The organism is Micromonospora sp. CP22 (genome assembly GCF_009712475.1).
GTDB lineage: Bacteria > Actinomycetota > Actinomycetes > Mycobacteriales > Micromonosporaceae > Micromonospora.
The window spans coordinates 171089-228271 of sequence record NZ_VCJO01000003.1 but is presented as its reverse complement, the minus strand read 5'-3'; the positions used below and the strand labels follow the sequence as shown (position 1 = coordinate 228271).

At 71.4% G+C, this 57183-nt stretch carries 53 protein-coding genes and 3 pseudogenes (1 of these 56 running past the window's edge); 31 read left to right on the top strand and 25 right to left on the bottom strand.

Annotation, left to right across the window (positions count from 1 at the left end; all coding sequences use genetic code 11):
* Positions 1-393, bottom strand: partial view of an NAD-dependent malic enzyme gene (locus FF096_RS06975; RefSeq protein ID WP_309222824.1) — the beginning only. The gene continues 1080 nt to the left of window position 1, outside the view; only the first 393 of its 1473 coding nucleotides appear in the window; it begins with the start codon at positions 391-393; its stop codon lies off the left edge, out of view.
* Between the two features lie 174 nt (positions 394-567).
* On the opposite strand from FF096_RS06975, the gene hflX reads away from it, so the two are divergent.
* Positions 568-2016, top strand: coding sequence for a GTPase HflX (hflX, locus tag FF096_RS06970; RefSeq protein WP_155215570.1), 1449 nt, complete (start codon positions 568-570; stop codon positions 2014-2016).
* A gap of 64 nt (positions 2017-2080) precedes the next feature.
* Positions 2081-3748 (top strand): hypothetical protein, encoded by a 1668-nt coding sequence (locus tag FF096_RS06965; protein WP_155215569.1) that lies wholly within the window; start codon positions 2081-2083, stop codon positions 3746-3748.
* A gap of 49 nt (positions 3749-3797) precedes the next feature.
* On the opposite strand, the gene lexA is transcribed toward FF096_RS06965, so the two are convergent.
* Positions 3798-4580, bottom strand: a complete 783-nt coding sequence (lexA, locus tag FF096_RS06960) for a transcriptional repressor LexA (RefSeq protein ID WP_309222823.1) — start codon at positions 4578-4580, stop codon at positions 3798-3800.
* Positions 4581-5121: 541 nt separating this feature from the next.
* On the opposite strand from lexA, the gene nrdR reads away from it, so the two are divergent.
* From nrdR to FF096_RS27240, 4 genes and pseudogenes are all read left to right on the top strand, one after another.
* Entirely contained in the window at positions 5122-5622 is a 501-nt protein-coding gene (nrdR, locus tag FF096_RS06955) for a transcriptional regulator NrdR (RefSeq protein WP_155215568.1), read from the top strand.
* A gap of 68 nt (positions 5623-5690) precedes the next feature.
* Positions 5691-6158: pseudogene (locus FF096_RS27250) on the top strand (vitamin B12-dependent ribonucleotide reductase); the annotation flags it as partial.
* Positions 6159-7040 (top strand): annotated as a pseudogene (locus FF096_RS27245) (LAGLIDADG family homing endonuclease); the annotation flags it as partial.
* 177 nt (positions 7041-7217) lie between these two features.
* A pseudogene (locus FF096_RS27240) lies at positions 7218-9641 on the top strand (vitamin B12-dependent ribonucleotide reductase); the annotation flags it as partial.
* A gap of 58 nt (positions 9642-9699) precedes the next feature.
* Here the strand turns inward: FF096_RS27240 and FF096_RS06945 are convergent.
* Together FF096_RS06945 and FF096_RS06940 are read right to left on the bottom strand one after the other, a co-directional pair.
* Entirely contained in the window at positions 9700-10914 is a 1215-nt protein-coding gene (locus tag FF096_RS06945; protein WP_309222919.1) for an RNA polymerase sigma factor, read from the bottom strand.
* A gap of 86 nt (positions 10915-11000) precedes the next feature.
* On the bottom strand, positions 11001-11342 hold the full coding sequence (locus tag FF096_RS06940; protein ID WP_155215566.1) for a YciI family protein: 342 nt from the start codon (positions 11340-11342) through the stop codon (positions 11001-11003).
* Between the two features lie 91 nt (positions 11343-11433).
* Between FF096_RS06940 and FF096_RS06935 the strand changes: the two genes are divergently transcribed.
* Positions 11434-11673 (top strand): DUF5522 domain-containing protein, encoded by a 240-nt coding sequence (locus tag FF096_RS06935; protein ID WP_155215565.1) that lies wholly within the window; start codon positions 11434-11436, stop codon positions 11671-11673.
* 30 nt (positions 11674-11703) lie between these two features.
* Here the strand turns inward: FF096_RS06935 and FF096_RS06930 are convergent, their stop codons facing one another.
* On the bottom strand, positions 11704-12393 hold the full coding sequence (locus FF096_RS06930; RefSeq protein WP_155215564.1) for a metal-dependent transcriptional regulator: 690 nt from the start codon (positions 12391-12393) through the stop codon (positions 11704-11706).
* 99 nt (positions 12394-12492) lie between these two features.
* On the opposite strand from FF096_RS06930, the gene FF096_RS06925 reads away from it, so the two are divergent.
* The 3 genes from FF096_RS06925 (at position 12493) to FF096_RS06915 (ending at position 17183) form a co-directional block, all read left to right on the top strand.
* Positions 12493-13356: a sulfurtransferase gene (locus FF096_RS06925; protein WP_155215563.1), complete on the top strand. Its 864-nt coding sequence runs from the start codon at positions 12493-12495 to the stop codon at positions 13354-13356.
* A 72-nt stretch (positions 13357-13428) separates the two neighbouring features.
* On the top strand, positions 13429-14610 hold the full coding sequence (locus FF096_RS06920) for an acetoin utilization protein AcuC (protein WP_155215562.1): 1182 nt from the start codon (positions 13429-13431) through the stop codon (positions 14608-14610).
* A 14-nt stretch (positions 14611-14624) separates the two neighbouring features.
* Positions 14625-17183 carry a GNAT family N-acetyltransferase gene (locus tag FF096_RS06915; protein WP_309222822.1) on the top strand — a complete coding sequence of 853 codons (2559 nt, stop codon included), beginning with the start codon at positions 14625-14627 and terminating at the stop codon, positions 17181-17183.
* A gap of 57 nt (positions 17184-17240) precedes the next feature.
* Here FF096_RS06915 and FF096_RS06910 read toward each other — a convergent pair whose 3' ends face one another.
* The 4 genes from FF096_RS06910 to sigB all read right to left on the bottom strand — a co-directional run bounded on the left by FF096_RS06910 (position 17241) and on the right by sigB (position 19636).
* Positions 17241-17648 (bottom strand): VOC family protein, encoded by a 408-nt coding sequence (locus FF096_RS06910; RefSeq protein ID WP_155215561.1) that lies wholly within the window; start codon positions 17646-17648, stop codon positions 17241-17243.
* Positions 17645-18136: an SRPBCC family protein gene (locus FF096_RS06905; protein WP_309222821.1), complete on the bottom strand. Its 492-nt coding sequence runs from the start codon at positions 18134-18136 to the stop codon at positions 17645-17647. The genes FF096_RS06910 and FF096_RS06905 overlap by 4 nt, the downstream gene beginning before the upstream one ends.
* Positions 18133-18504 (bottom strand): metalloregulator ArsR/SmtB family transcription factor, encoded by a 372-nt coding sequence (locus FF096_RS06900; protein WP_309222820.1) that lies wholly within the window; start codon positions 18502-18504, stop codon positions 18133-18135. The genes FF096_RS06905 and FF096_RS06900 overlap by 4 nt, the downstream gene beginning before the upstream one ends.
* Before the next feature lie 121 nt (positions 18505-18625).
* Entirely contained in the window at positions 18626-19636 is a 1011-nt protein-coding gene (gene sigB, locus FF096_RS06895; protein ID WP_305070127.1) for an RNA polymerase sigma factor SigB, read from the bottom strand.
* A gap of 285 nt (positions 19637-19921) precedes the next feature.
* Here sigB and FF096_RS06890 point away from each other — a divergent pair, with 285 nt between their 5' ends.
* A complete protein-coding gene (locus FF096_RS06890; protein ID WP_309222819.1) occupies positions 19922-20710 on the top strand; it encodes a sporulation protein in 789 nt (262 codons plus the stop codon).
* A gap of 56 nt (positions 20711-20766) precedes the next feature.
* On the opposite strand, the gene dtd is transcribed toward FF096_RS06890, so the two are convergent.
* Both dtd and FF096_RS06880 read right to left on the bottom strand, forming a co-directional pair.
* Positions 20767-21189, bottom strand: a complete 423-nt coding sequence (gene dtd, locus FF096_RS06885) for a D-aminoacyl-tRNA deacylase (RefSeq protein ID WP_155215560.1) — start codon at positions 21187-21189, stop codon at positions 20767-20769.
* A complete protein-coding gene (locus FF096_RS06880; RefSeq protein ID WP_309222818.1) occupies positions 21189-22673 on the bottom strand; it encodes a methyltransferase in 1485 nt (494 codons plus the stop codon). The genes dtd and FF096_RS06880 overlap by 1 nt, the downstream gene beginning before the upstream one ends.
* A 175-nt stretch (positions 22674-22848) precedes the next feature.
* Here FF096_RS06880 and FF096_RS06875 point away from each other — a divergent pair, with 175 nt between their 5' ends.
* Positions 22849-24069, top strand: a complete 1221-nt coding sequence (locus FF096_RS06875; protein WP_155215559.1) for a S8 family peptidase — start codon at positions 22849-22851, stop codon at positions 24067-24069.
* Positions 24070-24191: 122 nt separating this feature from the next.
* Here FF096_RS06875 and FF096_RS06870 read toward each other — a convergent pair whose 3' ends face one another.
* The 3 genes from FF096_RS06870 to FF096_RS06860 all read right to left on the bottom strand — a co-directional run bounded on the left by FF096_RS06870 (position 24192) and on the right by FF096_RS06860 (position 27997).
* Positions 24192-25265, bottom strand: coding sequence for an ABC transporter ATP-binding protein (locus tag FF096_RS06870; protein ID WP_155215558.1), 1074 nt, complete (start codon positions 25263-25265; stop codon positions 24192-24194).
* Positions 25266-25340: 75 nt separating this feature from the next.
* Positions 25341-26849, bottom strand: a complete 1509-nt coding sequence (locus tag FF096_RS06865; protein WP_375335311.1) for an ABC transporter permease — start codon at positions 26847-26849, stop codon at positions 25341-25343.
* Between the two features lie 92 nt (positions 26850-26941).
* Positions 26942-27997: an iron ABC transporter substrate-binding protein gene (locus FF096_RS06860; protein ID WP_309222817.1), complete on the bottom strand. Its 1056-nt coding sequence runs from the start codon at positions 27995-27997 to the stop codon at positions 26942-26944.
* 117 nt (positions 27998-28114) lie between these two features.
* On the opposite strand from FF096_RS06860, the gene FF096_RS06855 reads away from it, so the two are divergent.
* Entirely contained in the window at positions 28115-28687 is a 573-nt protein-coding gene (locus FF096_RS06855) for an HhH-GPD-type base excision DNA repair protein (RefSeq protein ID WP_155215556.1), read from the top strand.
* Positions 28688-28759: 72 nt separating this feature from the next.
* Here the strand turns inward: FF096_RS06855 and FF096_RS06850 are convergent, their stop codons facing one another.
* Together FF096_RS06850 and FF096_RS06845 are read right to left on the bottom strand one after the other, a co-directional pair.
* Positions 28760-29071, bottom strand: coding sequence for a hypothetical protein (locus tag FF096_RS06850; RefSeq protein WP_155215555.1), 312 nt, complete (start codon positions 29069-29071; stop codon positions 28760-28762).
* A 2-nt stretch (positions 29072-29073) separates the two neighbouring features.
* Positions 29074-29373: a hypothetical protein gene (locus FF096_RS06845; protein WP_309222816.1), complete on the bottom strand. Its 300-nt coding sequence runs from the start codon at positions 29371-29373 to the stop codon at positions 29074-29076.
* 107 nt (positions 29374-29480) lie between these two features.
* Between FF096_RS06845 and FF096_RS06840 the strand changes: the two genes are divergently transcribed.
* Complete coding sequence (locus tag FF096_RS06840; RefSeq protein WP_309222815.1) at positions 29481-29843, top strand: DUF3099 domain-containing protein; 363 nt, start codon at positions 29481-29483, stop codon at positions 29841-29843.
* A gap of 11 nt (positions 29844-29854) precedes the next feature.
* Here FF096_RS06840 and FF096_RS06835 read toward each other — a convergent pair whose 3' ends face one another.
* A complete protein-coding gene (locus FF096_RS06835) occupies positions 29855-30766 on the bottom strand; it encodes a PfkB family carbohydrate kinase (RefSeq protein WP_309222814.1) in 912 nt (303 codons plus the stop codon).
* Positions 30763-31698, bottom strand: a complete 936-nt coding sequence (locus FF096_RS06830; protein ID WP_309222813.1) for a pseudouridine-5'-phosphate glycosidase — start codon at positions 31696-31698, stop codon at positions 30763-30765. Before FF096_RS06830 ends, FF096_RS06835 begins: the two co-directional genes overlap by 4 nt.
* Positions 31699-31786: 88 nt before the next feature.
* Between FF096_RS06830 and FF096_RS06825 the strand changes: the two genes are divergently transcribed.
* The 3 genes from FF096_RS06825 (at position 31787) to FF096_RS06815 (ending at position 34620) form a co-directional block, all read left to right on the top strand.
* Complete coding sequence (locus FF096_RS06825) at positions 31787-32005, top strand: DUF3039 domain-containing protein (protein WP_169598685.1); 219 nt, start codon at positions 31787-31789, stop codon at positions 32003-32005.
* Between the two features lie 39 nt (positions 32006-32044).
* Positions 32045-32698, top strand: a complete 654-nt coding sequence (locus FF096_RS06820; RefSeq protein WP_309222812.1) for a trimeric intracellular cation channel family protein — start codon at positions 32045-32047, stop codon at positions 32696-32698.
* 191 nt (positions 32699-32889) lie between these two features.
* Positions 32890-34620, top strand: coding sequence for a DEAD/DEAH box helicase (locus FF096_RS06815; RefSeq protein ID WP_309222811.1), 1731 nt, complete (start codon positions 32890-32892; stop codon positions 34618-34620).
* 160 nt (positions 34621-34780) lie between these two features.
* Here the strand turns inward: FF096_RS06815 and FF096_RS06810 are convergent, their stop codons facing one another.
* Together FF096_RS06810 and FF096_RS06805 are read right to left on the bottom strand one after the other, a co-directional pair.
* On the bottom strand, positions 34781-35014 hold the full coding sequence (locus FF096_RS06810) for a hypothetical protein (RefSeq protein WP_155215552.1): 234 nt from the start codon (positions 35012-35014) through the stop codon (positions 34781-34783).
* A gap of 244 nt (positions 35015-35258) precedes the next feature.
* Positions 35259-36881: an RNA polymerase sigma factor gene (locus FF096_RS06805; protein ID WP_309222810.1), complete on the bottom strand. Its 1623-nt coding sequence runs from the start codon at positions 36879-36881 to the stop codon at positions 35259-35261.
* 285 nt (positions 36882-37166) lie between these two features.
* On the opposite strand from FF096_RS06805, the gene FF096_RS06800 reads away from it, so the two are divergent.
* Positions 37167-37988: an inositol monophosphatase family protein gene (locus FF096_RS06800; RefSeq protein ID WP_155215551.1), complete on the top strand. Its 822-nt coding sequence runs from the start codon at positions 37167-37169 to the stop codon at positions 37986-37988.
* A 101-nt stretch (positions 37989-38089) separates the two neighbouring features.
* On the opposite strand, the gene FF096_RS06795 is transcribed toward FF096_RS06800, so the two are convergent.
* On the bottom strand, positions 38090-38605 hold the full coding sequence (locus FF096_RS06795) for a LytR C-terminal domain-containing protein (protein WP_309222809.1): 516 nt from the start codon (positions 38603-38605) through the stop codon (positions 38090-38092).
* Positions 38606-39032: 427 nt separating this feature from the next.
* On the opposite strand from FF096_RS06795, the gene FF096_RS06790 reads away from it, so the two are divergent.
* Together FF096_RS06790 and FF096_RS06785 are read left to right on the top strand one after the other, a co-directional pair.
* Entirely contained in the window at positions 39033-39329 is a 297-nt protein-coding gene (locus FF096_RS06790; protein WP_007075406.1) for a DUF4193 domain-containing protein, read from the top strand.
* A 144-nt stretch (positions 39330-39473) separates the two neighbouring features.
* A complete protein-coding gene (locus FF096_RS06785; protein ID WP_155215549.1) occupies positions 39474-40268 on the top strand; it encodes a hypothetical protein in 795 nt (264 codons plus the stop codon).
* A gap of 44 nt (positions 40269-40312) precedes the next feature.
* Here the strand turns inward: FF096_RS06785 and FF096_RS06780 are convergent, their stop codons facing one another.
* Positions 40313-40747: a DUF3093 domain-containing protein gene (locus tag FF096_RS06780; protein WP_155216031.1), complete on the bottom strand. Its 435-nt coding sequence runs from the start codon at positions 40745-40747 to the stop codon at positions 40313-40315.
* 143 nt (positions 40748-40890) lie between these two features.
* Between FF096_RS06780 and dut the strand changes: the two genes are divergently transcribed.
* The 4 genes from dut (at position 40891) to FF096_RS06760 (ending at position 43369) form a co-directional block, all read left to right on the top strand.
* The gene (gene dut / locus FF096_RS06775) at positions 40891-41421 is read left to right on the top strand and encodes a dUTP diphosphatase (protein WP_309222808.1); all 531 of its coding nucleotides are present in this window, start codon (positions 40891-40893) and stop codon (positions 41419-41421) included.
* On the top strand, positions 41418-42080 hold the full coding sequence (locus FF096_RS06770; protein ID WP_309222807.1) for a DUF3710 domain-containing protein: 663 nt from the start codon (positions 41418-41420) through the stop codon (positions 42078-42080). Before dut ends, FF096_RS06770 begins: the two co-directional genes overlap by 4 nt.
* A 160-nt stretch (positions 42081-42240) precedes the next feature.
* The gene (locus tag FF096_RS06765) at positions 42241-42621 is read left to right on the top strand and encodes an OB-fold nucleic acid binding domain-containing protein (protein WP_155215547.1); all 381 of its coding nucleotides are present in this window, start codon (positions 42241-42243) and stop codon (positions 42619-42621) included.
* Between the two features lie 31 nt (positions 42622-42652).
* Positions 42653-43369, top strand: a complete 717-nt coding sequence (locus FF096_RS06760; protein WP_155215546.1) for a DUF3159 domain-containing protein — start codon at positions 42653-42655, stop codon at positions 43367-43369.
* A 35-nt stretch (positions 43370-43404) separates the two neighbouring features.
* On the opposite strand, the gene FF096_RS06755 is transcribed toward FF096_RS06760, so the two are convergent.
* Positions 43405-44094 carry a TrkA family potassium uptake protein gene (locus tag FF096_RS06755; protein WP_155216027.1) on the bottom strand — a complete coding sequence of 230 codons (690 nt, stop codon included), beginning with the start codon at positions 44092-44094 and terminating at the stop codon, positions 43405-43407.
* Positions 44095-44096: 2 nt separating this feature from the next.
* A complete protein-coding gene (locus tag FF096_RS06750) occupies positions 44097-44759 on the bottom strand; it encodes a TrkA family potassium uptake protein (protein WP_309222806.1) in 663 nt (220 codons plus the stop codon).
* Between the two features lie 151 nt (positions 44760-44910).
* Between FF096_RS06750 and FF096_RS06745 the strand changes: the two genes are divergently transcribed.
* The 3 genes from FF096_RS06745 (at position 44911) to dxs (ending at position 50310) form a co-directional block, all read left to right on the top strand.
* Positions 44911-46974: an APC family permease gene (locus FF096_RS06745; RefSeq protein ID WP_309222805.1), complete on the top strand. Its 2064-nt coding sequence runs from the start codon at positions 44911-44913 to the stop codon at positions 46972-46974.
* Positions 46971-48239 carry a class I SAM-dependent RNA methyltransferase gene (locus tag FF096_RS06740; RefSeq protein ID WP_155215545.1) on the top strand — a complete coding sequence of 423 codons (1269 nt, stop codon included), beginning with the start codon at positions 46971-46973 and terminating at the stop codon, positions 48237-48239. Before FF096_RS06745 ends, FF096_RS06740 begins: the two co-directional genes overlap by 4 nt.
* 124 nt (positions 48240-48363) lie before the next feature.
* The gene (dxs, locus tag FF096_RS06735; protein ID WP_155215544.1) at positions 48364-50310 is read left to right on the top strand and encodes a 1-deoxy-D-xylulose-5-phosphate synthase; all 1947 of its coding nucleotides are present in this window, start codon (positions 48364-48366) and stop codon (positions 50308-50310) included.
* 49 nt (positions 50311-50359) lie between these two features.
* Here dxs and FF096_RS06730 read toward each other — a convergent pair whose 3' ends face one another.
* Positions 50360-51559, bottom strand: a complete 1200-nt coding sequence (locus FF096_RS06730) for a hypothetical protein (protein ID WP_375335303.1) — start codon at positions 51557-51559, stop codon at positions 50360-50362.
* 295 nt (positions 51560-51854) lie between these two features.
* On the opposite strand from FF096_RS06730, the gene FF096_RS06725 reads away from it, so the two are divergent.
* The 4 genes from FF096_RS06725 to FF096_RS06710 all read left to right on the top strand — a co-directional run bounded on the left by FF096_RS06725 (position 51855) and on the right by FF096_RS06710 (position 57179).
* A complete protein-coding gene (locus tag FF096_RS06725) occupies positions 51855-53666 on the top strand; it encodes a hypothetical protein (protein ID WP_375335310.1) in 1812 nt (603 codons plus the stop codon).
* Positions 53667-53785: 119 nt separating this feature from the next.
* Entirely contained in the window at positions 53786-54451 is a 666-nt protein-coding gene (locus FF096_RS06720) for a GntR family transcriptional regulator (protein ID WP_155215543.1), read from the top strand.
* Positions 54452-54526: 75 nt separating this feature from the next.
* The gene (gene atzF, locus FF096_RS06715; protein WP_155215542.1) at positions 54527-56470 is read left to right on the top strand and encodes an allophanate hydrolase; all 1944 of its coding nucleotides are present in this window, start codon (positions 54527-54529) and stop codon (positions 56468-56470) included.
* A gap of 19 nt (positions 56471-56489) precedes the next feature.
* Positions 56490-57179: a cysteine hydrolase family protein gene (locus FF096_RS06710; protein WP_155215541.1), complete on the top strand. Its 690-nt coding sequence runs from the start codon at positions 56490-56492 to the stop codon at positions 57177-57179.
* The last annotated feature ends 4 nt before the right edge of the window (positions 57180-57183 follow it).

The following is a 57183-nucleotide window of genomic DNA, read 5'->3' as shown; positions in this document are numbered from 1 at the left end:
GGGGTTCTCGGCGATCGCCTGGCAGACCCGGGCCACCCCCGGGGTGTACGCGCGGGACAGCTCGTCCCGGTTCCGCAGGGCGACCTTCGGACTCACCTCGATCTTGCCGCCGAGGTGTAGCAGGAACGTCCGGTCGGACACCTTGCGCACGTCGACGCCGTCGAGCGTACGGAGCGCGGCGACCACCTGGTCGGCGTGACCGGCATCGGCCGTGTCGCAGGTCAGGTCGACGATCACGTTCGTCGGATCGGAGTCGACCACGTCCAGCGCGGTGACGATCGCCCCGGACTCGCCCACCGAGGTGGTGAGTCGCCCGATCGAGGAGGCATCGGCGGGCACGGCGATGCGGATCGTGATCGAGAATCCGGCACTGGGTAGTCGGGTCGTGGCCACGCAGGTCCCTCCGTCGGCGCTGAACGGCTCGTCCGCATTTCTACTCGCCCGACCTGGGCAGCCGGTAGCCGCCCCCGCTTCCACCGCCATCAGGCGGGCATATACCAGGTGCGTCGGGCGTTGACACATGTCAGGATTGCTCGGTACCTGCACAGAACGGACAGGAGAGATCGCTTGCGAGACCAGGAGACCTACGTTCACATCTCCGACGACGAGCTCGACACCACCACCGGCGAGTACGAGCTCTCCGAGCGGCAGGCGCTGCGAAGGGTCCCTGGCCTCTCCACCGAGCTGACCGACGTCACCGAGGTCGAATACCGGCAGCTCCGACTGGAGCGGGTGGTCCTCGTCGGCGTCTGGACCGAGGGCACTCAGGCCGACGCGGAGAACTCCCTCACCGAGCTGGCCGCGCTGGCGGAGACCGCCGGTTCGCAGGTGCTCGAAGGGCTCATCCAACGGCGCAACCGTCCCGACCCGGCGACCTACATCGGTCGCGGCAAGGTCGACGACCTCGGCTCGGTGGTGCTCTCCTCCGGTGCCGACACGGTGATCTGCGACGGTGAGTTGTCCCCGTCCCAGCTGCGCAACCTGGAACAGCGCACCAAGGTCAAGGTGGTTGACCGCACCGCGCTGATCCTCGACATCTTCGCCCAGCACGCCAAGAGCAAGGAGGGTCGGGCGCAGGTCGAGTTGGCCCAGCTGGAATACCTCCTCCCTCGGCTGCGCGGCTGGGGTGAGACGTTGTCCCGGCAGACCGGTGGGTCCGGCCGGGGCGGTGGTGCCGGTGGTGGCGTCGGTGTCCGTGGTCCCGGTGAGACCAAGCTGGAAACCGACAGGCGGCGCATCCGGCACCGCATCGCGCGGCTCCGCCGCGAGATCAAGGCCATGCGGACGGTACGCGAGACCAAGCGCGCCCGCCGTACCCGTAACGCGGTGCCCGCGGTGGCGATCGCCGGTTACACCAACGCCGGAAAGTCCAGCCTGCTGAACCGCCTGACCGGGGCCGGCGTGCTGGTGGAGGACGCGCTGTTCGCCACGCTCGATCCGACCACCCGCCGCGCCACCACCTCCGACGGGCGGGTCTACACCCTCAGCGACACGGTGGGCTTCGTCCGGCACCTGCCGCACCAGATCGTCGAGGCGTTCCGCTCGACGCTGGAGGAGGTCGCCGAGGCGGACCTGGTCGTGCACGTCGTCGACGGTGCCCACCCCGATCCGGAGGAGCAGGTCCGGGCCGTCCGGGAGGTGCTGGGCGAGGTCGGTGCCGACCGGCTGCCGGAGCTGCTGGTGGTCAACAAGGTCGACGCGGCCGACGAGGAGACGCTGCTGCGGCTCAAGCGGCTCTGGCCGGAGGCGGTCTTCGTCTCCGCGCACAGCGGCCTGGGCATCGACGACCTGCGCGAGACGATCGAGCGGCGGTTGCCCCGCCCGGCCGTCGAGGTACGCGTGGTGCTGCCGTACGACCGGGGTGACCTGGTGGCCCGGCTGCACCGGCAGGGCGAGGTGCTCAGCACCGCCCACCTGGCGGAAGGGACGATGGTGCACGTACGGGTCAACGAGGCACTCGCGGCCGAACTGCTCCCGTATCACGACGCAACGCAGGTGGTCGGTAGCGCGCGGTGATTGTCGGCGGCGGTGGGGCCGCCGCGTCACCCAGCGGAAACCTGCGGCATGCGACACTTCTTTCATGCTCCGCACTGTCTCCTCCGTCACGGCTGCCCTCGGCCTGGTCGGGGCCACCGTGGCGGTCGCCGGTGCCGCGCTGGTAGCGCCCGGCTCACCCGCCAAGGCAGCGTCTTCCGTGGTGGCGGCGCCACCGCACGCCGTGGTGGGGCCGCCGATCACGGCGGCGGGAAAGAAGCAGTGCTCGATCACCGACCCGCGGTTGCGTGAGCTGTCCGGCCTGGTGGTGACCAAGAACGGCTACATCGTCGTCAACGACAGCAGCGAGCAGGAGAACCGCAAGCGGGTCTTCTACCTCAACAAGGACTGCGACGTCGTCCGCGAGGTCCCCTACTCGGGTGGTGGGCCGTACGACACCGAGGACCTCGCCGTCTCGCCGGACGGCAAGACCTTGTGGATCGCCGACACCGGCGACAACGTGACCAGCCGTGAGCGTCGCAAGCAGGTGGCGGTCTGGAGTATGCCGATCAGCGGTCGCAGCCAACCCAAGCTGCACCGGCTGTCCTACCCGGACAACAAGCCGCGCGACGCCGAGGCGCTGCTGATCGGCGCCGACAAGATGCCGCTGATCATCACGAAGGTCACCGCCGGCAAGGCCGAGATCTTCACCCCGGACGGGCCGTTGAAGACCGGCGACACCGAGCCGGTGCCGATGAAGAAGGTCGGCGACGTCGAGTTGCCGAGGACGGACACCGAGAACCCGCTGAGCACCTTCGGTCGAGTCGCGATCACCGGCGCGGCACGGTCTCCGGACGGCTCGCGGGTGGTTTTGCGTACCTATGCCGACGCCTTCGAGTACGACGTCGAGAACGGCGACATCGTCGCCGCCATCACCACCGGCACGCCCCGGGTCACCGCCCTGGCCGACCCGTTCGGCGAGGCGATCGCCTACTCGACCGACGGCAAGACGTTCCTGACCGTCTCCGACGCCGGGCACCTGGAGGATGACGACCCGGTCAACATCCTCAGCTACACCCCCTCCACGGAGGGCCCGAAGAACCTGGCCAGTGATCCCGGCGAGGGGAAGGCCGGGCAGTCGTTCCTCGACGATCTGAACCCGACCGACATCATGTACCTGATCGCCGGGGTCGGCGTGATCGGTGCCCTGCTCGTCGGCGCGGGCATCTTCGGCATCCTGCGGGCCCGTAAGCGCCCGGTGCCCACCGCCCGCAAGCGCGACGGCGACGATGTCGCCGACGCCCCGGGCCGCCGGGACGACGGATTCGGCCCGGCGCGGGACCAGAGCCGGGGTGGGGTCTACGGCGGGGCTCCGGCCGGGGGCGGTGTCTACGGTGGCTCGCCGGCCGGCGGGCGGCCCAGCGGTGGGGCACGCTCCGGCGGTGTCTACGGCGGCGGTGGCCGACCGGCCGCCGGCCCGGGTCAGGGCGGCGGTGGCGTGTACGGCGGTGGTGGCCGACCGGGCGAGAGCGCCCCCGTCTACGGGCGGCCCGGCGGCGGGCGACCTGCCGGTGGCGGTGGACGCCCCGGTGGCGGTGTCTACGGCGGTGGCGGACAGCCCGGCGGAAGCGGGCGTGCTGAGCCGCCTCGACGGGGCGGCCCGACCGAGCCCGAGTACCGGGGGCGACGTTCCGCCCGCTACCGCGAGGACGACGGCGGGTCGTACGGCCAGGTGCGTGGCGGCAACTACGGCTACCGGGGCGACCGGTACTGACCCCTGGTGACGGTGCTGACCTCGGGCCAGCACCGTCGTCTGCCGCAGGTCAGATGCGGCGCAGCACCGCCACCACCCGGCCCATGATGGTGGCGTCGTCACCAGGGATCGGGTCGAAGGCCGGATTCTGCGGCATCAGCCAGACGTGACCGTCACGTAGCCGGTAGGTCTTCACGGTCGCCTCGCCGTCGAGCATGGCGGCGACGATCTCACCTGAGTCCGCGGTCGGCTGCTGCCGGACGACCACCCAGTCGCCGTCGCAGATCGCCGCGTCGAGCATCGAGTCACCCTTGACCTGGAGCATGAAGACCTCGCCCTCGCCGACCAGCTCGCGGGGGAGGGGGAAGACGTCTTCCATCGACTGCTCGGCGAGGATCGGCCCACCGGCGGCGATCCGGCCGAGCATCGGCACGTAGGCCGGGGTGGGCCGCTGGGAGCGGCTCAGCTCGTCGTCGACATCGCTCGGGGAGCGCACGTCGACCGCCCGGGGCCGGTTCGGGTCGCGCCGCAGGAAGCCCTTCTTCTCCAGCTCCTTCAGCTGGTAGGCGACGCTGGACGGGGAGACCAGCCCGACCGCCTCACCGATCTCCCGCACGCTCGGCGGGTAACCGTGGCGCTCCACCCAGGTGCGGATGAACTCCAGGATGCGTCGCTGTCGGGCGGTCAGATCCACCGTGGCCGGGTCGGGGAAGCCGCTGACCACCGGGGCCACCGGGCGCACGGCCGGCTGGCCGGAACGGGCGCGGGTGACGGTGCGGCGTCGGGCGGCCTGGGTGCCCGCCGGGATGCTCTGTTGCGGGCTCTGGGGCCGGTTGGCCCGGTCCTCGGTCACGTCCGTCCTCCCTGGTCGGCGCTGAAGTGCCTCGGCGGCTCGTGGTGCGCGCGGTGATCTGTCGGCCGGTGGGTCGACCATGGTCGCCTCCGGTTGTTCATGACCGTATAGGTGAGATCGGTCTTTTTCAAACATCTGTACGACCTGCCGCGGCGTGTTGACGTGGAAATCCATCACGACCGCCGTAATAGTACGTCTGTTCGAGGTGAAGGAATTGTCGGCGCGTTGGCCGGAGGGTGGTAACCCGCGTCGCCGGATCGCGTTGGGCTCTCCGGTTGCGGGTGACGGGTGGTGCTGTTGGGGTTTGTCGGTGACGCGCCGAACACGCCGGCCAACTTGACCCCGGATCGTCGGCGGCATACGGTCAACCCCTAGATGTAGTAGTCACATGGGCGTAAGTTGCCTACAGGTTGGGTTCGACTACCGACCGCACTCCCCGCACCGCCAAGCCGGGCCAATCCTGCGGAGATGGCTCCGGCTCACTGAGGCGTGCCCGGAGCGCGGGCGGGCGGACCTGTGGTCGATCAAAGGAGGTCGGGCGATGCGGTGTCCGTACTGCCGGCACGCCGACTCCCGCGTGGTCGACTCGCGAGAGGCCGACGACGGTCAACTGATCCGGCGGCGGCGGGCCTGCCCCGAGTGCGGCAAGCGGTTCACCACCGTCGAGGAGGCGGTGCTCGCCGTGGTCAAGCGCAGCGGTGTCACCGAGCCGTTCAGCCGGACGAAGATCATCGGTGGGGTGCGCAAGGCGTGCCAGGGCCGGCCCGTCGACGAGGACTCGATCGCGCTGCTGGCGCAGCGGGTCGAAGAGACCGTCCGGGCCAAGGGAGCGGCCGAGATTCCCAGCCACGAGGTGGGGCTGGCCATCCTGGGCCCGCTGCGGGACCTGGACGAGGTCGCCTACCTGCGCTTCGCCAGCGTCTACCGGTCGTTCGACTCGCTCGCCGACTTCGAGCGGGAGATCGAGACGCTACGGGCAGCGGCACGCGCCCGGGAGGAAGACGGTGCCGAGGCGGCCAGCGCCGCCGGTCACGCGCAGTAGTTCTTTTCAGCAGTACCAGTGACAGTCGGATCGCGCGGCGGGCCCGCGCGGACGAGGGGGCGGATGAGATGCCGGGGGACGGTGTGACGACAAGCAGGTCACGAAGCAAGGCGGGCGCGGGGCTCAAGGTCGAGCGGGTCTGGACGACCGAGGGCGTGCACCCGTACGACGAGGTCACCTGGGAACGCCGTGACGTCGTGATGACCAACTGGCGGGACGGCTCGATCAACTTCGAGCAGCGGGGCGTGGAGTTCCCGGAGGGTTGGAGCGTCAACGCGGCCAACATCGTGACCACCAAGTACTTCCGGGGCGCGGTGGGGACCCCGGAACGGGAGTGGTCGCTCAAGCAGTTGATCGACCGGGTGGTCACCACCTACCGCACCGCCGGTGAGGAGTACGGCTACTTCGCCTCCCCGGCCGACGCCGAGGTCTTCGCGCACGAGCTGACCTGGATGCTGCTGAACCAGGTGTTCAGCTTCAACTCCCCGGTCTGGTTCAACGTCGGCACCCCGTCGCCCCAGCAGGTCAGCGCGTGCCTGCCGTACGACTCCCTGGTCAGCACCCCCGGCGGTCTGGTGCCGATCGGCAAGCTTGTCGAAGACGGCGCCGTCGGTGCCAAGGTCTACGACGGCACCGGCCTCACCAGCATTGTCGCCGTCAAGGCCAACGGGGTGCGCGAAGTCCTCCGACTGCACACCAAGGCGGGCTATACGCTCGATGTCACCCCGGATCACGTGGTCTGGAAGAGCACGGGCAGCGGCACCGGTGAGTGGGTCGAGGCCGGCACCCTGAACCCGGGCGACAAGCTCGAATGGCACCGCACCTACGCCTACGGCGAGAGCGAACTGGACCTGCGGGAGATCCGCGAGGCCGCGTTGGCTGGCTGGTTGCAGTCGGACGGCTTCGTCGGCCAGTACGCCGAGGGCACGAACCGGTCGTTGACGATCGAGGCGATGACCGTCGACGACGATGAACTGGACTGGGTCACCACCGCCCTCGACGAGGTGTTCCCGGACGCGCACCGCAAGGAGCGCCCGGTGACCACTCAGGATCAGAACCTCGACGTCCGGCATACCTGCCTCTACGGCGAGCACCTTCGCCCGTTTGTGGAGAAGTGGGACCTGCTGCCCCGGGGTACCGAAATGCGGGTGCCGCAGCGGCTGTTCACGGCACCGCTGCCGGTCGTCGCCGCGTATCTGCGCAGCATCTTCCAAGCCGAGGGTTACGTCTCGGCGCGCGAGCGGTCCACGCTCGTCGCGGTGGACATGATCTCGGAGGAACTGATCCGGGGCGTGCAGAGCCTGTTGCTGCGCTTCGGGATCTTCTCCCGGGTGTCGTTCAAGGCGGATCCGCGTCCGGATCGCAAGGGCGTGTGGACGGTCCGCATCCAGAACGACGGCGACCGGGATCTCTTCGCCACCCACATCGGGTTCGTCGGCGCGGTGAAGATGGCCGAGCTCGAAGCGGGCTTCGCCGAGCCGGGCCGGCCCGCAGCGGATGTCAAGCGGCTGGAGATCGACCGCATCGAGCCGATCGGGTCGATGGAGGTCTACGACATCCAGACCGAGAGCGGCGAGTTCCTGGCCGGCAACCTCCGGGTGCACAACTGTTTCATCCTGTCCGTCGACGACTCGATGGACTCCATCCTGGACTGGTACAAGGAGGAGGGGCTGATCTTCAAGGGCGGCTCCGGCTCCGGCGTGAACCTCTCCCGGATCCGGTCCTCCAAGGAGCTGCTCTCCTCCGGCGGCACCGCCTCCGGCCCGGTCAGCTTCATGCGCGGTGCCGACGCCAGCGCCGGCACCATCAAGTCCGGCGGCGCCACGCGGCGCGCGGCCAAGATGGTCATCCTCGACGTCGACCACCCCGACATCGAGGAGTTCGTGGTCACCAAGGCGCGCGAGGAGGACAAGATCCGCGCGCTGCGCGACGCCGGGTTCGACATGGACCTCGGTGGTGCCGACATCGTCAGCGTGCAGTACCAGAACGCCAACAACTCGGTCCGGGTCTCCGACGAGTTCATGTCGGCGGTGGAGAAGGCCGGCACGTTCGACCTGCGTGGCCGGCTCGACGGCGCGGTGATCGACACCGTGGACGCCAAGAAGCTGTTCCGCACCATCTCCCAGGCCGCCTGGGAGTGCGCCGACCCCGGTCTCCAGTACGACGACACCATCAACGACTGGCACACCTGCCCGGAGACCGGCCGGATCACCGCGTCGAACCCGTGCTCGGAGTACCTGCACCTGGACAACTCCTCGTGCAACCTCGCCTCGCTGAACCTGATGAAGTTCCTCCGCGCCGACGGTGGCTTCGAGGTGGAGAAGTTCGTCAAGAGCGTCGAGTTCGTCATCACCGCGATGGACATCTCGATCTGCTTCGCAGACTTCCCGACCGAGAAGATCGGCGAGACCACCCGGGCATACCGGCAGCTCGGCATCGGGTACGCGAATCTGGGTGCCCTGCTGATGGCCTCCGGCCTGCCGTACGACTCGGACCAGGGCCGCTCGCTGGCCGCCGCGATCACCTCCCTGATGACCGGCACCGCGTACCGCCGCTCGGCCGAGCTGGCCGGCATCGTCGGCGCGTACGACGGCTACGCCCGTAACGCGGAGCCGCACAAGCGGGTGATGCGCAAGCACGCCGCCGCCAACGACGAGATCAAGCCGTCCGGCACGGTGGCCACCGCCGTGGTCCGCGAGGCCACCAAGCAGTGGACGCTCGGCAACAAGATCGGTGAGAAGAACGGCTGGCGGAACTCCCAGGCCAGCGTGCTCGCGCCGACCGGCACCATCGGCCTGATGATGGACTGCGACACCACCGGCGTCGAGCCGGACCTGGCGTTGGTCAAGTTCAAGAAGCTGGTCGGCGGCGGCTCGATGCAGATCGTCAACCAGACCGTGCCGCGCGCCCTGCGCTCCCTCGGCTACCCGGAGGAGCAGGTCGAGGCGATCGTCGAGCACATCGCCGACCAGGGGCACGTGGTGGATGCCCCCGGCCTGAAGCCGGAGCACTACCCGGTCTTCGACTGCGCCATGGGCGAGCGGTCCATCGCGCCGATGGGCCACGTGCGGATGATGGCGGCGGTCCAGCCGTTCATCTCCGGCGCCATCTCCAAGACGGTCAACATGCCGGAGCAGGCCACCGTCGAGGACGTCGAGAAGATTTACTTCGAGGGCTGGAAGCTGGGCCTCAAGGCGCTGGCCATCTACCGGGACAACTGCAAGGTCGGCCAGCCGCTGTCGGCGGCGAAGAAGAAGACGGCCGAGCCGGAGGCGTCCGCCGCCGTCGAGCCGGTGGTGGAGAAGGTCGTCGAGTACCGTCCGGTGCGCAAGCGGCTGCCGAAGAAGCGCCCGTCGGAGACGATCTCCTTCTCCGTGGGCGGAGCCGAGGGCTACCTCACCGCCTCGTCGTACCCGGACGACGGTCTCGGCGAGGTCTTCCTCAAGATGTCGAAGCAGGGTTCCACCCTGGCCGGCGTGATGGACGCCTTCTCGGTGGCCATCTCCATCGGCTTGCAGTACGGCGTGCCGCTGGAGACGTTCGTCAGCAAGTTCACCAACATGCGCTTCGAGCCGGCGGGTATGACCGACGACCCGGACGTGCGGATGGCCGCCTCGGTGATGGACTACATCTTCCGTCGCCTGGCGTTGGATTTCCTGCCCTACGAGCGCCGCGCCGAACTGGGCATCTTCACCGCGAAGGAGCGGGCCGCCCAGCTCGCCGCCGAGGCCGAGGCCGAGGCGAACGGCACGGACCTGACCGCGATGGCGGCCTCCGCCCCGGTGGAGAACAAGCCGGAGGAGTCCAAGGTCGACGCGGTCGCCCAACCGGCCCAGGAACTCGCCGACGCCGCCGCGGTCAAGCCGGCACCGTCGGTCGGTTCCAGCACCGAGCTGCTGGAGGCCGTGATCGGCAAGGCCGCCGACGCACCGCTCTGCTTCACCTGCGGTACGAAGATGCGCCCGGCCGGTAGCTGCTACGTCTGCGAGGGCTGCGGCTCCACCAGCGGTTGCAGCTGACCGACGATCCACCGACACGACGGAGCCCCGGGCGGTGACTGCCCGGGGCTCCGCCTCGTCAGCGCACTGTCGGGGGCTCGGCTGGTCCGGCGGAGCCAGGTTGTACGCGGCCCAGGCGGGTGGTGAGGAAAATGCGTTCGGCATCGTTGTCGACGAGGTCGATCGCGGCCCGGTACGCCTCGGCCGCCTCGGTGTTGCGGCCGAGCCGGTGCAGCAGGTCGGCCCGGATCGCCGGCAGGTAGTGATAGCCGGCCAGGCGTGGGTCCTCGGCGAGGGCGTCGACGTCGGCCAGGGCCACGGTCGGGCCGTGCACCATCGACACCGCCACCGCCCGGTTCAGCGCGACCACCGGTGAGGGCCAGCGGTCCAGCAACGCGTCGTAGAGCCGGACGATCTGCGGCCAGTCGGTCGCCTCGTAGCTGGGCGCGAGCGCGTGCAGCGAGGCGATGGCGGCCTGCAGGGCGTACCGGCCCGGGCGTCCGGCGTGGAACGCGTCGAGCACCAGACGGCGACCCTCGTCGATGGCCTCCCGGTCCCATCCGGCGCGGTCCTGGTCCGCCAGGCGCAGCAGCCGACCCTCGGCGTCGGTGCGGGTGGCCCGGCGGGCATCGGTGAGCAGCAGCAGCGCGAGCAGCCCGCGTACCTCCGGTTCGTCGGGCATCAACGCGGCCAGCATCCGGGCCAGGTGGAGCGCCCGGTCCACCAGGTCCGCGCGGACCAGGTCACCGCCGGTCGGCGCGGTGTGTCCGGTGGTGTAGAGCAGGTGTACGACGGTGAGTACCGCGTCCAGCCGCTCGGGCAGTTCGGCGGCCTCGGGCACGCGGTAGGGCACCCGGGCGGCGGCGATCCTCTTCTTGGCCCGGGTGATCCGGGCCGCCATGGTCGGTTCGGGGACCAGGAAGACGCGGGCGATGTCGGCGGTGCTCACCCCGCAGACCAGACGCAGGGTGAGCGCGGCCTGAGCCTCGCGGCCGAGCACCGGATGGCAGCAGGTGAAGACCAGGCGCAACCGGTCGTCGGGGACGGCGACCTCGTCCGGGAGATCCAATTCGGTGGCGTCCGGCTCCACCAGCAGGGGCAGTTTCGCGCGTAACACCTGCCGACGGCGCAGCACGTCGAGGGCCTTGCGTCGGGCCGTCGCGGTGAGCCACGCGCCGGGTCGGTCCGGTACACCGTCCCGGGCCCACGCGCTGAGCGCGGCGAGGTACGCCTCCTGGACGCTCTCCTCGGCGAGGTCGAAGTCACCGGCGACGCGGGCCGTGGCGGCGAGCACGAAGGCCCACTCACGGCGGTGCGCGTCCGCCACGGCCTGTTCCACCTCGGCGGTCGAGGGCGGCGCGACGCCGCGCCCACCGCCGTTCACTCGACGGGTGGCGTGAACAACGGTCGGACCTCCACCCCGCCGTCAATGGTGGCCGGGTTCAGTTTGGCGATCTGCACCGCAGTGTCCAGGTCCGGCGCTTCTAGGATGAAGAACCCGGCGACGACCTCCTTGGCCTCGATGAACGGGCCGTCGGTCACCAGGTCGCCGCGTACCGCGGTGGCGGTGGTGCTCGGTTGCAGGGCGAAGCCCGTCACGATCTTGCCGCCCAACTCCTCCACCTGGCCCGGGTACCGATCCAGCAGGGCGACGTAGTCGGGGGTGAGGTCCATCGGGTCGGCCGGTGCCGGCGAGAAGATGAGGACTGCGTACTGGGCCATGCGCTCTCCTTCGTCGACGTCGTCCCGCTGACCCGGCCAGGGCGTGGCCGGTGCGGATGAAGGCCAGTGAGGGAAACCTAGACTGCCCGGGATGAGCGGAGAACGACGCCCCCTGGCGGCGCGGCCCCTGACCGAGCCGCACCCGTCGCGGTTACCGCTCGACCATCCCGACCGGCAGCGCATTCTCAGCGCGCACACCGCCGCTCTGGCTGCGGGTGAGGCCGGCTACCGTGACCCGGCCACGGGACTGTTCGTCCTCACCGCCGGTTTCCTGGCGCGCCGGGGCACCTGCTGCGGCCGGGGTTGCCGACATTGCCCGTACCTGAGGTGAGCGACCGGCGCCGGGACGGTCGCTCGACGGTCAGGCGGCGGCGACGAAGACCCGGGAGGCGATCTCGCGGGGCAGCCGGATGCTCTCGCCGGAACGGTCGATCGACACGGCGTCGCGCTCCTGCGCCACGGTCACCGTCGCGCCCGGGTCGACGCCGGCCGCGTGGAGCTGCCGCAGCACCTCGGAGTCGGTCTGCACGCTCTCGCAGATCCGCCGTACGACGACCGTGCCGCTGAGGCCGGGGAAGGCCAGGTTGCGCTCGCCGTCGACCGGCTCGGGCTCGGCCTGACTGGGCGAGCCCAGTTCCTCCAGGCCCGGGATCGGGTTGCCGTACGGCGACCGAGTAGGCCGGTTGAGCAGGTCGTAGACCCGCTTCTCGACCGCGTCGCTCATCACGTGCTCCCAGCGGCAGGCCTCTTCGTGGGCCTCCTCATAGGGCATCCCGATGACGTTGACCAGCAACAGCTCGGCGAGGCGGTGCTTGCGCATCACCGAGATGGCGGTGCTGCGCCCCCGCTCGGTGAGGCTCAGGTGCCGGTCACCTTCGACGGTGAGCAGACCGTCGCGTTCCATCCGGGCGACGGTCTGACTGACTGTCGGGCCGCTCTGGCGCAACCGTTCAGCGATCCGGGCGCGCAACGGAGGCACACCCTCTTCCTCAAGTTCGAGGATCGTACGCAGGTACATTTCGGTCGTGTCGACCAGGTCGTGTGACTTCATGGTGTCAGCGGCCCTCCAGAGCTCGATGGTACCCTGCCGCACCCCCAACGTCTGTCGCTGAACCGTTGGGCATGTCACTCATGGTGTTGACTGAAGGCTATGTCCGCTACTGATGATCTTCTGGTCGAGGCCGAGCGGCTCGCCGCCGAACTGGACGGCACCAACCCGCCGACCCTGCTCGATGTCCGCTGGCGCCTGGTCGGGGCTCCCGGCCGGGACGACTATCTGGCGGGACACCTGCCGGGCGCTGTCTTCGTCGACCTGGACACCGCGCTGTGCGGCGCTCCCGGCCCGGCCGGACGACACCCGCTTCCTGACCCGGCGAAGCTGGAGGCGGCCCTGCGGGCGGCGGGGGTACGGGCCGGTCATCCGGTGGTGGTGTACGACGGCGGTGACGGGATGTCGGCGTCCCGGGCCTGGTGGACGCTGCGCTGGGCGGGGCACCGACCGGTCCGGCTGCTGCACGGCGGCTACCCGGCCTGGACGGCGGCCGGCCTGCCGGTCAGCACCGAACAACCAGATGTGACGCCGGGCGATGTGACCGTCCGACCGGGGGCACTCCCGGTGCTGGACGCCGCGTCCGCCGCCCGACTGGCCGCCGGTGACGGCGTCCTGATCGACGTGCGGGCCGCCCCTCGGTACCGGGGCGAGCACGAGCCGATCGATCCGGTCGCCGGCCACATCCCCGGCGCGGTGAACCTGCCCGCGCCCGAGTACGTCACCGAGGGCCGCTTCCCGGCCGTCGAGGAACTGCGGGGCCGGTTCGCCGCCGTCGGGGTGGCTGCCGGGACGCCGGTCGGCGCGTACTGCGGTTCCGGGGTCACCGCCGCCCAGGCCGTGTTGGCGTTGCACCTGGCCGGGCGGGAGGACGCCGCGCTCTACGTCGGCTCGTGGAGCCACTGGGTCGCCGACCCGGCCCGACCGGTGGCCACCGGCCCGACACCTGCGCCCGGCAACGGCTGAGCCCTCCGCCGCCCGACCGGGGTCCGGCCTGGTGGCCGGGCCGCCGGCCGGGCCTCGTGCGACCATGGGCAGATGTCCGACGACACGGTGGTGGTCTGGGACGAGTCGCTGCTCGCCTACGACCTCGGTGACCACCCGCTGGATCCGGTACGGGTGGAGTTGACCATCGCGCTCGCCCGGGAACTCGGCATCCTGGAACGGCCCGGGGTGCGGCTGGTGCCGCCAGCGCCCGCCGACGACGCCCTGCTCACCCGGGTGCACGACCCGCGCTACCTGGACGCGGTGCGGATCGCGCCGCGCGACCCGCTCTTCGCCGGGTTCGGTCTGGGTACGTCGGATAATCCGGTGTTCGACGGGATGCACGAGTCCAGCGCGCTGGTCGCCGGAGCGAGCGTGATCGCGGCCGAGGCGGTGTGGCGGGGAACGGCCCGTCGGGCGGTCAACGTCGCGGGTGGCCTGCACCACGCGATGCCCGCCCGCGCCGCCGGGTTCTGCGTCTACAACGATCCGGCGGTGGCCATCGCCCGGCTGCTCGACCTGGGTGCCGAGCGCATCGCCTACGTCGACGTGGACGTGCACCACGGCGACGGGGTGCAGCAGATCTTCTGGGACGACCCCCGGGTGCTCACCGTCAGCCTGCACGAGAGTCCGCTCGCCCTCTTTCCCGGCACCGGCTTCCCGGACGAGACCGGCGGCCCGAACGCCGCGGGCACCGCGGTCAACATCCCGTTGCCGCCCGGCGTCGAGGATGCCGGATGGCAGCGTGCCTTCCACGCGATCGTGCCGTCGGTGCTGCGGGCGTTCCGCCCACAACTGCTGTTCACCCAGTGCGGAGCGGACGCCCACCGCGTCGACCCGCTGGCCGACCTGCACCTGTCCGTCGACGGGCAGCGTGCCACCTACCTGGCGTTGCGGGCGCTCGCCGACGAGCTGTGCGACGGGCGGTGGGTGGCCACCGGCGGTGGCGGGTACGCCCTGGTCGAGGTGGTGCCCCGGGCCTGGACGCATCTGCTGGCGGTGGCCACCGGCGCGCCGTTGGACCCGGCGACGCTGACCCCACCGGCCTGGCGGGAACTGGCCAGGGCCCGCCGGCCCCGCTTCGACGTGCCGCTGCGGATGACCGACGACGTCGACCCGGGCTACGAGCCGTGGCAGCCCACGGGAGAGCCGAACGCGGTGGACCGGGCGATCGCGGCGACCCGGAAGGCGGTCTTCCCGCTGCTCGGCCTCGACCCGCACGATCCGCGCGACTGACTGAGCCGACCAAGGTGGACGCTCCCGAACAAGCCGTGGACGTGCTGCTCAGCGACGGCAGCACGGTCCAGTTGCGACCGATCGACCCGTCGGACGCGCCCGGGATCGTGGCGATGCACTCCCGTTTCTCCGAGCGCACCCGCTACCTGCGCTACTTCTCGCCGTACCCCCGCATTCCGGAGCGGGACCTGCACCGCTTCGTCAACGTCGACCACCACGACCGGGAGGCGTTCGTGGTACTGGCCGGCGACCGGATCGTCGCCGTCGGCCGGTACGAGCGGCTCGGGCCGCAGTCGCCCGACGCCGAGGTGGCCTTCGTCGTCGAGGACGCGTACCAGGGTCGGGGTATCGGCTCGGTGCTGATGGAGCATCTCGCGGATGCCGCCCGCCGCGCCGGGATCGTCAACTTCGTGGCCGAGGTGCTGCCGGCCAACGGTCAGATGCTGCGGGTCTTCGCCGACTTCGGCTACCAGATCCAGCGTCAGTTCGCCGACGGGGTGGTGCACCTGAGTTTCCCGATCGCGCCGACCGAGGCGACGTTGGAGGTGCAGCGCGGTCGGGAGCACCGCACCGAGGCACGGTCCATCGCCCGGCTGCTCGCCCCGCGTGGCGTCGCCGTCTACGGCGCCAGCGCCACCGGGCAGGGCGTCGGCGCGGCGGTGCTCGGGCACCTGCGCGACGGCGGATTCACCGGGTCGGTGGTGCCGGTGCACCCGAGCGCCGTGCGGGTGGCCGGGCTGCCCGCGTACCCGTCGGCGGCCGACGCCGGGCTGCCGGTCGACCTGGCGGTGGTGGCGGTACCCCCGGAGGCCGCCCCGGCGGTGGTCGCCGACGCCGCGGCGGCCGGTGTGCACGGTCTGGTGGTGATCTCCGCGGGCTTCGCCGAGGCGGGCGTCGAGGGTGCCGCCGCGCAGCGGGCCCTGGTCCGCGCGGCCCACGCCGCGGGCATGCGGGTGATCGGCCCGAACTGCCTGGGGGTGGCCAACACCGATCCGGCGGTACGCCTCAACGCCACCCTCGCCCCGCGCCTGCCGGTGCCGGGCCGGGTGGGCATCTTCAGCCAGTCCGGGGCGTTCGGCGTGGCGCTGCTGGCGGAGGCGGATCGACGCGGGCTCGGCCTGTCCAGCTTCGTCTCGGCCGGCAACCGGGCCGACGTCTCCGGTAACGACCTGTTGCAGTACTGGCAGGACGACCCCGGCACCGACGTGATCATGCTGTACCTGGAGACCTTCGGTAACCCGCGCAAGTTCGCCCGGCTGGCCCGGCGCATCGGTCGGGACAAGCCGGTGGTGGCGTTGGCCTCACCGGCTCGGCCTGCGGGGCTGGGTGGGGCCACCGGCCCGGATGCCACAGCTGTCAGCGCGTTGTTCGCCCAGTCCGGGGTGATCCGGGTGGACACCGTCGGTGAGTTGCTCGACGTCGGTGTGCTGCTGGCCAACCAGCCGCTGCCGGCCGGCAACCGGGTCGGCGTGGTCGGCAACTCCTCGGCGCTGACCGGGCTCGCGGCCACCGCCTGCGCGGCCCAGGGCCTGACCGTCGCCGCCGGCTACCCGCGCGATGTCGGGCCGAGGGCGAGCGCCGCCGAGTTCGCCGACGCGTTGGCCGCAGCCGCCACCGACGAGTCGGTCGACGCGTTGGTGGTGCTCTTCGCGCCGCCGCTGCCCGGCCAGTTCACCGGTACCGAGGCCGATTTCAGCGCCGCCCTGCCCGCCGCGCTGTCCGGCGGCAAACCGGCGGTGGCCACTTTCCTGGTCGGTTGCGCCCCGGCCGGGGTGCCGTCGTATCCGAGCGTGGAGGAGGCGGTCCGGGCGCTGTCCCGGGTCACCGCGTACGCGCAATGGCTGCGTCGGCCGACCGGAGTCGTGCCGGAACTGTCCGACGTGGACCCGGCGGCGGCGCAGGCGGCGCTGCGGGCCGATGACACCGACGTGGCGGCGTTGCTGGCCGCGTACGGCATCGACGTGGTCGAGTCGGTGCCGGTGACCTCGGTCGACGAGGCCGTCGAGGCGGCCGAACGGCTCGGGTTCCCGGTGGCGCTCAAGGCCGCCGCCCCGGGGCTGCGGCACCGACTCGACCTCGGTGCGGTACGTCTCGACCTGTCGGACGCCGCCGCCGTGCGCCGCGCCGCCACGGAGTTGGCGGTGGCCTTCGGTGCGGAGGTCCTGGTGCAGCCGATGGTGCCGCCCGGGGTGGCCTGTGTCGTGGAACTGGTCGAGGATCCGGCGTTCGGTCCGGTGGTCGGGTTCGGGCTCGGTGGGGTGGCCACGGAGTTGCTCGGCGACCGGGCGTGGCGGTCGGTGCCGTTGACCGACCGGGACGCCGCCGAGTTGGTCGACGCGCCTCGGGCCGCACCGTTGCTCCGCGGTCATCGCGGGGCCGCCCCGGTGGACCGCGCGGCCCTGGCCGACCTGCTGCTGCGGGTCGGCCGCCTCGCCGATGACCAGCCCCGGGTACGGGCGTTGACGCTGAATCCGGTGCTCGCCCGGCCGGACGGCCTGTCCGTGTTGCACGCGAACGTCCGGGTCGGCTCGGCCGCCGTGCCCCGCCCCGACACCGGCCCCCGCCGCTTGTGAAAGGAAGGGCCCCTTCCTAACGCCTCGTGTATAGGAAGGGGCCCTTCCTTTCACCCTCTACCGGCGGGAAGAGATCTGCTGCACCGCCCAGGCGTTGCCGTCGGGGTCGTCGAAGAAGACGAAGCCGACGTTGTCCAGCGGATCCGGCACCGGGCTCCGGTTCTCACCGAGCACCTGGATCTCGCTCACCTCGACGCCTCGTTCGAGCAGCTCGGCGCGAGCCTTGGCAAGGTCCGGTACGACGAGTTGCAGGCCCTTCAACGACCCGGGCGGCATGTGCGGCACCACACCCGTGCCGATGACGACCGAGCAACCCGATCCGGGTGGGGTCAACTGCACGATGCGCGCGCCGTCGCCGACCACTGTGTCGTGGTCGACGACGAAGCCGAGCTGGTCGGTGTAGAACGCCTTGGCCCGGTCCACATCGGAGACCGGTACGACCACCACTTCCAACGTCCAGTTCATTCCTGTCCTCCTGTCCGTGTCGCCAGCAGCGCGGCGAGTCGGGTGTAGCTCTCGGTGATTCCTCGGGTCATCGGGTACCGCAGGGCGGTGGCGCGTCCCTCGGGGGTGGCGTAGCGCAGGGTGGTGGTGACGGTGGTCTTTCCGGCGAGTTCGGTGAACGTGTGCCGGATCAGCGTCTCGCCGGGGTAGGACTGATCGTCGAAGCGTTCGGTGCAGACGAGTTCGTGCGGCGCGACGATCGTCCGGTAGACGCCACGCTGGACCATCCGTTGCCCGTCGGGGCCCTGCGACTCGAACCGCCAGTGACCACCCACCCGCAGGTCCACCGCGCACTCGACCAGTTGCCAGCCGCGTGCGCCGTACCAACGCACGAGCAGGTCAGGGCGGGTGAAGGCGGCGAACACGAGGTGTGCCGGTGCGTCGAAGACGCGGCTCAGCACGATGTCCCGATCGCCTGGCGTGTCGACCACCAGGTGGTCGTCGATCACGGGTTCGCCCTGCCGTCGGCGGTGCCCGGGATGCCCTGCCCGTCCTCGGTCGAGCGCAACTCGTCGAGCAGGGCGTCCAGTCGCTGGTAGCGCTCGGCCCAGTGGTCGCGGTACGCGGCGAGCCAGGCGGTGGCCTCCCGCAGTGGCGCGGCCTCGAGACGGCAGGGGCGTCGTTGGGCGTCCCGCCCCCGGCTGACCAGCCCGGCGCGTTCCAGCACCCGCAGGTGCTTGGAGACGGCCGGTTGGCTCATCGCGAAGGGCGCGGCGAGTTCGGTCACGGTGGCCTCGCCCGCCGCCAGCCGGGCGAGGATGGCCCGCCGGGTGGGGTCGGCGAGGGCGGCGAAGGTGGCGTCCAAGTCAGTGGGCACGGTAGATAACCTCTCGGTTCAATAACCGATTGGTTTCTACCGGGTGGTGCGGGCGTCGTCAAGCACCAGGCACGCATCGGCCCCGGCGGGTACCGCCGGGGCCGATGATCGAACGCTCAGCTCAGCAGGCGTACGCCTCCAACCGCTGGGCGCGCTCGGGCGCCCGCAGCTTCAGCAGCGTCACCTTCTCGATCTGCCGGATCCGCTCACGGGAGAGGCCGAACTCCCGACCGACCTCGTCCAGGGTGCGCTGGCGGCCGTCGTCGAGGCCGAACCGCAGCCGGATGACGGCCTGCTCGCGCTGCGAGAGCGTGGCCAACACGATGCTCACCTCGTTACGCAGCTCGCCCTGGGCTGCCGCGTCGCCGGGCCCGGCGGCCGGGTCGACGGCGGCGACGAAGTCACCGAGGGCGCTCTCACCGTCCTCGCCGACAGCCTGGTCCAGACTCACCGGCTCCCGGTCGTACGAGATCAGCTCGATCACCTGGATCTCGGGCACGTCGAGCACCTTGGCCACCTCGGCGACGGTGGGCTCCCGACCCAGCGACACCGCCAGCTCGCGCCGGGCGCGGACCATCCGGTTCACCTGCTCGACCATGTGGACCGGGATGCGGATGGTGCGGGCCTGGTCTGCCATGGCGCGGGTGATGGCCTGGCGGATCCACCAGGTGGCGTAGGTGGAGAACTTGTAGCCCTTGGTGTAGTCGAATTTCTCGACGGCGCGGATGAGGCCGAGGTTGCCTTCCTGGATGAGGTCGAGGAAGGCCATGCCACGGCCGGTGTAGCGCTTGGCAATGCTGACCACCAGGCGCAGATTCGCCTCCAGCAGGTGGTCTTTCGCGGCCCGGCCCTGTCGTGCGATCAGTTCCAGGTCGGCGCGCAACTCTGCGGAAACCGGGACGCAGGTGTTCAGTTTCTCCTCGGCGAACAGGCCGGCCTCGATGCGCTTGGCCAGGTCCACCTCCTGCACCGCGGTGAGCAGCTTCGTCCGACCGATGCCGTTCAAATATGCCCGGACCAGATCGGTGGAGACACCGCGTTCGTCGGTGGCGTCCAGATCGGTCAGGGTGTCGACGCCGTACTCCGCGTTGGTGCCGGCGTTCGTCCGGTACTCCGTCATCTGCTGAGCCATCTCAGTCTCTCCCCGTGTCCACGTCCATGCCGTGTCCGCCCGGCCAGTTGCGCCGGTGACAAACAGCTTGGCGTTCGGGGCGTAAAACGGGAGTGAGGCGATCGGGGAACCGACAGTCTTTGCGAGACGATCGGACACTGGCGGTGGTCTTTGCGTCAGCATTCGGTGACGTGGTTGGTTTGGCGGTTCGTCGATGTCGGCTTGTCGACGCCGATTACCGTGCCACCGGTCGGCCGTGGGGCCGGCGTAACCGCCCGATGCGGGCGACGAACGACGGAGGCAGAAGTGGTCTTCAAACGGCTCATGCAGGCGATGGGAGTTGGCGGCCCGTCAGTGGAGACGGTGCTGTCGAATCCGAACTGCCGGCCGGGGGGCCATCTGGAGGGCACCATCGCGGTCACCGGCGGCGACCACGGGGTCGACGTGACCTACGTCGCCCTGGGGCTGCTCACCCGGGTGGAGGTGGAGAGCGGCGACAACGAGTACGTCACCAACCAGGAGTTCCAGCGCCAGCAGGTCACCGGCGCGTTCCGGCTGGAGGCGGGGCAGCGCTACGACATCCCGTTCCGGTTCGAGGTGCCGTGGGAGACGCCGCTCACCGAGATGTACGGGCAACATCTGCACGGGATGACGATGGGTCTGCGTACCGAGTTGGAGGTGGCCCGCGCGGTCGACAAGGGTGACCTGGACGCGGTGGCGGTGCATCCGCTGCCTGCCCAGGAGCAGCTGTTGGAGGCGCTGCTGCGGCTCGGTTTCCGGTTCTCGCGAGCCGACGTGGAGCGTGGCCACATCTACGGTGTCCACCAGAAGTTGCCGTTCTACCAGGAAATCGAGTTCTACCCGCCGCCGCAGTACGCGGGCGCGATGAACCAACTGGAGGTCACCTTCGTCACCGACCCCCGGCAGGTGCAGGTGGTGCTGGAACTGGACAAGCGCGGCGGGTTGTTCACCGAGGGCCGCGACGTCTTCGGTCGCTTCGCCGTGGAGCACGCCTCGGCGGCGAACACCGACTGGGCCGCCCAGCTCGACAGCTGGCTGCGGCAGTCGCTGCAACGCCGGGGCCTCTTCGGCTGAACCCCGCGCCCGGCACACAGTGGTCGGTGCCGGTCACTGACCTGTGTCCGGTGGCCTCACAGGTCGAGGAGGATGGTTCGGGGGCCGATGTTCACGCTCTCCACCAGCATGTGCGCGCGGAACCGGCCGGTGGCGACCGTCGCGCCGCGCCGGCGCAGCTCCCGGACCACCTCCTCGATCAGCGGCTCCGCCACCTCCGCCGGCGCGGCCGCGGTCCAGGTCGGCCGACGACCCTTGCGGGCATCGCCGTAGAGGGTGAACTGACTGACCACCAGGATCGGCGCGGCGACGTCCGCCGCCGATCGCTCGCCGTCGAGGATGCGTAACTCGTGCACCTTGCGGGCCATCGTCCGGGCGATCTCCGGGGTGTCGGTGTGGGTCACTCCGAGCAACACCAGCAACCCGTCGTCGACCGCGCCGACCACCTCGCCGTCGACGGTCACGCTGGCCCGACCGACGGTCTGCACCACCGCCCGCATCAGGTCACCACCGGCGTGACGAAACCCCGCTCCACCAGGTGCGCCACGATCGGCCCGGCCGCCTCGGCCAGTTCCTCCGTGGTCACGTCGTGGGCGGCGGCGAGCAGCGCCAGCTGGTCCCGCAGCGGCAACCGGCCGTCGGCCCCGCCCACCAGGGCCAGCACCAGCGGGTCGATCTCCTCGCTCCAACGCAGCCCGTCGGGCATGGCGAGGACCTGCCGTTCCACCGCCCAACCGTCGGATCCCATCGTCGCCTCCTGACGTAGTTGGAGCCCGTCGGCGGCCTGGTAACGCGCGGCCAACAGACCGTCGGTGTCCCGCCCGCGCAGCCAGTCCTGCCGGTCGAACCACTCGGCGATCCGATCACCCATCGGCGGCTGTACGCGTTGGCGCAGGTCCTCCACCCGCAGCACCGGGTCGTCGTGGTCGCTACGGCGCAGCGAGACGATGCCGAAGCCGATCGCCTCCACCTTGTGCGCGTCGAACCAGTCGAGCCACTCGGCCATCCGTTGCGGGTCGGCGGCCTCACCGACGTCGGTCAGCCACAGGTGGACGTACGCCATCGGGTCGGCGACCTCGCGCTGGATGACCCAGGCGTCCAGGCCGGTGCCGTCGAACCAGCCGGCGACCCGCTCGCCCCAGTCCTCGCCGGTCACGTGCACCCAGTTGGCGAGGTACTGCATGGTGCCGCCCTCGGTGAGCAGCCCCGGTGCGGCGGCGGCCAGCTCGGCGCCGATCGCGTCGCCGACCCGGCCGGAGTCGCGGTAGACGTGCGTGGTGGTGCCGGGCCCGACCACGAAGGGCGGGTTGCTCACCACGAGGTCGAACCGGCGGCCGGCGACCGGAGCCACCATGTCACCGTGCAGCAGTTCCCAGTCCTGGCCGTTGAGGGCGGCGGTGGTGGCGGCGAAGCGCAGCGCGCGTCGGGACACGTCGGTGGCGGTGACCTGCCGGGCGTGAGTGCCCAGGTGCAGCGCCTGCACACCGGATCCGGTGCCCAGGTCCAGCGCGGTGTCGACCGGCCGTCGTAGCGCGGCGCCGATCATCGTCTGCGTCGCCCCGCCGATGCCGAGCACGTGTTCGGCGTGCAGTGGACGGCCGGGGCGGGCGCTGGCCGGCACGTCCGCGAGGACCCACCAGTCGTCGCCGTACGGCTCCAGGTCGAGTCCCATCCGCAGCCCGTCGTCGTGCCGTTCGACGAGTCCGGCGGCGAGCGCGTCGGACAGTGGCAGCGGAGCCAGTGCGGCGGCGACCGCCTCCTCCGGCTCGGTCTGCTCACAGATGAACACCCGGATCAGGGTGGCGAGGGGATCCCGGTCGGCGGTGGCCCGCAGCGCGGCCCGGAAGTCGTTGCGGGCGACCCCGCCGGTCGCCTGCGCGCCGAGCCGCGCGGCGATGCCGTTGGCGGTGAAGTCGGCTCGCGTCAACGCGGTCCGTAACGCGTCGACTCCGGCGGGGGAGAGCAGCATGTCGTGTCCGTCCACACCGTCATCCTGCCTGGTGGCGACGGGGTGACGGGCATCGGCCGTGACATTGAAAACCAATCGACGAACATCCCTGTCATATTCATCGATCTAGCGCTAGCATCTCTCCAACTCAGTCCAGGGTGCGGACCGCCCGGCCAGAAGCCCGGTCGGCCGCCCAGGTAAGGGAGGCACCATGTCCTCAGGGTCTACCGCGCGACGGCAGTTCATCCGGGCGCTCGCCGTCGTCGCCACCGCGGCGGCCGTCTCGGCGGCCGGCACCACCGCGGCCGTCGCCGCACCCACCGGGGAAATCCTCGGGGCCGGCGCGTCGAACGCGGTCAGCGGGAGCTACCTCGTCGTCCTGAACACCGACGCCGTCGGTGCCGCCGGGTCGTCGAAGGCCCGCTCCGCCGTTCCGGACCGGGCGAAGACCCTGGTCAAGCGGTACGGGGGCACCGTCTCCGACACCTACAGCGCCGCGCTGACCGGCTTCGCGGCCAAGATGACCGCCACCCAGGCGGCGCGGCTCGCGGCCAACCCGGCGGTGGCCTACGTGGAGCAGGACCAGGTGGTCAGCATCCAGGCGACCCAGACCAACGCCCCCTGGGGCCTGGACCGGATCGACCAGCGGAACCGGCCGCTGAACGGCACCTTCACCTACCCGAACACCGCCTCGAACGTGCGGGCGTACATCATCGACACGGGCATCCGGACCAGCCACAACCAGTTCGGCGGCCGGGCCACCTGGGGCACCAACACGGTGGACCGCAACAACACCGACTGCAACGGTCACGGCACCCACGTCGCCGGCACCGTCGGTGGCTCGACGTACGGCGTGGCCAAGGGTGTCCGTCTGATCGCGGTGAAGGTGCTCAACTGCTCCGGCGGCGGTACCACCACCAGCGTGGTCAACGGCGTGAACTGGGTGACCGCCAACGCGGTGAAGCCGGCCGTGGCGAACATGAGCCTCGGCGGCGGCGCCAGCACCTCCATCGACAACGCCGTGCGCAACTCGATCGCCTCGGGCGTCACCTACGCCGTCGCGGCGGGCAACTCCAGCGCCAACGCCTGCAACTACTCGCCGGCCCGGACCTCGACCGCGATCACCGTCGGCTCGACCACCAACACCGACGCCCGCTCCTCGTTCTCCAACTACGGCTCGTGCGTGCACATCTTCGCGCCGGGTTCGAGCATCGCGTCGGCCTGGCACACCAGCAACACCGCGACCAACACGATCAGCGGTACCTCGATGGCCTCGCCGCACGTGGCCGGTGCCGCCGCCCTCGTGCTCGGCGCCAACCCCTCCTACTCGCCCGCCCAGGTCAAGAGCTACCTGGTCAACAACGCCACCACCGGTGTGGTGTCCAACCCGGGCAGCGGCTCCCCGAACCGCCTGCTGTTCGTGGTCAACTGACCTGACCTGACCTGACCTGACGTGAACCGGCCCGGCGGACGATCCACACCGATCCGCCGGGCCGCTTCGCGTCGTCGCCGCGCGGGGGCGCCGCTGCGGTGACCCCGGCCTCGCCCGGGTCCTCACCCGGCCAGGCGCACCGGGGCGGGAGATGGACGGCCGGGGGCCGGGTCGGTCGGGAAGGCCCGAGCCGCACCCTCCACGCGTACCGTCACCTGGCTTCCCAGGGCCACGGCGGCATCGCCGTCGAGGATTCGCGCGGTGATCCGGGTACCGTCGGGCAGCCCGAGACCGACCAGCGCGTCGTGACCGTGGAAGTCGTGGCGAAGGACGGTCGCGGCGACACCGCCGGTGCCCGTCGTCAGGCGGACCTGCTCGGGACGTACCAGTGCGGTGACCGGACCGTCGGGCACCGCACCGGCGAGCGGCACCTCACCCAGCGCGGTCCGCGCGACGCCCTGCTCGACGACCGCCGGCAGCAGCACCGCGTCGCCGACGAACTCGGCCACCCAGAGGTTGACCGGCTCGCGGTACACCGAGGCCGGTGCGGCGGCCTGGACCACTCTCCCCTCGCGGAGCACCACCACCTGGTCGGCGACCGACAGCGCCTCACCCTGGTCGTGGGTGACGAGCACACCGGTCGCGCCGTCGGCGCGCAGCGCGTCGCGGACGTCGTGGCGCAGCCCCGCGCGCAGGCCCGCGTCGAGGGCGCTGAACGGCTCGTCCAACAGCACCACCGCCGGCCGGGGCGCCAGGGCGCGGGCGACCGCCACCCGCTGCTGCTGCCCGCCGGAGAGCTGATGCGGCATCCGGTCGCCGAGCCCGGCCAGCCCGACGAGGGTCAGCACCTCCTCGACCCGGTCCGACCGTCGGGCCGCCCGGTCGAGGCCGTAGCCGACGTTGTCCGCCACGCTCAGGTGCGGGAAGAGGGCACCCTCCTGCGGCACCACCGCGATGTTGCGTCGGTGCGCCGGTAGGTGTCGTCCGCCGCCCGCCACCAGCGCGCCGTCGATGCGAATCTCCCCGGCGTCCAGCCGCTCGAAACCGGCCAGGCAGCGCAGCAGGGTGGTCTTTCCGCAACCGGACGGGCCGAGGACGGCGGTCAGTTGGCCCGACGGTACGGTCAGGTCCACCCCGGCGAGGGCGGACACTCGGCCGTACCGCTTGATCACGCCACTGACCACGACCTCACTCATGTCGGCCTCCACTTCGCTACGTTCCGACCCGGGACGGCGGCACGCTGTGCCGACGGTTCGCTGGCTGGTGTGCGGTCATGGCCGCTCCTCCCGGTCGAGCAGCCCGCTGCGGGCGACCAGCCACCAGGTGGGCAGGGCCGAGACCACCACCAACAGCACGGCATAGGGTGCCGCCGCCGCGTAGGCGCCGACCGCCGTGCTGGTCCACAACTCGGTGGCCAGGGTGTCCGTGCCGGTGGGACGCAGCAGCAGGGTGGCGGGAAGCTCCTTCATGCCGGTGAGGAACACCAGCGCCGCACCGGCGCCGATGCCCGGCAGGATCAGCGGCAGGGTCACCGTCCGCAGGACCGTCCACGGCCCGCGACCGAGTGAGCGCGCCACCTCCTCCAGCCGGGCGGGGGACTGGGCGGCGGCGCTGGCCACCGCGCCGACCGCCAGCGGCAGGAACAGCGTGGCGTACGCCAGGGCCAGCAGCCACCGGGTCTGGTAGAGCGGATACGCCACGTTGATCCCGAAGAAGATCAGGGAGAGCCCGACGACCACACCGGGCAGCGCGTAACCGAGGTACGCCAACCGGTCCAGCGCGGTCGTCAGCGGGCCCGGCGCACGGGCCGCGAGCAGGCCGAGGGGCAGCGCCAGCAGCATGGTCAACGCGGCACCGGCCAGCGACACGGTCAGCGAGTTCCCGGCGGCGGTGAGCACCTCGGGCAGCGCCCCCGGGCGGGACGTGCCGGCGACGAGCCGCCGCCCCAGACTGACCGCCGGCACACCCAGCGCCAGTACGGCGACAGCGAGCAGAGCGGCGATGGCCGGCCAGCGCGCCGGACCGAGCGACAACCGGGGCACCGGGCGACGCGCGCCGGAAAGTCGTGCGTACTGGGCTCCGCGACGGCGGGTGGCGGTCTCGCCGGCCAGCAGCAGCACGGTCAGCGCGACCAGCACGCTGGAGAGCACCAACGCCCCGGTGCGGTCGAAGCCCAGTTCGAGGGCGACGAAGATGGCTCGGGTGAAGGTCTCCGCGCGCAGGATGGAAACCGCGCCGAAGTCGGAGAGCACGTACAGCGCGACCAGCAACGCCCCGGCGGCGGTGGCGGGCCGGATCTGTCGCAGCGTGACGGCGGTGAAGGTGCGCCATCCACCGCGTCCCAGGGACCGGGACACCTCCTCCTGCGCGGGATCCGCCCCGCGTAGCGCGGCGGCCACCGGCAGCAGCACGTATGGATAGGAACAGAGGGTGAGGACCAGGGCCGCCGGCCAGAAGCCCTCCAGCCGGGGAGCGGCCGAGACCCAGGCGAACGCGGCGATGTAGGTGGGGACCGCCAGCGGTAGCGCTGCCAGCACGGCGAACAGCCGCCGTGCGGGAAGGTCGGTACGGGTGACCAGGAAGGCGGTGCCGACGCCGAGCAGTACGCAGGCGATCGTGACCACGCCGGCCAACCCGAGACTGCGTAGGGCGAGTAGACCGACCCGCTCGGTCCAGAGTTCGGCGACGATGCGGTCCCCGCCGGCCTCGGCGGTGCGTACCCCGAGGTAGGCGAGCGGGATCAGGGCCACCGCCACGGCGGCGGTGGAGGCGGCCAACAGCGCGGGGCGGGGGGCCAGCCGTGGTAGCCGGCCGGAGACGACCGACAGGGCCGACCGGATACCGGGCGGCCCTGCGGTGGTCGGCGGAGTGGTCAGGGGACCAGCCCCGAATTCTTGATCATGGTCACGGTGGCGTCCAGCGTGTCGAGGTCGTTCAGGTCGACCTCGGGCACGGACAGGTCGGCCAGCGGCGGCACGTACGCCGGACCCGGCACACCGGAGATCACCGGGTACTCGAACGTCTGCTCGGCGAAGTAGGTCTGCGACTCCGTGCTGAGCAGGAAGTCCACGAACTGCTGCACGTCCGGGTCGGTGGCGGCACCCTTGAGCACGCCCACGCCCGCCACGTTGACCAGGGCGCCGGTGTCGCCGCCGGGGAAGAAGTGCAGCTTGGCCTTGAGCTGCTCCGGGGTGGTGCCCTGCTCCTTGGCGAGCTCACCGAGGTAGTAGTGGTTGACCAGGCCGACCGCCACGACGCCGTTGTTCACGTCTTCGACGATCTTGCCGTTGCCGTCGCGGATCTGCGGATCGTTGGCCCGGAGCCCGGCCAGGAACTCCTCCGCCCGGGCGTCACCGTGCTGCACCCGGATCGCGGTGACGAACGCCTGGAACGAGGCGTTGGTCGGGGCCACCGCGACCTTGCCCTTCCAGGCCGGATCGACCAGGTCGAAGACGGACCTGGGCAACTGGTCGGCCGGGACCAGATCGGGGTTGTAGATCAGGACCCGCGCTCGGGCGCTCACGCCGACCCACTCGCCGGAGCCCGCCCGGTAGGTCTGCGGCACCTGGGACGTGGTCGCCTCGGGCAGCGTGCTGAACATCCCCCGCTTGGCGACGGTGCCGAGGGCGCCTGCGTCCTGCGCGAAGAACACGTCGGCCGGGGACTTGTCGCCCTCTTCGACGAGTTGGGCGGCGAGCTGCGCGGTGCTGGCGTACCGCGGCTGCACGGTGATGCCGGTCTGCGCGGTGAACTTCTCCAGCAGTGGCGCGACCAGCTTCTCACTGCGTCCGCTGTAGACGGTGATCTGCTTGTCGCCCTTGTCGTCGGATCCGGCATTCTCGTCCCCGCCCGAACCACAGGCGGCCAAGCCGAGAACGAGCAGGCTGGCGGTGAGCAAAGCGCCTGTGGCGCGATGGGTGACTGGCACGGTGAACCCCTCTTCCGGTCAAGACGACCGACGGGAAGTTAGCACAGGCTTACCTAACTTGTCATCGTGTGAGTGGCGGATCACGCCCCACCCCCCGCGACCAGGCAGGATGTGGGCATGACACTCGTACTGCCCATCGACCCGGAGGCGAACCGACTACTGACCCGCGACCCGTTGGCCCTGCTGATCGGCATGGTGCTCGACCAGCAGGTCTCGATGGAGAAGGCGTTCTCCTCGCCTTACGTGCTGGCCGAGCGGCTCGGCCACGACCTGGACGCCCGGGAATTGGCCGAGTTCGACCCGGAAGCCCTGGTGGCGATCTTCGCCCGACCGCCCGCGTTGCACCGGTTCCCCAAGGCGATGGCGGCCCGCGTACAGCAGGTCTGTCGGGTGTTGGTCGAGCGCTACGACGGCGACGCCGCCCACCTGTGGGCGGACCTGGAGGACGGCCGTGACCTGCTCAAGCGGGTCACCGCCCTGCCCGGATTCGGTCGGCAGAAGGCACAGATCTTCGTCGCGCTGCTCGGCAAGCGCTTCGACGTGCGACCGCCGGGCTGGCGGGAGGCGGCCGGCGACTACGGCGATCCGGATGCCCACCGGTCCGTCGCCGATGTCACCGATGCCGAGTCACTGCGCCTGGTTCGGGAGTACAAACAGCAGATGAAGGCGGCGAAGGCGAGCGCGGGCTGACCCGCCACCGCATCAGGTCCGAGCATGCCAGCTGGCGATCCACGCAGGTCGGTGTGCGGGACCGGCGTCAGGTCAGGCGGCGCTCGGGTGGGCGAGGGAGGCGATCGCCCGCCGGACGTCGGCCAGCGAGACGGTCGCCGAGTCGTCCAGGTCGGCCAAGCCCGCCTCGATCCACTGCCGCATCAACGTCGTCACGCCGATGCCTCGGGCGTCGGCGGCGGCCCGGACCCGTTCGTACGTCTCCAGGGGCAGCCGGACCGACCGGCTGACCATCGGAGTCTCGGTGTCGGGGACCGGCAACTCCACCGCCTGACTCTCGTCGATCAGATCGGCGATCCGGTCGCCGCCGCCGTGGAACTGCTTGGTCGCGTCGTGACGGTTCATCGTCACCGCCTCCTCGTCTCCGGAGATTTCCGCACGGCCTCGTCGTAGCGTTTGGCCTCGACGTCGCTCAACTCGCGGGCGGCGAGCACGTCCCAGTCGTTGTCGACGCCGTCGGCCTCGGCGAGCAGCACGGCCACCCGGCGGCCACGGGCGGTGGGGGCGTAGACCACCATCACGTCGTCACCGAGATGGCGCATCACCCGCCGGTCGCTGTGCAGCGCCTCCCAGACTTCCCCCGGCGTGACGTCGTAGACCCGCAGATTGGCCAACGCCTCGTCGGTGAAGCTGAACCTGCTGCCCACGCGGCGAGCGTACCACGCACGTAACACGAATCCCCCGTCGACGAATTTCGTCGCTCACCCGGTGTGGGTGACAGGATGGGGGTGACCCCTCCGGAGGAGGTAACACGGTGAAGCGTCAGGCGTACCAGCCGATCCTCATCACCGACGCCTCGCGCAGCCAGGACGATCAGTTGACCAGTCGGCAGCGGCGTTACGTCGTGATGATGGGTGTCCGCGTCGCCTGCGTGATCGCCGGTGCCGTCCTGGTCGGCGTGGGAGCACCCATGCTCTGGCTCTGGCTGCCCCTGGTCGCGCTGGGCAGCGTGCTCATCCCGTGGCTCGCGGTGCTGCTGGCCAACGACCGGCCACCCAAGGAGCAGCACCGCCTGGCGAACCGCTTCTCGGCACGATCGGCCACCGAGGCGGCGCCGCCCCCGATGAGCCTCAGCGCCGAGGAGCGGCCACACAAGATCATCGACGCCGAGCCCTGACCGTCGGCAGCTCAGCGAGCCGGTCGGGCACCGACCTGCGTCACCGCCGCGGCACCGAGATCCGCCGCCCGGGCCAGGGCCGCCGCCGGCGTCGCCCCGGATAGCCAGGCGGCCAGCAGGCCCGCCGCGAAGGCGTCACCGGCTCCGGTCACGTCTCGCACCGTCACCCGGTGGGCCGGTGAGGTGATGATCGCGGCGTCCCGGTCGACCCAGATCGCACCGGCAGAGCCGCGCTTGACCACCACGCGACGAGCCGTGGCGACCAGCGCCCGCCCCTGCGCCGCCGGTTCGAGCCCCCCGGCCAGCACCGTGGCCTCGTCGACGTTGACCAGCAGCAGGTCGACCTCGCGTACCCACTCCAGGAACGCCGCCGTCCCGGCCGCCCGCAGCGGTGCCGCCGAGGCCGCGTCGACGCTGGTGGTGAGCCCGCGCTCGCGAGCGCCGGCCAGCGCCCGCAGACCGGCTGGTCGCGACTGCGCGTCCAACAGGGTGTACCCGGACAGGTGCAGGTGCGTCGCGTCCGGTGTACCGGCCAGCGCCGCTTCCACGTGCCCGGGACTCAGCCGTACGTTGGCCCCACGCTCGGTGACCATCGTCCGTTCGTCACCGGCGGCCAGCACGATCACCGTGCCGGTGGCGGCTCCGGCGACCCGCTCCACCGCGCAGTCGACGCCGGCGGCAGCCAGCTCCGCCACCCGGTCATTCCCGGCGACATCATCGCCGACCGCCCCCACCAGGGTCACCGGTACGCCCTGGGCAGCCAGCCAGGACGCGGTGTTGGCCGCCTGCCCGCCACCGGTGGACCTGATCGCCGCCGAGGTGTCGGAACCGGGCGCCAACGGTCCGGCGAGCACCGCCACCACGTCGGTGACCACGTCGCCGACGACCAGCACCCGGCCGGTGCCGCCGTGGCGTGCGTTCACGCCGACGGGTCGGCCCGGCGCTGGGCGGCGGCGACCGCGATCCGGGCGGCAAGATCGGCGTTGCGCAGAATGATCCGGACGTTGACCGCCAGGCTGGCACCCGCCGTGGCGGAGTGGAAATGCGCCAGCAGGTACGGCGTGACGGCCTTGCCGGTCACCCCGTCGCGCTCCAGCAGGGCCAGGCCCTCGGCGAGGGTGAGGTCGTGCAGATCCGGGTCGAGCTGCTCGTCCGGAGGGAGCGGGTTGGCGACGATCAGCCCGCCGTGGTGCGCGCGGTGCTGCTCGCGGGCGGCCAGCACGTCGGCGATCTGCTCCGGGGAGTCGACCGACCAGTCGAGGTCGAAGCCGCCGTCGGTGATGAAGAAGCCCGGGAACCGGCGGGTCCGGTAGCCGACCACGGCCACTCCGAGGGTCTCCAGCCGTTCCAGCGTGGCACCCACGTCGAGGATCGACTTGACCCCGGCGCAGACCACCGCGATCGGGGTACGGGCCAGGGTGACCAGGTCGGCCGACTCGTCGAAGGTCTGCGCCGCCTCACGGTGCACCCCGCCCAGCCCGCCGGTGGCGAACACGCCGATGCCCGCCGCGGCGGCCACGGCACTGGTCGCGGCCACGGTGGTGGCACCGTCCGCACCGGTCGCGGCAGCCACCGCGAGATCGCGTACGGAGAGTTTGGTCACACCGTCGGCGGTGGCCAGTCGGGTCAGCTCGTCGTCATCGAGCCCCACCACGAGTTCCCCGGCGACCATGCCGATGGTGGCCGGGACCGCGCCCGCGTCCCGGACGGCCTGTTCGATCTCCCGGGCGACCCGAAGATTGTCCGGCCGGGGGAGGCCGTGCGAGACGATCGTGCTCTCCAGAGCGACCACAGGGCCCTGCTCGCGCAGCGCTCGGGCCACCTCGGTGCCGTAGCGAAGATGAAAGTCGGTCACAACCGCTCACCGTACGCCCGCCACACGGGTCACCTCAGGTGGACCGGGTAAGGGTGACCTGCCAGACTTGTCAGCCGGAGGTGCAGACGTGACTACACAGGTCCTCGAACGTCCCGAGCTCAAGGACGCCGACACCGGTCCGGAGATGTTCCATTACGTCCGGAAGGAAAAGATCGCCGAGAGTGCCGTCATGGGCACCTTCGTCGTGGCGCTGTGCGGGGAGACGTTCCCGGTGACGAAGACGCCCAAACCCGGTTCGCCGGTCTGCCCGAAGTGCAAGGAGATCTACGACTCGTACCGCGAGTGAGATCCTCGGCCCGCGCGACGGCCCGCGTAACCTGCGGCGGTGACCACCTCCACCGCCCTGCTCCTGGCTGACCTGGCCGGAGTCGCGGTCTTCGCCGCCTCGGGCGCCTCCGCGGCAGTGGCCAAACGACTCGACCTGTTCGGCGTGGTCTTCGTCGGCTTCGTCGCGGCCCTCGGTGGCGGAATCGTCCGGGACCTGGTCATCGACGAGGTCCCACCGCTGGCCTTCGGCGACTGGCGCTACGCGGGGACCGCTGCGGCGACCGCTGCGGCGATCTTCTGGCTGCATCCGCAGTTCGCCCGGCTGCGCACCACCGTTCTGGTGCTGGACGCGGCCGGGCTCGGCCTGTTCACCGTCGTCGGCACCCTCAAGGCCCTCGACGCCCACGTGCCGCCGGTCGGCGCCTGCCTGATCGGCATGATCACGGCGATCGGTGGCGGACTCGTCCGCGACCTGCTCACCGGCGAGATCCCGGTGGTCCTGCGGCGGGAGATCTACGCCGTCGCGTCGCTGGTCGGTTCGATCATGGTGGTGCTGCTCAACGCCCTCGGCCACACCGGGCCGATCCCGCTCACCGCCGCAGCCGTGCTGGTCTTCGGCGTACGCCTGGTGGCCCTGCGGCGGCGCTGGTCGGCGCCGGTGGCGACGACGCGTCCGCCGCACACCGGACTGTCCGGGCCGTCGCCGGAGTGAACCCTCAGTGGCGAAGGGCACCCGTGACGGGTGTGGCGTCGCGTCGGCACCCCAGCGGGCCCTGGTTATGCTGAGTCGGCCTTCGCGGCTCGGCTGCGCGGAGGCATTTTCGTGGGGCGACCGCCATCGCCCGGCCCGGGTCCGCGGGCCTGCGGCCGGGACATCCCGTTCGGCCGGAGAGGAGCGAACACGTGGCAGTCCGGACGCCGGCACTCGAAACGTTTCCGCCCCTGCGCGCCTGGCAGCGCAAGGCCCTGGTGGAGTACCTGCGTCGGCGCAGCGAGGACTTCACGGCGGTCGCCACCCCCGGGGCCGGCAAGACCACCTTCGCCCTGCGGATCGCCGCCGAACTGCTCGCCGACGGCAGCGTCGAGGCGGTCACGGTGGTCGCGCCGACCGAGCACCTGAAGACGCAGTGGGCGGAGTCCGCCGCCCGGGTGGGCATCCAACTCGACGCCGCGTTCCGCAACGCCGACCTGCACTCCTCGGCGGACTTCCACGGTGCGGTCGTCACCTACGCGCAGGTCGGGATGGCCCCACAGGTGCACCGGCGGCGCACCATGACCCGACGCACCCTGGTCATCCTCGACGAGATCCACCACGCCGGTGACTCGCGTACCTGGGGTGACGGGGTGAAAGCGGCCTTCGAGCCTGCGGTACGCCGCCTGATGCTGACCGGCACGCCCTTCCGCTCCGACGACAACCCCATCCCGTTCGTCAGCTACGAGCGGGGCGACGACGGCCTGCTGCGCTCCCGCGCCGACTCGGTGTACGGCTACAGCGACGCGTTACGCGACGGCGTGGTGCGGCCGGTGCTGTTCCTGGCGTACTCGGGGGAGACCCGGTGGCGTACCAACGCCGGGGAGGAGCTGGCGGCCCGGCTGGGCGAGCCGATGACCCAGGATCTCATCGCCCAGGCCTGGCGCACCGCCCTGGACCCGGCCGGCGACTGGATGCCCCAGGTGCTGCGGGCGGCCGACGCCCGGCTGACCGTGCTGCGGGAGGCGGGCATGCCGGACGCGGGCGGCCTTGTCATCGCCAGCGACCAGCAGGCGGCCCGCTCGTACGCCAAGCTCATCGAGCAGGTGACGGGGGAGAAGGCGGCGGTCGTACTCTCCGACGACGTGGGCGCTTCCGCCCGGATCGCGACGTTCGCGGCGTCTCAGCAACGGTGGCTGGTGGCGGTGCGGATGGTGTCCGAAGGCGTCGACATCCCCCGGCTGGCCGTCGGCGTATACGCGACCAGCGCCAGCACCCCGCTGTACTTCGCACAGGCGATCGGGCGTTTCGTCCGGGCCCGGCGGCCCGGGGAGACCGCGTCGGTCTTCCTGCCCAGCGTGCCGCACCTGCTCGGGCTGGCCAGCGAGATGGAGGCCGAGCGGGACCACGTGCTCGGCAAGCCCAAGGACCGCGAGGGCTTCGACGACGACCTGCTGGAGCGGGCCCAACGTGACGAGCAGGCCAGCGGCGAACTGGAGAAGCGGTTCGCCGCGCTGTCGGCCACCGCCGAACTGGACCAGGTGATCTTCGACGGCGCCTCGTTCGGTACGGCGGCCCAGGCCGGCACTCCCGAGGAAGAGGAGTACCTGGGCCTGCCCGGCCTGCTCACCTCGGAGCAGGTGGCGTCGTTGCTCGCCAAGCGGCAGGCCGACCAGCTCGCCGCCCAGCGCCGCCGGGCTGCCGAGCGGCGGACGGAGTCAGCGCCGCCCGCCTCCGCTCCGGCGGCCCCGATGAGCGCCGCCCAGCGCCGGGTGGCCCTGCGTCGGCAGCTGAACGCCCTGGTCGCGGCCCAGCACCACCGCACCGGTCAGCCCCACGGCAAGATCCATGCCGAGCTGCGCCGCATCTGCGGCGGCCCGCCCAGCGCCCAGGCCACCATCGAGCAGCTCGAAGAACGCATCGCCACCGTCCAAACCCTCTAACTTTCCCTGTTGATCAAGAAGTTTTGGTCGCGGAAGCGCTTCCGCGACCAAAACTTCTTGATCAACACGTGGGGGCGGGGGCGGGGGGTGGGTGTGGGGAGGCGGCCGGAGGCATCATGGGGATGCCTCCGGCCGCCTTTAGGTCGGGTTACTGAGCCCCTCAGTTGGCCATCAGGTCGGCGCCGCGCCAGGTGAACTCCGGATCCGTCGCGTACCGTACCGTGATCTTGACGAGATCCTCGGCGTACTTGTTGGCGTGGTGTCCACAGAACACCAGCTCACTGCCACCCGCGAGGGTGACTCGAAGCTTGCCAGCGGCATTACAGCGGTCGCACCGTTCATCGGCGGCCGGGGGGCTCACCGTCTCGGGCGGCGGCGTGAGGGTCGGGGTCATCGCCTTCCTCCTCTGGTCGTCACCGATGAACACTCTCTTCGGTCTTGGTCACCTATCGTGCAACATCCTTGCCGGGCCTCGCCTTCCCTGTGTGCCCGCGGGGGACCGAGGTCACACATGGCACGGACAGTGTGCCGTGCAACAAGGGTGCCACGTCAACGATCACATTCGTGCAACCGCCTGATCACCATCCGACGTTGTACATCTGGTGGTCAAACAGGCACGATCAGTTGACGGACGCGGATCAGTCGAGGTAATCGCGGAGCACCTGGGAACGGGACGGATGCCGGAGCTTGGACATCGTCTTCGACTCGATCTGCCGGATCCGCTCACGGGTCACGCCGTAGACCTGCCCGATCTCGTCCAGCGTACGGGGCTGGCCGTCGGTCAGCCCGAACCGCAGGCGTACCACGCCCGCCTCACGCTCGGACAACGTCTGCAACACCTGCTGAAGCTGATCCTGGAGCAGGGAGAACGAGACCGCGTCGACGGCGACCACCGCCTCCGAGTCCTCGATGAAGTCACCGAGCTGGCTGTCACCCTCGTCACCGATGGTCTGGTCGAGCGAGATGGGCTCCCGGGCGTACTGCTGGATCTCCAGCACCTTCTCCGGTGTGATGTCCATCTCCTTGGCCAGTTCCTCCGGCGTGGGCTCCCGGCCCAGATCCTGGAGCAACTCGCGCTGAATCCGGCCCAGCTTGTTGATCACTTCGACCATGTGGACCGGGATGCGGATGGTGCGGGCCTGGTCTGCCATGGCGCGGGTGATGGCCTGGCGGATCCACCAGGTGGCGTAGGTGGAGAACTTGTAGCCCTTGGTGTAGTCGAATTTCTCGACGGCGCGGATGAGGCCGAGGTTGCCTTCCTGGATGAGGTCGAGGAAGGCCATGCCACGGCCGGTGTACCGCTTGGCCAACGAGACGACCAGGCGGAGGTTCGCCTCCAGCAGGTGGTTCTTGGCCCGCTCGCCGTCCCGGGAGATCCACAGCAGGTCGCGCTGCATGTCCCGGGCGAGCTTCTCCTCACCCTCGTCGGCGGCCCGCAGACGCTCCGCGGCGTAGAGCCCGGCCTCGATCCGCTTGGCCAGCTCCACCTCCTGCTCGGCGTTGAGCAGCGGGACCTTGCCGATCTGCTTGAGGTACGCCCGGACAGAGTCCGCCGAGGCGGTCAACTCGGCGTCCCGGCGCGCCTGCTTCAGCGCCTCGGACTCTTCGTCGTCCCACTCGAAGTCGTTGTCGGTGGCGGAGTTCGCCGCGTCGGCGGCGGCGGCCTGGGCCAGCTCCGCCGGCTCCTCGACCACCACGTCCTCGATCTCGGCGGCGAGTTCCTCGGGGTTGACCTCGCCCTCGGCGGCGGCACCGCCCGCGGCGGCGGCACCGCCCGCGGCGGCCTTGCCGGACTTCGCCGCGCCCGCCGCAGCGGCCACGGTGGCCTTGGTGGCCCGGGTGGACTTCTTCGCCGGCGCGGCGGCCTTGGCGGCCACCTCCGCGGTGGTGCCGGCCGCCTTACGCGAGGTCGCCTTGCGCGGCGCCGGCGCCGGTGCCTCCTCGGCGGCTGGCGCCTGCTTCGGGGCGGAAGCGGCTGCCTTCTTGGTGGTCTTGGCGGTGGTGGCTCGGGACGCTGGGGTGGCGGACCGGGCGGCGGCGACCCGTCGGCGGGTGCTGGCCGAGCCGTCGACCACGACGGTTACCCCGGCCTCGGAGAGCGCCCGCAGGATCTTCTTGGCCTGGGCCGGAGTCACCTCGGCGGACTCGACGGTGCGCGCGAGCTGGGCCGACGTGAGCTGGCCGCCGGCGCTCTGCGCGTGGGCGATCAGGGTGTCGGTGAGCGAGCGAACGTCGGCGCCGGTCTGGCGGGGTTCTGTCACGAATGACCTTCCGGAGGCGAAGAGCGAGCACGGCCGGGTTCGTCCGACGCAGCGTAGGGCACCGCGCCGAGCGATGTGGTTGAGGAACCCCCGTGTCCCGGGCCGGCCGGGTGTCGGGCGGCCCGTGGCGCGTGGGCAGGGGTGAATTGTAACGCCGTCTGCGGCCATCATCCTGCGCCGCACGGCTGATCGACGGTCGGGACCGCCGATTCGGTGCACATTTGGACTTTGTAAGGATGATACCCGCGCGAAAGCCGGATACCTGGCCGTGTGGGAAGGGGACGGATGACAGACCGTTCGGTGCCATCGCCACCGGAACTGCTGGAGGTCGCGATCGAGGTTGCCCGGGATGCGGCGGCCACCGCGTACCGGATGCGCACCGAGGGCGTCGCGGTCGAGGCGACCAAGAGCACCGTCACCGACGTGGTGACCGCGGCCGACCGGGCCGTGGAGCGCCAGATCATCGCCGAACTGCGCCGGCTACGGCCGGAGGACGCCGTGCTCGGCGAGGAGTACGGCGCGGCGGGCGGGGACGGCCCCCGGCCCCGGGTGCGGTGGATCGTCGACCCGATCGACGGCACCGTCAACTACCTGTACGGGCTGACGCACTGCGGCGTGTCGATCGCCGCGGAGGTGGACGGCGAGGTGGTGGCGGGTGTCGTACGCAACATCCACACCGGCGAGGAGTGGACCGCGACCGTCGGCGGGGGCGCCTGGCGCGACGGCCGGCGGTTGCGCTGCTCCACCGAGACCGATCTCGGTCAGGCGTTGGTGATCACCGGTTTCGGGTACGCCGCCGCCCGCCGGGTCCACCAGGCCCGGGTGGTCGCCGAACTGATCCCGCACGTACGCGACATCCGTCGCCTCGGTGCCGCCTCCGTCGACCTCTGCCTGGTCGCCGAGGGACGGGCGGACGCCTACTACGAGAAGGGCCTGGCCGCCTGGGACCAGGCCGCCGGGGTGCTGGTGGCCACCGAGGCGGGCGTACGGGTAGGCGGGCTCAAGGGGCTGGATCCGGGCCCCGAGATGGTCATCGCCGCCGCGCCGGCCCTGTTCGACGCGCTGCACGACCACCTCGCCGCGTTGGACGCCTCCGGCGGCCCCTGACCGAGGGGTGGGCGTCCGACGGGCCCTGTGGCCGGGTCGGGGTTGGTGCGGGACAACGCCGGGTCGGGCTCGGTGCGGGGCGGCCCGACGGGCCGGGTCGGTCAGTCGTCGACCACCATCGGGCAGGAGCCCGGCGGGGCGACCGGGGCGCCGAGGTCGCCGAGGGACTGGTTGACCTCGGTGGTGGTGGCCAACTGCTGGAAGCTGCTGCCCAGCACCACGTCGACGATGTCGTCCTCGCGCTTGGGGTTGTACTCCAGCTCGGCGTTGCCGAGGAAGTACGCCCGCAGCAGGTGCGCCGAGCCGACCCCCTTCGGGCCGTAGCGCAGGACCGCCACGTCGTCGATCTTCTTCTTCTGGTTGGCTTCCTTCTGGACCTGGAAGTCACGGTTGCGGAAGTCGTCACCGACGTTGGCGGCCAGCCCGGGGCGATCCGTGCCGTTGAGCACATTGATCTTGACGTCCTTGTGGTCCCGCAAGGTGACGTCGGCACGCGGCCAGTCTTCCGGGCAGCCCTCGCCGACACCGGCGTTACCCTGAGTGTCCTTGACCAGGGCAATGACCACGAAGACCAGGGCGACCACCGCCAGCATGCCGACGATTACGAGTGCTCGCACTCGCGCAAAGCTCATCAGGGCGCTCCCGGGCGATGGTGGGTGGCGGCGGCCGGCGGTCGGACCGTCCGCTGACCGTCGGATACGCCGCTGAGGTTAACGGGTGTCCGACGGTCGCGTGGAAACAGTCCGACATACCGGCGCGCCATCGGAGAACGGGGTAGTACTACCCCTATCTTCGTGTCGCCTGAGTCACATTGGGAACAACTTCCCGTGCAGGGGCGTACATCTCAGCCACGAGGGCGGTATACATGCCTCGCCCAAAGGGGGGGTAGGGTTCCGCGCTCGCCGGGGAGATCCTCTGGCGGTCTGGTCCGAGCGGTCGTCGGGTCAGGTGGCCGACACTTGCGGTGGCCGGCCAGCGGAACCGAAACAGCGTCGTCCGGCGTTACAACCGGAAGCGACAACATCGAAATGGGAGAGTGAACCGATGGCCACCGACTACGACGCCCCGCGCCGCGACGAGGTCGACCTCGGCGAGGACAGCCTGGAAGAGCTCAAGGCCCGGCGCGTCGACTCACAGTCGGGCGCCGTGGACGTCGACGAGGCCGAAGTGGCTGAGAGCTTCGAGTTGCCCGGCGCCGACCTTGCCGACGAGGAACTGACGGTCAAGGTGCTACCGATGCAGCAGGACGAGTTCCGCTGCGCCCGTTGCTTCCTCGTGCACCACCGCAGCCAGTTGGCGGTGGAGCGCAACGGCGAGCTGATCTGCCGAGAGTGCGTCTGAGAAGCAGGGCGACGACCACGACCACGGCGGCGACTCCACTGGGGAGTCGCCGCCGCCCGGCTCAGCGAGCGCCGCGCCGCGCAACCTGGTTGACTCGTTAGTCATGAGCGAGCGAATCGGCGGGCTCGGCGTCGTGATGCGGCCATGAGCGAGCACCACGCGCGTGCCGAGGACGGCACCGACGAGCTGGGGAAGACGGTCGCCGCGCTGACCGCCGACGAGATCGAGCCGGCGAAGCGGCGTCAGTTGCTCGGCCGGCTGGTCGGGCAGGCCCGGTCCCGAGGGATCGGCGACCTGTTCAAGCCACGGGCCGCGCTGCGCTGGATGGTGGAGACCGTCGCGGAGATCGCTCCACACGTACCGGTCCGTGACCTGGCCACCCTGCGTCGGCACTTTCCCGGCCTGGAAGGCGAGGACCTGGCCGACCGACTGGTCCGCAACGCATCCCGGGCCACGGCGGGGGTCGGTGCCGCCGGCGGTGGGGCCTCGGCGGTGCAGTGGACGGTCGCCCCGAGCCTGCTGTCCGCTCCGGTGCTGCTCGCGGCCGAGACGGTCGCCGTGGTGGCGGTGGAGCTGAAGCTGACCGGCGAGCTGCACGAGGTGTACGGCGTACCGCTGCCGGCCGGCGGCACCGAACGGGCGATCGCGTTGGTGCACGCCTGGGCGAGTCAGCGGGGAGTCAACCCGATGATGCCCGGGGTCGGCGTGGGCGCGGTGCTGGGTACGGCCGCCCGCAACGAGCTGCGGGAGACGCTGCTCAAGCGCTTCGGTCGCAACCTCACCACGCTGGGCCCGTTCCTGACCGGCGCGGCCGTGGCGAGCTACCTCAACCGGCGGGCCACCCGGTCCCTGGCCGACCAGCTCCGCACCGACCTGCGCCGGCAGCGACGGAGTCTGCCCGGTGCGCCACCCACCCCACCTGCCCTGCCGGGCTCCTGAGCGCCGGGGCGGCGTGCCGCAGCCGCAGGGCCGTCTCGCTCCGGTCAGCGCGCCGCGTCCCGCGCCGCCAGCAGGGCCTCGGCCAGCTCGACCGGATGTCGGGAGCTGACCACCCAGAACGGCGTGGGGTCGGCCGGATCGTTGAGGATCACCTGGACGGCCCCGGGGATCCACGGCCGCTGCACGACGAACGCCAGCGGGTCAGCGCCGACACCGAGCACCTCGCGCCGCCCCTCGGCGTCCAGGGCGATGGCGTCGGCGACGAACCGGACGGGCAGCCGGGCGTCGTCGACCCGCAACTCCCCGTCGGCCACCGCGATCCGAATCCGGCTCAGCCATGCCAGCCCGGCGACGGCGGCCGGAAGCAGCACCGCGAACGGCAGCCAGGCGCGTACGCCGGACCCGCCCATCCACACCTCCACCGCGAGCAGCGCGGCGGCGGCCAGCCCGGCGAGCCACATCCACCAGGGCAGACGCATTCGCTCGGCGTACGTCGGGGGTGCCGTGACGGACGAAGGTGGCGGTGACTGGCTCACTCGTGCCAGGGTACGGCGCGCCGACCCCCGGGTACCGGGCAGGATGGCAGGGTCACCCCCAGCGGAACCGACGAAAGAGGGACATCGTGACCGACGTGGTGCCCGTGCCGGTCCGGCGGCTCGACCCCGAGCTGCCGCTGCCGGCGTACGCCCATCCCGGTGACGCCGGTGCCGACCTGGTGGCGGCCGTGGACGTGGAGCTGCCCCCCGGCGGCCGGGCGCTGGTGCCGACCGGGGTGGCGATCGCGCTGCCCGAGGGGTACGTGGGCCTGGTGCATCCCCGATCGGGGCTTGCCGCCAGACTCGGCGTGACGGTGCTCAACGCGCCCGGTACGGTCGACGCCGGCTACCGGGGTGAGATCCTGGTCAACCTGATCAACCATGATCGGGCCGCGTCGGTGAAGATCGCCCGGGGCGACCGGATCGCACAGCTGGTTGTGCAACGGGTGGAACGGGCGATCTTCCAGCCGGTGGCCGAGCTGCCCGCGTCGGGGCGTGGGACCGGTGGGCACGGCTCCACCGGCGGCCACGCCGGGCTGGTACCACCGCCGGCCATGGACGGCGCGAACGGACACGATGGCACCGTGAGTGCGAACAGCGGAGGTTGGACGCAGTGATCTTCTCCCGAAAGCGGGCTGCGGGACGGCACGCCCTTGACGAGCGGGCGACCGTGCCCGAGGCCGCCCCGTCGGAACCGGAGCGGCCGGCGCGTGGGCCGTACGACATCACCGAGGCCCCGGAGGGGGTGCAGCGGCTCGACCTGGGCAGCCTGCAGATCCCGGCGGTGCCCGACGTCGAGGTGCGGGTGCAGGCCGACCCGCAGGGAGTGGTCCAGCAGGTGGTGCTGGTGCACGGCCAGAGCGCCCTGCAACTCGGTGCCTTCGCCGCCCCACGTTCCGAGGGGATCTGGGACGAGGTACGCGAGGAGATCCGCCAGTCGCTGTTCGCCGACGGCGCCGCCGCGCAGGAGGTCGAGGGTGAGTACGGCACGGAGCTGCACGCCCGGGTACGCACCGACGACGGCCTGACCGACCTGCGGTTCGTCGGCATCGACGGCCCGCGCTGGATGGTCCGGGCGGTCTACCAGGGGGCCGCGGCCACCGATCCGGCCGCCGCCGGTCCGTTGGCCCGCTGCCTGGACGGGCTGGTCGTCGACCGGGGGATGGAGGCCAAGCCGGTACGCGAGCCGCTGCCGCTGCGGTTGCCGCGCGAGGCGGCGGAGCAGGCCGCGACGACCGGTGAACGGTCCGACGCGGCGTCGACGCCCGGCCGCTGAGCGTTCCTCGGAAACCCGGTGTCAGCCCGGCCGCACGGCGCTTCCGGTCCGCCGGAAGCGCCCGTTCCGGCGTACGCTGGCGGGTATCCTCGCGGCTGCCGTCCGCGGGCGGTTGCTTCCGGTGCCTGCCGGCCGGCGTGGAGAGGGTGACGCGCAGCTCATGACCACCGACGAGGGTCAGGGTTCGCTGCGGCGGATGTTGCGACGGCTGACCGCGAGCGAGGCCGAGATCGAGGCGCAGCAGTTGCAGCGGGAGAGCGCCCGCTGTGGCGCGGTGCCGGTGCGGCACTGCACGCGGGGGCAGGTGGCGTCGGTCAGCGGTCGGCTGCGTACCGTCGTCTACACCCCTAGGACGAACCTGCCCGCGCTGGAGGCGGATCTCTACGACGGCAGTGACGTCGTGACCCTGGTCTGGCTCGGGCGGCGGCACATCGTCGGCATCGAGCCGGGGCGGCACCTGACGGCCCGGGGCCGGGTCGCGGTGCGCGACGACCGCAAGGTGATCTACAACCCGTACTACGAGCTGGAGCCGTCGAAGTGAACCTGCGGGCGTTGCGGATGGACAGCGGACGATGACGACCGGACAGCACCCGGCGACCCAGCCGGAGGCCGGGCCGGCGGACGAGGAGCGGCTGCCCACCGTCGCCGAGCAGATGGCCGACCAGCTCGGCGGCTGGCGAGGACTGGCCGAGTCCAGCATCCCGGTGGTGATCTTCGTGATCGCCAACATCGTCGGCGAGCTGCGGCCCGCCGTGATCGCGTCGGTGGCGGTGGCGGTGCTGATCGGCGGGCTGCGGCTGGCTCAGCGCCGGCCGGTGCGGCACGCGGTCAACGGCCTGTTCGGCATCGGGATCGGTGCCGCCATCGCCTGGCGCACCGGTGACGCACGCGACTTCTACCTGCCCGGCATCCTCTACGGCATCGGCTACGGTCTGGCCCTGCTGCTCTCGGCGGTGATCCGGCAGCCGCTGGTCGGCTGGATCTGGTCGGTGCTGGTGGCCAAGGGCAGCTCGCAGTGGCGCGAGGATCCGGTGCTGGTCCGCACCTTCACCAGACTGACCGTGCTGTGGGGCGTGGTGTGGCTGGCCAAGGTCGGCGTGCAGGCCGCCATCTACCTGGCGGCCCGCCGGTTCGACCAGCTCGGCGACGAGGCCGCGGCCGCCGACATGGAGACCGCCCTCGGGGTGGCGCGACTGGCCCTGGGCTACCCGCCGTACGTGCTGCTGTTGCTGATCACGGTCTGGACGGTGCGGCGGGTCACCCGCCGGACGGAGCCGCTGGCCGGCTGAGCCGCAGCGGTGGTGACCCAGGCCGGGACGGCCGCTCAGTGTGACTCGCGGGTACGCTCCACGCTGTCCGGGCCGAGCACCACCGCCCGGACGGCGTCCTCCATCTCGGCGGTGCAGACGAAGACCAGTTCGTCGCCGGCCTCGATCGGGTCGTCCGGGCTGGGCACCAGGACCCGCTTGCCGCGCAGGATCGCCACCAGCGCGGAATCCCGGGGCAGTGGAACCTCGCGCAGCGGGCGTCCGACGTAGGGCGCGGTCGGCGGCAACGTGATCTCGACCAGGTTCGCCTCGGACTGCCGGAACGTCATCAGACGGACCAGGTCACCGACGGTCACCGCCTCCTCGACCAGCGCGGCCATCACCCGTGGCTTGCTGACCGCCACGTCCACGCCCCACTGCTCGGTGAACAGCCACTCGTTCTCGGCCCGGTTGACCCGGGCGACCACCCTAGGCACCGCGAACTCGGTCTTGGCCAGCAGCGAGACCACGAGGTTGACCTTGTCGTCGCCGGTGGCCGCGACCACCACGTCGCAGTCGGCCAGCTCGGCCTCCTCCAGGCTGGCCAGCTCGCAGGCGTCGGCCAGTACCCACTGCGCCTCCGGCACCCGGGCGGGGCGGAGCATCCGGGGCTGCCGCTCGATGAGCATCACCTGGTGGCCGTTCTCGATCAGCTCCTGGGCGATGGAACGGCCCACGTTGCCGGCACCGGCGATCGCGATCCGCATGGTCACTGACCCCCTTCGGGTGTCGCCGCCACGGACGTGACCGCCGCCACCATGTCGTCGGTGACCAGCATGAAAACCTGGTCGCCCTCCTGCACCACGCTGGAGGCGGTGGGTAGCGTGCCGATGCCGAAACGGGTCAGGTACGCCACCCGGGCACCGGTCGCCTCCTCCAGATCCCGCACCGGACGGCCGATCCAGTCCTTGTGCACCGGCACCTCCACGATCGAGACGGTGCTGGTGGGGTCGCGGAAGATCTCCACGTTGCCCTCGGGCAGCAGGTGGCGCAGCATCCGGTCGGCCGTCCACCGGACGGTGGCCACGGTGGGGATGCCCAGCCGTTCGTAGACCTGCGCTCGGCGCTGGTCGTAGATGCGGGCCGCGACCCGGACCACGCCGAAGTTCTCCCGGGCCAACCGGGCCGAGATGATGTTGGAGTTGTCGCCGCTGGAGACGGCGGCGAAGGCGTCGGCCCGTTCGATGCCGGCCTGGCGCAGCACGTCGCCGTCGAAGCCCACCCCGGTGACCGTGACGCCCGTGAAGTCCGGGCGCAGCCGACGGAAGGCGTCCGCGTCCTGGTCGATGATCGCGACCGAGTGCCCCCGGGACTCCAGGCTGTGGGCCAGGGTCGAGCCGACCCGACCACAACCCATGATCACGATGTGCACGCTGCCTCCCACGGTGGTGCCGCCGCGCCTCGTCGTCTGCGAGCCTGCCACGTCCGGGCCGCAGGCGGGGACCGACGGTACTCCTGTGCTGGTGATGGCCGTGGCCGGGCACCCCACGCTCCCACCGGTGGTGGTCGTACGCTGTGCCGTTGTGGCCCGATCCACCTCGCTGCTGAAGCGGCTGCTCGTCGGCCGGCCGTTCCGGTCCGACCGGCTCAAGCACACCGTGCTGCCGAAGCGCATCGCCCTGCCCGTCTTCGCCTCGGACGCGTTGTCGAGCGTGGCGTACGCGCCGGACGAGATCCTGCTGATGCTCTCCATCGCGGGAGCCTCGGCGTTCGTGTTCTCGCCGTGGGTCGCCCTCGGCGTGGTGGTGGTCATGCTGACCGTGGTGGCCAGCTACCGGCAGAACGTGCACGCGTACCCCTCGGGCGGCGGCGACTACGAGGTGGCGACGGTCAACCTCGGCCCGCGAGCCGGGGTGGGGGTGGCCAGCGCGCTGCTGGTCGACTACGTCCTCACCGTCGCCGTGTCGGTCTCCTCCGGGGTGGCCAACCTCGGCTCGGTGATCCCGTTCGTGGGGACCCACAAGGTGCTCATCGCGGTCTCCGCCGTGGTGTTGCTGAGCGCGGTCAACCTGCGGGGGCTCAAGGAGGCGGGCAGCGCCTTCGCCATCCCGACGTACGGCTTCATGATCGTGATCATCGGGATGATCCTCACCGGGCTGGTCCGGATCGTGGTGCTCGGCGAGGAACTGCGCGCGCCCAGCGCCGACCTGGTCGTCGCCGCCGAGTGGCACGACACCACCGGCTGGGCGATGGCGTTCCTGCTGTTGCGGAGCTTCTCCTCCGGCTGCGCCGCGCTGACCGGCGTGGAGGCGATCTCCAACGGGGTGCCGGCGTTCAAGGCGCCGAAGAGTCGCAACGCCGCGACCACGCTGCTGATGCTCGGCCTGGTCTCGGTGACGATGCTGGTCGGCATCGTCTGGTTGGCGCGGCTCACCGGGCTCCAGTTCGTCGAGAACCCGGCCGTGCAGATCGTCGCCGGCCCGGACGGCTACGTGCAGAAGACCGTCACCGCCCAGCTCGGCGAGACGGTCTTCGGGTCGGGGTCGGTGCTGCTGTTCCTGGTCGTCGGGGTGACCGCCACGATCCTGTTCGTGGCCGCCAACACGGCCTTCAGCGGCTTCCCGGTGCTCGGTTCGATCCTCGCCCAGGACCGTTACCTGCCCCGACAGCTGCACACCCGGGGTGACCGGCTGGCCTTCTCCAACGGGATCCTCTTCCTGGCCGGTTTCGCGATCCTGCTGATCGTCGTTTTCCAGGCCGAGGTGACCAAGCTCATCCAGCTCTACATCGTCGGCGTCTTCGTCTCGTTCACCCTCTCCCAGGCCGGGATGATCCGGCACTGGAACCGGCTGCTGGGCCGGGAGCGGGATCCGCAGGCGCGCCGTCGGATGGTCCGCTCCCGGGCGATCAACGCCTTCGGCATGGCGATGACCGCCGCGGTGCTGGTGATCGTGCTGATCACCAAGTTCCTGCTCGGTGCGTGGATCGCCATCGTCGCGATGGGTCTGATCTACGTGTTGATGCTGGCCATCCGGCGGCACTACGACCGGGTGGCCGTCGAACTGGCCCCGGACGAGGGGCGTCCGGTGCTGCCGGCCCGCAACCACGCCATCGTGCTGGTCAGCAAACTGCACCAACCGACCCTGCGGGCGGTGGCGTACGCGCAGGCCACCCGGCCGGACACACTCACCGCGGTGACCGTGAACGTCGACGACCACGACACCCGGCAGTTGCAGGGCGACTGGGAACGACGGGACGTGCCGATCCCGTTGACGGTGATCGACTCGCCGTACCGGGAGATCACCCGCCCGATCCTGAACTACGTGGCCGGGGTGCGCCGTGCGTCACCGCGCGACGTGGTGACGGTCTTCATCCCCGAGTACGTGGTGGGACGCTGGTGGGAGAACCTGCTGCACAACCAGAGTGCGTTGCGGCTCAAGGGGCGACTGCTGTTCGAGCCGGGGGTGATGGTGACCAGCGTGCCGTGGCAGCTCGCCTCGACCGCCGGCAAGGACCTGGACCGACTGGACGCCACGCTGGGCCGTGGACCGGCCCGCGGCCCCCGGGTCACCCCGCGCGGCACCCTGCCACCCGTCGTTCCGCCGTTGGATCCGGAGCGCGACCCGATGGACGGTGAACCGCGATGAGTGAACGTCGGCGACGCGCCGAACCTGGTGAGGGAGGCGTGATCAGCGGGCTGGAGGAGGCCGAGCGGGTCGAGTTGACCGTCGCGGCGGTGGCGCCCGGTGGGCACTGCGTGGCCCGGGTGGACGGCCAGGTGGTCTTCGTCCGGCACGCCCTACCGGGTGAGCGGGTGCTGGCCGAGGTGACCGAGGTGCACCGGGGCTTCGTCCGGGCCGACGCGGTCACCGTGCTGGAGGCGGCCCCGGAGCGGGTCACCCCACCCTGCCCGTACGCGCGCCCGGGCCGCTGCGGCGGCTGCGACCTGCAACACGTCGCCCCGGACGCCCAGTTGCGCTGGAAGGAGGCGGTGGTCCGTGAGCAGCTCATCCGCCTCGGCGGCCTGGACGAGGCCGCCTGTGACGCGCTCGGCCTGCGGGTGACCGCGTTGCCCGGTGGTCCGTTGGGCTGGCGATCCCGGGTGCGGTACGCGGTCGACGCGGCCGGGCGCGCCGGGCTGCTCAAGCACCGCTCACACGAGGTGGTGCCGATCGATCGCTGCCTGATCGCCCACCCGGCCATCCAGGAGCTGCCGGTGCTCACCGCCGCCGGGGTGAGCTGGCCGGATGCCGAGGCGGTGGAGGCGGTCGCCTCCACCGGCGGGGATGTGGCGGTGACCGCCGTCGCGGCCGGGACCGCCCGTCGGGTCAGTGGCCCGGACCGGGTCCGGGAGCGGGCCGCCGGTCGGGAATGGACGGTGCCCACCTCGTCCTTCTGGCAGGTGCATCCCGCCGCTGCGGACACCCTGGTCGACGCGGTGTTGGAGCTGACCGACCCTCGGCCGGGGGAGCGGGCCTGGGATCTCTACGGTGGCGCCGGCCTGTTCGCGGCGGCGCTGGCCGCTCGGGTGGGCGAGACCGGGCGGGTCACCCTGGTCGAGGCGGCCGGTGACGGCGTCACGGCGGCCCGGGAGAACCTGCGCGACCTGCCGGTCGTGGAGGTGGTGGCGGCCCGGGTGGAGACCGCCCTGGCCCGTCGCCGGGTCACCGGCCCGGTCGACGTGGTGGTGCTCGACCCGCCCCGGACCGGGGCCGGAGCGCGGGTGGTGCGTGACGTGGTGGCCGCCGGACCCCGGACGGTGGCGTACGTGGCCTGTGACCCGGCCGCGTTCGCCCGGGATGTGCGGGTCTTCGCCGACCTGGGGTGGCGGCTGACGGCGCTGCGCGGGTACGACCTGTTTCCGATGACCCAGCACGTGGAACTGGTCGGGCTGCTCTCACCCACTCGCTGAGGTGTAAGGAAGGGACCCTTCCTATACCGCAGGCGTTAGTAAGGGGCCCTTCCTTACCAGCGGGAGGTGGGTGGGGGTCGCGCCCGGGCTGCGCGGTGTGCCAGGGCCGATAGACTCTGCGCTCATGAGTGTTGAAGAGGACACGGCCAACCACGGCCGGCTGCTGGCCACGGTGCACGGTCCCCAGGACGTCAAGCGGATGTCAGCCACCGAGCTGGAGATCCTCGCCGCCGAGATCCGTGACTTCCTGATCGCCAAGGTGTCGCGTACCGGCGGGCATATCGGGCCGAACCTGGGCGTGGTGGAACTCACCCTGGCCCTGCACCGGGTCTTCGACTCTCCCCGGGACCGGATGCTCTTCGACACCGGCCACCAGGCGTACGTGCACAAGATCCTCACCGGTCGGCAGGGCGGCTTCGACCAGCTGCGCCAGCGCGGCGGCCTCTCCGGCTACCCCAGCCAGGCCGAGAGTGAGCACGACATCATCGAGAACTCGCACGCCTCGACCGCCCTGTCGTACGCCGACGGGCTGGCCAAGGCGTACGCGTTGCGCGGCGAGTCGCGGACCGTGGTCGCCGTGGTGGGCGACGGCGCGCTGACCGGCGGCATGTGCTGGGAGGCGCTGAACAACATCGCCGCCACCGAGAACCCGCTGGTCATCGTGGTCAATGACAACGGCCGCTCGTACGCGCCGACGATCGGCGGCCTCGCCCACCACCTCTCCACGCTGCGGCTCAACCCCGGCTACGAGAAGGTCCTGGACGCCGTCAAGGACGCGCTCGGCTCGACCCCGCTGGTCGGCAAGCCGATGTACGAGGTGCTGCACGCGGTCAAGCGCGGCATCAAGGACGCGGTCGCGCCGCAGGCGATGTTCGAGGACCTCGGCATCAAGTACGTCGGCCCGGTCGACGGGCACGACCTCACCGCCGTCGAGGCGGCGCTGCGGGCGGCGAAGAACTTCGGTGGCCCGGTGATCGTGCACGCGGTCACCCGCAAGGGCTACGGCTACCGCCCCGCCGAGGAGGACGAGGCGGACTGCTTCCACGGCCCCGGCGCCTTCGACATCGCCACCGGTAAGGCCACCGCCGCGCCGTCGGTGAAGTGGACCAACGTCTTCGCCGACGAGCTGGTCAAGATCGCCGACGAGCGGCCTGACGTGGTGGGCATCACCGCCGCGATGGCCGAGCCGACCGGCATCGCGAAGCTGGCCCGCAAGTACCCGGAGCGCACGTACGACGTGGGCATCGCCGAGCAGCACGCCGCCACCTCGGCGGCGGGCCTGGCGCTCGGTGGGTTGCACCCGGTGGTGGCGGTCTACGCGACCTTCCTCAACCGGGCCTTCGACCAGGTCCTGCTGGACGTGGCGATGCACAAGCTGCCGGTCACCTTCGTGCTGGACCGCGCCGGCATCACCGGCCCGGACGGGCCGAGCCACTACGGCATCTGGGACATGTCGGTCTTCGGCGTGGTGCCCGGTCTGCGGATCGCGGCGCCCCGCGACGCCGCCACCCTCCGCGAGGAGCTGCGCGAGGCGGTCGCTGTCGACGACGGCCCGACCGTGCTGCGCTACCCGACCGGTGCGGTCGCCGCCGACCTGCCCGCCGTACGGCGGGTCGGGCCGGTCGACGTGTTGGCCGAGTCGGCGCGTACCGACGTGCTGCTCGTCGCGGTGGGCGCCTTCGGCCAGCTCGGCATGCAGGTGGCCGCCCGGGTCGCCGAGCAGGGCTACGGGGTCACCGTGGTCGACCCGCGCTGGGTTCGCCCGATTCCGCCCGAACTCGTCGAGTTGGCCAAGGGACACCGGCTGGTGGTCACCGTCGAGGACGGCGTGCGGGTCGGCGGCGTCGGTGACGGCCTCGCCCAGGCGATGCGCGACGCCGACGTCCAGGTGCCGCTGCGCGACCTGGGGGTGCCGGCCGACTGGCACCCGCACGGCTCGCGTGGCCAGATCCTGGCCGACCTCGGCCTGACCGCCCAGGACGTGGCCCGCGACATCACCGGCTGGATCTCCCGCCTCGACACCGAGCCGGTGGACCCGCCTCGCCTGACCTCCAACCCCACCGCCAACTGACCGTCCGGACCCACCCCCGAACCACCGCGTCGACGGTGGCGGGGGTGGGTCAGCGGCGGGCGGAGCCGGCGGTGCGGTAGTGGGTCTTCTCGTCGGCGGCGAGGCTGAAGGTCTCGCGGCGCTCGGGGAGGGGAGCCACCACCAGCCCGGGGCGGTCGACCAGGCGGGTCGTGTTCGGCGGCACCGACAGCGTGGTGTCCTTGGCGGCACGCCAGCTCAGCACGACCAGCGGCTGATCCGGTACCGGCACCTCGTAGACCTGCAACGCGTGCGTACGGTCGGCGGGGGAGAGCACCACCGGGCCGTCGTCGGCGGGCCGGTAGACCACCGCGCTCATCGAACCCTCGGCGCTCTCCCAGGTCAGTTGCTCCAACTCGGCCGGCTCGCCGCCGTCGAGCGTGATCTCGCCGAGGGTACGCACGGCGAGTTTCGCCATCGGCCATGACGCCGGCACCGACTGCGGTACGTCCCGGTCGCCGACCCGCCGGAGGATGCTGCCGAACGGGCCGTCCTCGCCCGCCAGTTGGCAGGTGTCGAGACCGGTCAGGGCACGCCGACCGGAGCCGCTCTGGTCACGGACCAGCGGGTAGCGGGGTGCGGTGGTGCCGGTGCCCAGGTCGAGCAGCCGCTCGGCGGAGCGCCCCCGGGGCAGTGACTCGGTGGCCCGCAGGGTGGCGGTGACGGTGACCGCCCGGCACTCGGGCACCTGCACCGGGTCGGTCAGGCCGTCGGTGCTGGACAGGGTCTTGCCGTCCGGCCCGACCAGTCGCCGGACCCGTTCGGAGGTCAGGTAACGCCGCCCCTGCGGGGACTGGACCGGCAACACGTCGGAGTAGACCAGGTAGCCGGGATCGGTGTACTCGGTGGCGTGACTGACCGTGTAGCGGTCGTCGTCGCGGGTGAGTTGGAGCAACCAGGACGCGGCCTCGCCGGGTACTGACGCGGCGACCAGGGCCAGGGGCGCGCCGTCCACCTCACCGGAGAAGAGAATCCCGGACGAGGGGAGGTGCACCCGGTCGTCCACGGGTGACCGCCATTCGCGTACCGCCCGGGTGACGGCGGCGGTCGCCGTGGCGTCCTCGGCCAGCGAGCCGCGTGGCGGCCACACCGTCAGCGAGCCGTCCATGCTGTCGTAGCCGACCCGCAGGTCCCGTGGCTGACGCTCGGCGACCGGCCCGCAGGCGGTGAGGGCGATCAGCAGGGTGGACAGGCCGGTGGCGGTCAAGCCTTGCCAACGGGCTGAAGCCACCTGTCACGCCCCCGATCAGATCGCGTCGTCGTGTCGGAGGGCAATGGTACGAGATGTCCCCTCGGCACTTACTGTCGCCATACGCTGCGTCGCAATGTCGCCACACCGGCCACAGGGGACACCGCGTCGAGTTGGGGCATTTTCCCCACTCCGGTAGACTCCGCCGACTGTGACGCCTGCCGAGACCCGCGCCGCCGCGCTGCTGAGATCCGCTGACGTCGCCGACTCTCCGTCCGACATCGTCACCGTGGGTGACGAGGAGCGTGCTGCCGAATCGACCCGGCAGCTGACCGAGATCACACCGGCGGAGCCCGACGGTACGCGGGGCACCGGCACCGGTGTGGCCGCTCCGGCCCGCCGACGTCGGTTCCGTTGGACGCCCCGTCGTCTGGACCTCGCGATCTTCGGCGGGTTCCTGCTGACCGCGATCTGGGTGACCAGCCAGATCTGGGTGGACCCGGCCGGTCGGGTGGCCTCGCTCTACAGCAGCGACCCGGCCCAGGTGCAGTTCTTCCTCGCCCACTCGGTGCGGGTGGTGCTGCACGGGGAGTTCCCGTTCTTCACCGAGCAGTTCAACTACCCCGACGGGGTCAACCTGATGGCCAACACGGCCATCCTCGCCCTCGGCATCCCGATGGTGCCGGTGACCCTGCTCTTCGGGCCGGCCGTGACCTTCGTGCTGCTGGTGACGCTGGGCCTCGCCGGAACCGCCTCGGCCTGGTATTTCGTGCTGTCCCGGCACGTGGTGAACAACCGGCTCGCCGCCGTGGTGGGCGGCTGGTTCTGCGGGTTCTCCCCGGCGATGCTGTCGCATGCCAGCTGGCATCCGAACATCATCAGTCAGTTCCTGCTGCCGTTCATCGTCTGGCGGGTCATGGTGATCACCCGGTCGACCCGGCCGTACCGGGACGGCGCGGTCCTGGCCCTGCTGGTCACCGCCCAGGCGTTCATCAACGAGGAGATCCTGCTCTTCACCGCGATGGGCTGCGGGATCTTCCTGATCGCGGTGGTGGCCCAGCGCCCGGAGTTGTGGTCGACGGCCTGGCGACCGTTGGCCAAGGCGCTGGCCACCTGCACGGTGATCGCCGGGGCGCTGCTGGCGTACCCGCTGTACATCCAGTTCGCCGGCCCGATGGCCTACCACGGGCTCAGCGACGCCGTCCGTGACTACGGCAACGACGTCGCCGCGTACTTCGCCCCCGGCTCGCCGACCATCGGGGGTAGCCAGCGGGCGAACGTCAACCTCGCGCCGAACTACTCCGAGGAGAACGCCTTCTTCGGGTGGAGCCTGGCCCTGATCGCGGTGGGGATCGTGCTCTGGCTCCGGCGGGAGGTGCTGGTCCGGGCGCTCGCCGCGACCGCCGCCTTCTACACCATCCTCTCCCTCGGTGAGCGGATCACCTGGTGGGACCGGGAACTGGTGGTCGGCCCGTGGGAGTGGCTGGTCCGGCTGCCGCTGCTCGACGCGGTGGTGCCGACCCGGTTCGGCATGATCACCACAGTGGTCGTGGCGATCCTGCTGGCCCTGGCCATCGAGCGGACCAGCACGCTGTCCATGGACCGGGGGACCGTGCGTACGCTGACCGTCGCCGGTCTGGTGCTCGCGCTGCTGCCGATCACCCCTATGCCGCTGCCGATGACCTCCCGCCCCCCGGTGCCGGAGTTCATCACCTCCGACCGGTGGCGCGCCTACGTCGGGCCGGACCAGACCCTGGTGCCGATCCCGGTGCCGAGCATGGGCAACACCCACGGGATGCGGTGGGCCGCCGCCACCAACCTCGACTTCAAGATCCCGGGCGGGTACTTCCTCGCCCCGCGCAACGGCAACACCGGTGACCCGGGCCGCTTCGGCGGTCGGCCGAGCGGCATCGGGAAGATCCTGGAAGAGGTCGCCACCACCGGCCGTACGCCGGAACTCGACGACCGTCAGCGGCGGCGCTCCCTGGACGAGCTGCGGCACTGGCGGGCGGCGATCCTGGTGCTACCGGTCCGGCAGTCGCACTCCGAGCCGCTGCGGCAGACCGTCGAGCAGTTGGTCGGCCCGGCGCGGCTCGAACTGGACGTCTGGGTGTGGGACGTGCGGTCACTGACCGACCCCCGGGCCTGATGCCGGTCGGTGCGGTCGAGCGGGAAGCCGAGATCGGTGGCGCACTCGTCTGGGACGTCCGGCCGCTCGCGGGCTGACGTCCGACCAGGACCCCGACGGCAGGTGGCAAACTCGTCCGGATGAGCGACGTGGCCGCATCGCCGACGGAGGGCGAGCTGGAGAGTGTCAGTCTGGTGGAGCTTGCCGTCTCCCGGCTGACCCGGGAGATCCTCAGCGGCCGGAGCGATCCCGGTGAACGGCTGGTGGAGGAACAGCTGACCCGCCGTCTCGGCATCAGCCGCGCCCCGCTGCGCGAGGCGCTGCGGCTGCTGGCCCAGCGGGGACTGGTCGAGCACGTGCCGCGCCGGGGGGTCCGGGTGGCCACCCTGTCCGATCGCGACGTGCGGGAGCTGTACGAACTGCGCGACGTGCTGGAACGGTTCGCGGTGCGGTCGGCCATCCCGGTGCCGAGGGAGAGCGACCTGGCCGGGCTGCGGGCGGCGTTGGACCAGATGCGGCAGGCGACCCGGGACGGCGATCGCCTGGCGGTCGCCGAGTCGCACCGGGCGTTCCACGTCGCGTTGGTGGCCCTGGCCGGTAACCGGCAGCTCTCCACGGTGTACGACTCGATCCTGGTGAAGTTGCAGCTCTACATGGCGATCAATCTGCGCCGCGAGGCGGAGGCGGCGCAGCCGCACGACGGTGTGCACCGGCACGAGCGGCTGTTCGAGGCGGTCGCCGCCGGTGATCCGGAGGTGGTGCTCGACGTGTTGTCCGAGCACGGTGCGCGGTCGTATCTGGGGTAGCTCTACCGGGCGGCCGTCATGGCGTCGTTACCTGGCGCGCGGTTCGCCGTAACAGAACTGTCGACAATCGACTGTATGCCAGAGCGGATCGGATCGATCTCGGAGCTGCGGTCGGCGTACCGCCACGGCGGCCTGACCCCCACCGACCTGGCGGAACGGATCGCGTCCGGCCTGGTCGGAGCGGACGGCGGGCCGGTCTGGATCAGCACCGTGTCGGCCGGGCAGCTGCTCGCCCGCGCCGCGCAGCTGACCGCCACCGCCGACCCCGAACCCCTGCCGCTGTACGGCATTCCGTTCGCGGTCAAGGACAACATCGACGTCGCTGGCATGATCACGACGGCGGGTTGCCCGGACTTCGGGTACCGCGCCACCGAGGACGCGCCCGTGGTGCGTCGGCTGCTCGACGCCGGAGCGCTGCTCGTCGGCAAGACCAACCTCGACCAGTTCGCCACCGGCCTGACCGGAGCGCGGTCCCCGTACGGCAGCTGCGAGAGCGTCTTCGGCGCAGGGGTGATCTCCGGCGGCTCCAGCTCCGGCTCGGCCGTGGCCGTCGCCGCCGGACAGGTCAGCTTCGCCCTGGGTACGGACACCGCCGGCTCGGGCCGGGTCCCGGCGGCGCTGAACGGGATCGTCGGGCTCAAGCCCACCCGGGGCCTGCTGAGCACCGGCGGCGTGGTGCCGGCCTGCCGGTCGCTCGACTGCGTCTCGGTCTTCGCCACCGAGGTGGCCGACGCGGTGGAGGTGCTGCACGCCGCACGCGGCGTGTCCGCGGCCGACCCCTGGGGGCGTCCGCTGCCGGCGGAGCGGGTCGCGGCCCGCATACCGGGCACGCTACGCCTCGGGGCGCCCCGCGCAGAAGACCTGGAGTTCTTCGGCGACGCCGGGCAGGCGGTCCGGTTCGCCGTGGGCGTGCAGGCGTTGCGTGGCCTGGTCGGCGAGGTCGCCTCGGTGCCGCTGCAGACCTTCTTCGAGGCGGGAGAACTGCTCTACCAGGGGCCGTGGGTGGCCGAGCGGCTCGCCGGGCTGGACGGTTTCCTGCGGGAACACCCCGAGGCCGTCCTGACGGTCACCCGCAGGGTGCTGGAGACCGGTCGCCGCTACGACGCGATCGACGCCTTCCGGGGCCAACACCGGCTGCGCGAGTTGCGGGCCCGGGTCGATCGCCTGTGGAACGAGGTCGACCTGCTGGTGGTGCCCACCGTCGGTACGACGTTCACCCTCGACGAGATCGCCGAGGATCCGATCGGTCGCAACATGATCCTCGGCCGCTACACCCAGTTCGCCAACCTGCTCGACCTGGCGGCGGTGACGGTGCCCAACGGCTTCACGGCAGCGGGGCGACCGGCGAGCCTGACCCTGCTCGGCCCCGCGTTCACCGACACCACCCTGGCCCGCCTCGCCGCCGCATTCACCGCCGCCACCCGAGCGGACGTCGCCCCGCGCGCCGCCCCCGAGACCGCCGCGCGCGCCGCTCCCGAGACCGCCGCGCGCGCCGCTCCCGAGACCGCCCCGCGCGCCGCCCCTGAGACTGCCCAGCACGTCGCTCCCGAGACTGCCCAACGCGTCGCTCCCGAGGCCGCCGACGGGGGCGTGCCGGCCGGGTCCGCGCAGCTGCTGATCGCCGTCGTCGGTCGGCACCTGGCCGGTGAATCCCGCAACGGGGAGCTGACCGAGCGCGGCGGCATCCTCGCCGGTGCCGCGCGTACCGCGCCCTGCTACCGGCTCTACCGGCTGCCCAGCGCAGACGGCGACGGGCTGCCCGGCCTGGTCCGGGTCGCACCCCACGACCCGGGCGGACACCCGATCGAGGTCGAGCTGTGGCGACTGCCGGTGGCCGCCGTCGGTGACCTGCTGGCCGGGGTGCCGGCCCCGCTGTCGCTGGGCTGGGTTCGGCTGCACGACGGGCGGGACGTGCTCGGCTTTCTCTGCGAGGCGTACGCCGTCGATTCGCAGGCGGAGGACATCAGCGCCGTCGGTGGGTGGCGGGCCTACCGCCGAGCCACGGCGCGCCCGAGTTGACCACACGGAGGAGGAGAGGATGGGCCGGATCGGGCCGGTAGCGGCGAACCCCTACCCGTGGCCGTACGACGGCACGGCCGACACCGCGCGTACCGCACTGCTCTGCATCGACTGGCAGACCGACTTCTGTGGCCCGGGTGGCTACGTCGACGCGATGGGCTACGACATCAGCCTCACCCGGGCCGGGCTGCCGGCCACCGCCCGACTACTGGAACACGCCCGGTCACTCGGGATGCTGGTCGTGCACACCCGGGAGGGCCACGATCCCGACCTGTCCGACCTGCCGGCCAACAAACGCTGGCGGTCGGCACAGATCGGCGCCGAGATCGGTGCGGCGGGCCCGTGCGGGCGGATCCTGGTCAAGGGCGAGCCCGGCTGGGAGATCGTGCCCGAGGTCGCCCCGGTATCCGGCGAGGTGATCGTCGACAAACCCGGCAAGGGCGCCTTCTACGCCACCAATCTCGACCTGGTGCTGCGTACCTGGGGCATCACCCACCTGATCCTCACCGGCATCACCACCGATGTCTGCGTACACACCACGATGCGCGAGGCGAACGACCGGGGCTACGAGTGCCTGATCCTCGCCGACTGCACCGGTGCCACCGACAAGGACAACCACGACGCCGCGCTGCACATGGTGACCATGCAGGGCGGCGTGTTCGGCTGCGTCGCCACCTCCGACGCCGTCATCGCCGCCACGACCAGGTGAGGTG

Excerpts from the sequence above, each read along its gene's own strand:
- dxs (WP_155215544.1), top strand. The coding sequence starts at position 48,364 with ATGAGTGTTGAAGAGGACACGGCCAACCACGGCCGGCTGCTGGCCACG.
- dtd (WP_155215560.1), bottom strand. The coding sequence starts at position 21,189 with ATGCGGGCGGTGGTGCAGACCGTCGGTCGGGCCAGCGTGACCGTCGAC.
- FF096_RS06720 (WP_155215543.1), top strand. The coding sequence starts at position 53,786 with ATGAGCGACGTGGCCGCATCGCCGACGGAGGGCGAGCTGGAGAGTGTC.
- FF096_RS06935 (WP_155215565.1), top strand. The coding sequence starts at position 11,434 with ATGAGCGGAGAACGACGCCCCCTGGCGGCGCGGCCCCTGACCGAGCCG.
- FF096_RS06780 (WP_155216031.1), bottom strand. The coding sequence starts at position 40,747 with ATGCGTCTGCCCTGGTGGATGTGGCTCGCCGGGCTGGCCGCCGCCGCG.
- FF096_RS06965 (WP_155215569.1), top strand. The coding sequence starts at position 2,081 with ATGCTCCGCACTGTCTCCTCCGTCACGGCTGCCCTCGGCCTGGTCGGG.
- FF096_RS06850 (WP_155215555.1), bottom strand. The coding sequence starts at position 29,071 with ATGAACCGTCACGACGCGACCAAGCAGTTCCACGGCGGCGGCGACCGG.
- FF096_RS06855 (WP_155215556.1), top strand. The coding sequence starts at position 28,115 with ATGACACTCGTACTGCCCATCGACCCGGAGGCGAACCGACTACTGACC.
- nrdR (WP_155215568.1), top strand. The coding sequence starts at position 5,122 with ATGCGGTGTCCGTACTGCCGGCACGCCGACTCCCGCGTGGTCGACTCG.
- FF096_RS06760 (WP_155215546.1), top strand. The coding sequence starts at position 42,653 with ATGACGACCGGACAGCACCCGGCGACCCAGCCGGAGGCCGGGCCGGCG.
- FF096_RS06790 (WP_007075406.1), top strand. The coding sequence starts at position 39,033 with ATGGCCACCGACTACGACGCCCCGCGCCGCGACGAGGTCGACCTCGGC.
- FF096_RS06765 (WP_155215547.1), top strand. The coding sequence starts at position 42,241 with ATGACCACCGACGAGGGTCAGGGTTCGCTGCGGCGGATGTTGCGACGG.
- FF096_RS06710 (WP_155215541.1), top strand. The coding sequence starts at position 56,490 with ATGGGCCGGATCGGGCCGGTAGCGGCGAACCCCTACCCGTGGCCGTAC.
- FF096_RS06940 (WP_155215566.1), bottom strand. The coding sequence starts at position 11,342 with ATGGCCCAGTACGCAGTCCTCATCTTCTCGCCGGCACCGGCCGACCCG.
- FF096_RS06870 (WP_155215558.1), bottom strand. The coding sequence starts at position 25,265 with ATGAGTGAGGTCGTGGTCAGTGGCGTGATCAAGCGGTACGGCCGAGTG.
- FF096_RS06930 (WP_155215564.1), bottom strand. The coding sequence starts at position 12,393 with ATGAAGTCACACGACCTGGTCGACACGACCGAAATGTACCTGCGTACG.
- FF096_RS06925 (WP_155215563.1), top strand. The coding sequence starts at position 12,493 with ATGTCCGCTACTGATGATCTTCTGGTCGAGGCCGAGCGGCTCGCCGCC.
- FF096_RS06910 (WP_155215561.1), bottom strand. The coding sequence starts at position 17,648 with ATGAACTGGACGTTGGAAGTGGTGGTCGTACCGGTCTCCGATGTGGAC.
- FF096_RS06875 (WP_155215559.1), top strand. The coding sequence starts at position 22,849 with ATGTCCTCAGGGTCTACCGCGCGACGGCAGTTCATCCGGGCGCTCGCC.
- FF096_RS06785 (WP_155215549.1), top strand. The coding sequence starts at position 39,474 with ATGAGCGAGCACCACGCGCGTGCCGAGGACGGCACCGACGAGCTGGGG.
- FF096_RS06800 (WP_155215551.1), top strand. The coding sequence starts at position 37,167 with ATGACAGACCGTTCGGTGCCATCGCCACCGGAACTGCTGGAGGTCGCG.
- FF096_RS06740 (WP_155215545.1), top strand. The coding sequence starts at position 46,971 with ATGAGTGAACGTCGGCGACGCGCCGAACCTGGTGAGGGAGGCGTGATC.
- FF096_RS06810 (WP_155215552.1), bottom strand. The coding sequence starts at position 35,014 with ATGACCCCGACCCTCACGCCGCCGCCCGAGACGGTGAGCCCCCCGGCC.
- FF096_RS06920 (WP_155215562.1), top strand. The coding sequence starts at position 13,429 with ATGTCCGACGACACGGTGGTGGTCTGGGACGAGTCGCTGCTCGCCTAC.
- FF096_RS06755 (WP_155216027.1), bottom strand. The coding sequence starts at position 44,094 with ATGCGGATCGCGATCGCCGGTGCCGGCAACGTGGGCCGTTCCATCGCC.
- sigB (WP_305070127.1), bottom strand. The coding sequence starts at position 19,636 with ATGGCTCAGCAGATGACGGAGTACCGGACGAACGCCGGCACCAACGCG.
- atzF (WP_155215542.1), top strand. The coding sequence starts at position 54,527 with ATGCCAGAGCGGATCGGATCGATCTCGGAGCTGCGGTCGGCGTACCGC.